The following is a 57671-nucleotide window of genomic DNA, read 5'->3' on the forward strand; positions in this document are numbered from 1 at the left end:
CCGTCAAACATACTACCACATTATTCTGTTTTGAATAGTTATAAAACACTCTATTGTTTTATACTTACAGGATCACAGATCCCTATACTCCAGCGGCGACGGATCGCAGATCCGCCGATACGGCCACGTCGTCGACGCTGCGATTTAGCGATGCTGGAAGAAGAGCAAAAACTTCAAATACTCACTATCTGCCCTATGCACTATACAAAATGTTAGCAATAGTATTTTCTCAATTAATTATAAATCCAATTAAATTCGGCATTATTTTCTCCTAGTTCAAGTGCTACTGCAATGTTTGATATCTCAGCCTTATCTCCGTGTTTGACAATTTTAAACATAGCAACTTTTTCTAATTCCAGGTACTTGTCTACAGTTTCAATAGGTAACACAACATTTCTTCCTTGCCCCTCAGTTCTTACACTTGGATATAATACTCCTTTATGTCCTTTGTTTTCAATTGCCATATTCGTATAAACCGCTGAAATCTTATAATCATTATCTGAAGAAATATCCTTCTTTGCAAATTCATTAGAAAAGAACTCCAAAACAGCAGAGTACTCTTCAATTTTGTCTGGAAAATCTTTTTTCAAGTTGTCAAGGTGATACTCATATGCTTTTCTTATTTCCGGGATTCTTTCAATTGTTTTTTTGTCAAAGACGATTTCAACCACTTCAAAATCTTTCTTAATCTTCCATTTTCCAACAGTAAAAATGAATTCTCCATCTGAGATTAAGTCTCCGTCTCGAAATAAATCACTTATTTCAAATAGATTTACAATCCTTGGGTAATCAATGAATTCAGATTTCACAGCTCCATAAAACATTGATTGACCAGGGCAATTTGCACGTCCATATTCTTTTATGTTTTCATTGTCCGTTCGATAACTCAATTCAGACTCAGAATTGAAAATCTGCTCTTGTCCGTTAATCCGTCCTCTTTCAATATAATTCCCTTTCTTTAATATAGCAGTAACAAAAGGAATAATTTTTAGTTCCGTTGCTAACTTTTCAAAAATGGTGTCATAAGAAATATCTTGGAGACTTAATTCATTCAGTTCTGTTAATATTTTATTGATTTGTTCAATTGCAGGTAAATTATTCATTATTTTGGATTTATATTATTGCCAACATCTAATTTACGAAAACAACTTTCGTAAATCTCAATCAAAAAAGTAGCATTTATGAATGGCCTTCACTCTTTTACAGAGCTGAGGGCGTGACTTGCAGTCACACCCTCAAGTTTGTAAAAGATTATTGTTCCTTACGCGGCAGTATTCAACACAAGAATAGTCGGGATGGCAATAACCAGAATAACGGCATAGAGCGACAGAATTACAACCGTGAAGATCCCCATAAATTTGAACAGTTTCTTATGATTTCGAAAACCATCCGTAACGGAATATTCGTCTTCCTGCTCAATGCCTTTCTTAATTCCCGTAGCAAAGCGGTACAAATAGGTAGTCGGAAAGAGATAGACCGCTGCTATTGCAAGGTAAATAAAGCCTACCACAGCGCCAACGGATGCTGAAGGCAAATGCATATACGCACTAAATACTGAAAATCCGGCCATTAAAGAGAGGGCAAAAAGAGCCATCAGGCCTATTCCCACATAGCCGACAATGGCTAAAAATTTGCCCCATTTTGAGGATACGAGAAGATATTCCTTCACTTCATTACTTAAAGCACCTTGTTTTTCGAAACTGTTCATGTTTTCCATAGCGATTTTAGATTATTGATTAAAAAAATTAAAACGACTTACATTCATCTAATTTGCATCCTTATTCGCTTACTGCAATCTATTTCGTTGCTCTATTAAGAATGTTTTATATATTAATTCACAAATATAAACTAAATTATTAACATCACAATTTATCAACACAGTATATCAACAACAAAAAAACCGAACCTGTCATTTTCAGACAAGTCCGGTTTTGTAGTTATAAGTCCCCTTTGAGGGGGATGTAGGGGGCTTTTTACTCTTCCAACAGAATTTCGAGGATCTGTACGGCAGCTTTCGCTACTGAGGTACCAGGGCCAAAGATAGCAGCAACACCTGCTTTGTAGAGGTAGTCGTAGTCCTGAGCAGGAATTACCCCACCGGCAATGACGATGATATCTTCGCGACCCAGTTTTTTCAGTTCTTCGATTACCTGAGGAACAAGAGTTTTGTGTCCTGCAGCCAGTGACGAAACACCCAATACATGCACGTCGTTTTCAACGGCATCTTTGGCAGCTTCGGCAGGTGTCTGGAACAACGGACCCATATCCACGTCGAAACCACAGTCGGCATAACCGGTAGCAACTACTTTAGCGCCACGGTCGTGACCATCCTGACCCATTTTAGCGATCATGATACGCGGTTGACGGCCTTCTTTTTTGGCGAATCTTTCGGTCAATTCGCAAGCACGCACGAAATCTGCGTCCTTCTTTGTTTCTGATGAGTACACGCCTGAAATTGTTCTGATTACAGCTTTATAACGTCCTACAATTTTTTCGCAAGCATAGGAGATTTCACCCAGTGATGCACGAACGCGAGCGGCTTCTACAGCCAGTTCGAGCAGGTTACCTTCACCTGTTTCAACACATTTGGTGATAGCTTCGAGTGCTTTTTGCACATCGGCTTCGTTACGGTTAGCACGAAGTTCTTTCAAACGGGCTATCTGTTGAATACGTACTGCCGAGTTGTCCACTTCGAGGATATCGATAGGAGCTTCTTTTTCGAGACGGAAGCGGTTAACTCCCACGATAATCTGGTTGCCAGAGTCGATACGAGCCTGAGTACGTGCAGCAGCTTCTTCGATACGCATTTTAGGCACACCGGTTTCGATAGCAGCAGCCATACCACCCAGTTTTTCGATTTCCTGGATACGATCCCATGCTTTCTGAGCCAAATCGTTGGTCAAAGCTTCTACGTAGTAAGAACCTGCCCATGGGTCGATTTGTTTACAGATACTGGTTTCTTCCTGAATATAGATCTGAGTGTTACGTGCAATACGAGCAGAAAAATCTGTCGGCAGCGCAATAGCTTCGTCCAAAGCGTTGGTGTGTAATGACTGAGTGTGACCCAGTGCAGCTGCCATAGCTTCGATAGCGGTACGACCCACGTTGTTGAACGGATCCTGTTCTGTCAACGACCAACCGGATGTTTGCGAGTGTGTACGCAATGCCAGCGATTTCGGGTTTTTCGGGTTGAACTGTTTTACGATCTTCGCCCACAACATACGTGCAGCACGCATTTTGGCGATTTCCATAAAGTGGTTCATACCGATTGCCCAGAAGAATGACAAACGCGGAGCGAACGAGTCGATATCCATGCCTGCGTTAACACCGGCGCGGAGGTATTCGAGACCATCGGCCAGGGTATAAGCCAACTCAATATCAGCGGTAGCACCTGCTTCCTGCATATGGTAACCTGAGATAGAGATAGAGTTGAACTTCGGCATGTTTTTAGAAGTATATTCGAAGATGTCAGCGATAATCTTCATCGAGAATTTCGGTGGGTAGATATAGGTATTACGCACCATAAATTCTTTCAAAATATCGTTCTGGATTGTACCGGCCATTTCTTCCAGTTTAGCACCCTGTTCCAAACCTGCATTGATGTAGAATGCAAGAATAGGCAATACGGCACCGTTCATGGTCATTGACACGGACATTTTGTTCAAAGGAATTCCGTCGAACAAAACTTTCATATCTTCAACAGAGCAGATAGATACACCGGCTTTACCAACGTCACCAACCACACGTTCGTGATCAGGGTCGTAGCCACGGTGTGTAGCCAAGTCAAAAGCGACAGAAAGGCCTTTCTGACCCGAAGCAAGGTTACGACGGTAGAAAGCGTTCGATTCTTCAGCTGTAGAGAAACCTGCATACTGACGGATTGTCCAGGGACGCAGGGTGTACATTACGCTGTACGGACCACGAAGGAACGGAGCCACACCGGCAGCATAATGCAAGTGTTCCAAACCTTCCAAATCTTCTTTTGTATAAATCGGTTTTACCGGAATCTGTTCCGGTGTAAGCCAGTTGCTTTCCGACTTGGGAGCAGCAGCAACTGCCTCGTTTTGAAATTGTATATTTTTGAAATCTGGTTTCATAATCTCTTGTACGCAAAGACGCGAAGACGCAATTTTAACTTCTTGTTTTGCGATTATTTATTAGTTAAAAATGATAATTGTTCACTTTTCTTCTTATGCCGTTTTTCAACATGCTTTCATTAAAATTCAAAAGAAATCCCAATTTGAAATCTCCGAGTTTCATATAAGTCAGCATCTGAATTTCATGCACCGGAAGTAAAACTTCTACAGATTTTAACTCTATAACGATAGCATCCTCTACCAAAATATCAATATAAAACGTCTTGTTAAGTTTTTCACCTTTGTAAAAAACCGGAAGTTCAACTTGACTCTTAACTGATAGATTACTATTTTTTAATTCGGTTAATAAACAAACTTCATAAACACTTTCCAATAAGCCGGGACCTAAGTTTTTATGTACTTCAAAAGCACAATTCAAAATCTTTTGTCCTATCTGCTCATAGTCAGTTTGTTTTAATAACCTTTGCGTCATAGCGTCTTAGCGTACTAACTTCGAGTTGAATTCTTTCAATGTATCCAATACATTAGATTTCACATTCACGAAATATTCAATGCCTGCAGCTTTCAGATCGTCGGCACAAGCAGGAGCACCTGCTACCACGAAGAGTTTTTTGCCTGCGATAGCCTTGAATGCTGCAGGAGCGAGTTCTGCATATTCGTCGTCGCTTGAACAGAGAACGATGATATCGGCACCTGCTTTTTCAGCGGCAGCAACACCTTCTTCTACTGTTTCGAAGCCCAGGTTATCAATGATTTCGTAACCGGCGCAAGCAAAGAAGTTGCTTGAGAATTGAGCACGAGCCAAACGCATTGCCAGATTACCGATTGTCAACATGAATACTTTAGGACGTTTACCCGATTTTTCGGTAGCCAAACGAAGTGCTTCGAAATCGCTTGCACCACGGCTGAAGTTAAGAGCAGGAACTTCGTCGTGTTTTTTGCAATCGCATTCAGCAACGTTTTCAATCTTACCGGCAGCCACTTCGTTGAAGTTAGGATACTGGTTGGAACCCAGCAACACTTCGCGACGGCTTGAAACTGCTTTGCGACGAGCTTCGTTGGTTGCATTGATAACTGACTGAATGTTTCCAGCTTCTACTTCTGCAATGAAACCACCTTTTTCTTCCACTTCGAGGAAGAGTTTCCAAGCCTGGTTGGCGATAGATTCGGTAAGGTTTTCGAGATAGTATGAACCTGCAGCAGGGTCAACAATTTTATCGAAGTGACTTTCTTCTTTCAGCAACAATTGTTGGTTACGGGCGATACGTTCCGAGAAGTCGTCCGATTCTTTGTAAGCTGCATCGAAAGGCAATACGGTGAGAGAATCAACACCGGCCAAAACAGCCGACATAGCTTCTGTTTGTGTGCGGAGCAAGTTTACGTGAGCATCGAAAATGGTCATGTTCCATTCTGATGTCTGAGCGTGGATGCGCATTTTGCCGCCACAACGTTCCAAACCATCAGGTTGGTTGTTAGAGCAGGTACGCGGACATTTTTCACCGTAAGCAAATACGATGTTTGACCACAAGAAACGAGCTGCACGGAATTTGGCGATTTCCATGAAGTAGTTGGAAGATACGCCGAAGTTGAATTTGATTTTCTTAGAAATAACTTCAACGGTCAAACCGGCTTCAACCAGCTTGGCGATGATGTCGTTACCCCATGCCAATGCATAACCGAGTTCCTGATAGATATAAGAACCTGCATTGTTGAGATAGAAAGGATTTACACCAATAACGCGGAATTTAGGCAATGCCAGTGATGCGTTGATGATGTCAACATATTGTTGAACAAGATTTTCAATTGCTTTGCCACGAGCCAATGAACGGCCAATCAGGTCAAAGTTTACAGAACCGAATACCTTTTTAGGATCGGCACCTGCTTTTTGAGCGTATGCAACAAAAATTTCAGTCAGTTTAACCGAAACAGTAGCGCATGTTTTGAAGTTAACTTCTACTTTTTCGATATCAATTCCGTTCAGCAAAGCTGCGATGTTTTCAGCAGATACAGCTTCACGATCGATAACGAAACCGAGAGAAGTAACACCTTTTGTCAGTAAGTCAACTGCTTTTGCATTTGCAGCAGCCAGACAATCGTTGCAAACGTCAATATCCTGACGGATCAACCAGCTGTTATCAGCCTTTGTACCACGTACATAAGGAAAATGACCAGGAACAGAACCTGTTGTTTTCAGGCCAACAAGATCTTCTTCACGATGAAAAGGTTTGACGTTGAACCCTTCGTTGGTGCGCCAAACGAGCTTTTTCTCAAAGTCGGCCCCTTTGAGGTCGGCAATTGCTTTGTCCATCCACTCCTGAGTTGAAACTGCAGGAAACTCGGTGAACAATTTTTGTTTGTTGCTCATACTTATTTGTTTAGTTATTGATAGATTGAATGTTACGCTCTATTTTGGAATCAGTATTAACCACTGACAAAGCGATGCAAAGGTACTATATTCTATTGGTTTTATGAATATTATTGCATAAAAAATTGCCCTGTTTTCAAGAGTTTTCTGCACGGATGGCACTACTGAAAAAGGACATCATAAAGAGGTAGGTGTGTTTCGGTTTATTTCAAAACCTGTCAAAAAATTTTTTCTCTAAAAAAGAGGAAGCCGCCTCTTTCGAAGCGGCTTCACTATTTATATCGGGTTCCGATTATTTTACAGAATCCATGTGAGCGATCAAATCAAGAACTTTGTTTGAATAGCCCCATTCGTTGTCATACCAGCTAACCAGCTTAACGAAGTTACCGTTCAAAGCGATACCTGCACCTGCATCAAATACAGAAGTACGAGTTTCGTGAACGAAGTCAGTAGAAACTACTGAATCTTCAGTATAACCAAGAACGCCTTTCAATTCGTTTTCAGAAGCAGCTTTAACAGCAGCTTTGATTTCATCATAAGAAGCAGCTTTTTCCAAGCGAACAGTCAAGTCAACAACAGAAACGTCAGCTGTCGGTACGCGGAAAGCCATACCTGTCAATTTGCCGTTCAATTCTGGGATAACTTTACCTACAGCTTTAGCAGCACCTGTAGAAGAAGGGATGATGTTGCCGAGGATAGAACGGCCACCACGCCAGTCTTTCTTAGAAGGAGCATCAACGGTTTTTTGAGTGTTTGTAGCAGCGTGAACTGTTGTCATCAAACCTTCAACAATACCGAATTTATCGTTAATAACTTTAGCCAAAGGAGCCAAGCAGTTTGTTGTACATGAAGCGTTAGATACAACGTTCATGTCTTTGGTGTATTTGTCTAAGTTTACACCGCAAACAAACATTGGAGCATCAGCAGAAGGAGCAGAAATAACTACTTTTTTAGCACCACCAACCAAGTGAGCAGAAGCTTTTTCAGTTGTAGTGAAAACACCTGTTGATTCAACAACATATTCAGCACCTGCAGAACCCCAAGGAATTTCACTTGCGTTCATGTTTGCGAAAAATGCTACTTCTTTGCCGTTAACAAACAATTTACCATCTTTGTTTTCAGCTGTTCCTTGAAATTTACCGTGAACTGTATCGTAGTTCAACATGTAAATTAAATAATCAAGATCCAAAAAAGGGTCATTTACTGCAACGATTTGAACATCGTTTCTTTCTTGTGCGGCACGGAAAACCAAACGTCCGATGCGGCCAAAGCCGTTAATACCTACTTTAATCATGTTATAAATGTTTTAATAGTTCATTAAAAGTCGCACAAAGGTAGTTATTTTTTTCGTGCGAACAATGCTTTTATTTCTTAAATTAAAGAATTATTTCTCTAATTTTTAATTACCTAATTATCAGCATTATAAAATCAAACTCCTATCCAAAAAAGATTCTAATTCACACTAACTTAGCACGTGTTTTCCGAACACCAAAAGAGGATGAAATTTTCGTTACTAAATCTTTTCGCGCAAACGGATTATTTCAACACTTTTTTAAAGCGTTCGAGGAATATTTCGGCCTCATTTTTAGTCAAACAAAGTGGCGGCAACAGACGGATTACATTGGTTCCGCTGGCTCCGGTAAAAACTTTTTCTTCGAATAAAAGCTTGCGACGGATAGCCGCTGCCGATTCTTCAAACTCGATACCGATCATCAGGCCTCGGCCACGCACCTCTTTAATACCGGAAAGCTTCTTCAATTCTGCCATCAGGAATTCACCAATCTCAGCAGCATTTTCAACCAGTTTTTCGTCTTCCATCACCTCGAGCACGGCCAACGCAGCGGCGCAAGCCAGATGATTACCTCCGAACGTTGTTCCCAACTGTCCGTGAACAGCCTTGAACTTAGGAGCGATCAACACTGCACCAATTGGAAAGCCGTTTCCGATACCTTTGGCCACCGTAATCATATCGGGACGGATACCGACATACTGGTGGGCAAAGAATTTTCCACTACGTCCGTAACCAGACTGAATCTCATCCAGAATCAAAACAGTATCGGTTTCGTCACACACCTGACGCAACTGTTTCAGGAAGCTATCGTTGGGAATACGAATACCGCCAACACCCTGAATACCTTCGATAATCACCGAGCTCACATCACCTTTGGCCAATTCGGCTTTTACAGCTTCAATATCGTCCAACGGAAGAAATGCCACTTCCATTCCACTATTAACGGGAGCTACAATCTTCGGATTATCGGTCACGCGAACGGCAGCGGAGGTACGTCCGTGAAAACTTTTGCCGAACGAAACGATGCGCTTCTTTCCGTTGTAGAAAGAGGCCAGTTTCAATGCATTTTCGTTGGCTTCAGCACCGGTATTGATCATAAACAGGTCATAATCCTCATAGCCGGATGCTTTACCCAGTTTATCAGCCAACTGAACCTGCAAGCTATTCTGCACCGAGTTGGAATAAAAACCCAGTTTATTCAACTGTTCGGTTACCCGTTTTACGTAATGCGGATGGGTATGACCGATTGAAATCACGGCATGACCGCCGTAAAGGTCGAGGTATTTGTTACCCTGTGCGTCGTAGGTGTAGCAACCTTCACCTTTTACAATTTCTATATCGAAAAGAGGATATACGTCGAATGGTTTCATTGTTTGAAATTTACAAATTACACAATGTAGAGACGCATTGCATGCGTCTGGTTTAGATCGCGTGTACAATTTCACATCAGAGACGCATGCAATGCGTCTCTACGTATTCGATCAACACGGAATTTTGTCGATGCGGGTCTGGTGGCGACCACCTTCAAAATCGGTGGTCAGGAAGATTCGCACCATTTCGATAGCCTCTTCGTCGGTAATGAAACGTCCCGGGAGAGACAAAATATTGGCATTGTTGTGTTGGCGGGCAAGAGCGGCCAGTTCTGGTTTCCAACACAAAGCGGCACGGATTCCCCGATGTTTATTAACTGTGATATTGATTCCGTTACCACTTCCGCAGATAGCGATTCCCAGATCGAATTCTCCGTTTTCCACTGCCTGAGCAAGCGGATGAGCATAATCAGCATAGTCTGCACTAGCCGTTGAGTCGGTACCAAAATCGTGCAATTCGGCTACCTGATCAACTAACCATTCGGCAACAGCGCCTTTGCGTTCGAAGCCGGCATGATCGGACGCAATTCCAATTTTCAGTTCGTTTAAAGGTTTCATATTTCAATTCAAAATTTCAAGTTCCAAGTTTCAAATTCAATGTTCATAAATTTACACATCTTCAAATTAGCACATTGGCACATTATCAAATCGCATCATTGATATTCCAGCCCTGGGCTTTGATGGGGAATTCCTGACCGTCGCGGGTTATCAAAGCGCAACCCAAGTCTTCCTTGGCAATATATCCGATCACTTTTACCCCTTCGATGGTAACCACGTCATCGTGCTGAGATGCCGGAACGGTAAACAAGAGTTCATAATCTTCACCTCCGTTCATGGCCGCCGTGGTCAGGTTCATATTGAGTTCTTCGGCCATCACTGCTGTCTGATAATCGATCGGCAGGCGGTCTTCATAAATGCGGCATCCTTTTTTGCTTTGGGTACAAATGTGAAGAACATCCGACGACAGCCCGTCCGAAATATCGATCATCGACGTTGGTACAATATTTTTAGTGGCAAGAGCTTCTATAATTTCTTTGCGTGCTTCCGGCTTCAATTGCCGTTCGAGCAGATAATCTTTTCCCTTAAAATCGGGTTGAAAGTCTGCCTGTCCGCTAAAGGCTATTTTTTCGCGTTCGAGGAGTTGCAAGCCCATGTAGGCCGCTCCCAGATCGCCGGTTACACATATAATGTCATTCTCATTAGCCGTATTTCTGTAAACAACTTTATCGGCAGCTACCTCACCCACACAAGTAACGGAAATGGACAGACCAGTTACCGATGCCGAGGTATCACCACCGACCAAATCAACACCGTAGCGCTCGCAAGCCAGTTTGATACCTGCATAAAAATCATCGATATCTTCTACCGAAAAACGTTTGGAAATTCCCATCGAAACCGTAAGTTGCTTTGGAGATCCGTTCATTGCATAAATATCGGAAAAATTAACCACAGCAGCTTTGTATCCCAGGTGCTTTAAGGGCACGTAAACCAGGTCGAAATGAATTCCCTCGAGCAACAAATCGGTAGTCACCAACACCTTTTTATCAATATACGACAACACTGCGGCATCGTCCCCCACCCCTTTTTCGGTCGAAGGATTGGTGTTTTGAAACTGTTTGGTGAGATGATCGATCAATCCGAACTCTCCAAGTGTAGCTATTTCTGTACGTTGAGGCATATTTTCAGAACAAAAAGTAAAGGACAATGAATAACGAAAAATGGCTGATAAGGATCATACAAACATGAACTAAGTACATTTTACCGTTTTCAAAAGAGAGCACAAAGGTACGACAATCCAAGCTGATTAACAACAAAAAAGCGCTTTTCGACGGAATCTCCACACCTGCATATTCACCTAAAATACAATAAGAAAAATGGGTAAAGCGCGGTTGCCTTACCCATTTTCAAATATTTATGCAAATTGACGGTTATTTATACAGACACAAATAGGGAGTGTCTTCCGCTGCCTTCACTTTGAACTTCACATCTTTCGGAACCACGAAAGTTTCGAACTTTTTGTAGGTTTTCCACTCTGTTTCGCCGGGTATTTGAACGGTCAACTGTCCCGAAATAATGGTCATTAACTCGATAGTTGCCGTGCCGAATTCATATTCGCCAGCCGCCATCACACCAACAGTAGCCTTACCTTCGGCCGAATCCAAAGCAATGGAAACTACCGCTCCATCGAAATACTGATTTGTTTTGAACATAAAATATAGATTTATTTTGATTAAGAATTGACCAAACAGAAATGTTTCACAAAGATAGGCTTAATTACAGGAGCTACAGGCTGATTTGTTCAAAAAAAGCGCGACTAAGGATAAATCCCGTCGCGCTTTCCCATCATTTATCAAACGAACACTTACAAAGTAACTCCCGTTTTGAATATAGAGATCTCGCGGAAGTTCTTCTTTTCCGTATTTACCTTCTCGCCGTTGGCCACTTTCAGAATGTATTCAATGAAACGTTCTTTAAGTTCGTCCATCGACACTCCTTCAAGCAATACCCCTGCATTGAAATCGATCCAGAGAGGTTTGTTTGCTGCCAAAGTTGAGTTGGTAGAAATTTTCATCGTAGGCACAAAACTGCCAAACGGTGTACCACGACCGGTGGTAAACAACACCATGTGACATCCGGCAGCACCCAAAGCCGTACTGGCCACCAGATCGTTGCCCGGCGCGCTGAGTAGGTTCAAGCCGTTAGTCTTGATACGATCGCCGTATTTCAGCACGTCGTGCACTACGGCAGCACCACATTTTTGGGTACATCCCAGCGATTTTTCTTCCAAAGTAGAGATACCGCCGGCTTTATTTCCCGGAGACGGATTTTCATACACCGGTTGGTTATTCTTGATGAAATATTCTTTGAAATCGTTTACCAGATGTACCGTCTTATCAAACAGGTCAGGTGTACCACAACGGTTCATAAGTATGGTTTCGGCGCCGAACATTTCGGGCACTTCGGTCAGCACGCTGGTACCGCCCTGAGCCACCAAAAAGTCGGAGAATACACCCAGCAACGGATTGGCTGTGATGCCGGAGAAACCATCGGAGCCACCACACTTTAAGCCCACACGCAGGCTCGAAAGAGGCACATCCTCACGCACATCTTCGCTCACTTTATCGTAGAGCTGACGCAAGAGTTTCATACCCTCTTCCAGTTCGTCGCCGGCAATTTTCTGGGTTTCCATAAACAACACACGCTCTGTGTCGTAGTCACCCAAGAATTCACGGAAAGCAGCAGGCTGGTTGTTTTCACAACCCAAACCAACTACCAGCACGCCACCTGCATTGGGGTGGAGCACCATGTCGCGCAGAATTTTGCGGGTATTTTCGTGGTCGTCGCCCAACTGAGAGCAACCGTAGTTGTGAGGGAATGCCACAATAGCATCCACGCCATTGCCGCCGGTTTCGCTACGCAGATCTTCGGCCAACTGGTTGATAATACCATTAACGCAACCCACGGTCGGGATAATCCAAATTTCGTTACGGATACCCACTTCGCCGTTTTTACGTTTATAGCCCTTGAATGTCAGGTTACGGTTCGGGATATCGAGCTGCACCAGTTTCGGTTGGTACTCATAGTCGAGCACACCCTCGAGGTTAGTCTTGATTTTCTTCTCGTTCACCCATTCGCCCGCTTCGATGGCCACAATGGCATGACCGATAGAGTAACCGTACTTCACGACGTGGTCGTTCACGGCAAAAGAGGTCAACGCCACTTTATGTCCGGCAGGAACCGTTTGCTTCACCGTAATGGTTTGACCATCCACCTGAATGGTTTCACCTTCGGGAAGCTCGGCAATTGCCACCGCTACGTTATCGGCAGGATTTATTTTTAAATATTGAGTAGTCATGAATCACATTGTTTAATCGTGTAATCGTTGAACGTTGATTTCTCAACGAACAATTGTCTTCACGGTAGCCAGCATTCCTTTTTCTTCGATAGAAGCAAGGAACTGTGCTACTTTAGAGGTCAGACCGGGAACTTTATTGAGGTCTTCGCCCCAGATAAATTCGGCACCCATAACACCTTCAGCTACTTTTTGGATAGAACCGGTAGCCCAGAGATTTTTCAACAGATCAACGATAGCTGCGTCATCGTTCGGAACGATTTCAACGTCGCCACGTTTGCCACCTTTATAATAAGCAATGATACCAGCCAAACCAAGAACAATACCTTCAGGCAAAACACCTTTGCGTTCCATATAAATTTTCAAACCGGGCAGATCGCGGGTTTTGAATTTCGGGAATGAGTTCAGCATGATGCTGGTAACGAAGTGTTTTACAAATGGATTGCGGAAACGATCCAGAACGGCGTTAGCAAATGCTTCGAGTTCTGCCTGAGGCAAATCAAGAGTCGAAAGCAGCTCTTCAAACATCACCTTGCGAACGAATTTACCGGTCACTTCATCTTCCACTATTTCGCGAACAGTATCCAAACCAGACAAATAACCTACAGGGGAGAGCACTGTATGCGGACCGTTCAACAATGTAACTTTACGTTCGTGGTACGGTTTTTCGCTTGGAACGAACAATACGTTCAAACCGGCTTTATCAGCAGGGAATTCGGCAGCAAGCGATGCAGGCGCTTCGATTACCCATAAATGGAAAATTTCACCTTTCACAACCAACTTATCTTCTACCTGAACTTTTTCCAGAATCTGATCGATGGTGTCTTTTGGATAACCAGGAACGATACGGTCGACCAAAGTAGGATAAACGCCGCAAGCGGTTTCGAACCAGTTTTTGAAGTCGGCACCCAACTGCCACAGTTCGATATATTGTTCGATACATTTCTTCAATTCAACGCCGTTGTGGAAAATCAATTCACAAGGCATGATATGAAAACCTTTGTCAGCAGCGCCGTTGAAAGTTTTAAAGCGGTGATACAACAACTGTGTCAATTTACCTGGGTATGATTTTGCAGGTTTGTCTTCCAGTTTGCAGGAAGAATCGAAAGCGATACCAGCTTCAGTAGTATTTGAAATAACAAAACGCATTTCGGGGTTTTCCGCCAGTTTCAAATATTCGTCAAACTGAGTGTAAGGATTCAAACCACGAGAAATCACATCGATCAGTTGGATGGAATCAACTTCTTTCCCTTCATCCAAACCCTGAAGATTGACATGATACAAACCATCCTGAGCATTGAGCATATCAACCATTCCTTTATCGATTGGCTGTACAACCACCACGCTGCTATTAAATCCGGCTTTCTGATTCATGTTGAATACAATCCAATCTACGAAAGCACGCAAGAAATTTCCTTCACCAAATTGAATAATGCGTTCAGGATATGTATTTGCCTGAACATTTTGTCTGTTTAGAGTTTTCATTTTCTATTTCTTTGAAAGTTTATTGTCAAGCCGACAATAGTATATTAAGTAACTTTTATTCTTTTATCAGGAAAGCTTCAATAGGGTTTGTATTCCGTATAATAATCAGCATTTTCTTTTACCAGCAAATCGACCGGCATATAATTCACTTTTTTTACGTCTTTCTTCAGAACGATATTATTGAACAAAGCCTTTATGCCGTTATACGTCTGCATTTCGGGACGTTGTGCGATGATGATTGCAATTTTGCCCTGCTTTAGGTAAGATATATTTTTACTCAACGCATCATAACCAAGCAAAGTTACATTCTCAATCTTTTCCCGCTCCAGAAAAGCCGCAATGTTGTAGGCCGTAGAATTAAAAATAACAGCAGCTCCAACGTTATTACGTTCATCAAAAGCCTTGCGCATCAACAGTTCGTTCATTTCCGGGTTACCCGCCTGTAATTCGACATTAACCACCGAACAATCGGGACGGTACTCACTTAAATATGAGAGAAAACCTTCCTGACGTTGTAACGTTTGGTTAGCTCCGATAAATCCCTTACGCAAAGTTCTGAATAGTACAATATTTTTACCCTTAGGCAATGAGGCTGTTACGAATTTTGCTCCGATAAACCCACTTTGAAACGAAGGTTGTCCAAAGTAAGCCAGATAATCGGCTCCTTCGATCTGAGAGTCGACGAAGACAACCGGAATGCCTCTTTTTTTCATTGTCGCACACAACGCCAGACTTTTATCGCGCAAAATCGGCGACAGCAATAAACCCTGAAAATCTTCATTTTCAAGAGCATCAATTTCATTGTAAAAAGATTGAGCCTCAAACTGATTGAAATATCTTTTTTCAACCACCACGTTGAATTTATCCACCTCGGCACTTGCCCTGTCAATACCTTTATCGACAGCCTCCCAATAATCTCCTTCCTGAAAAAAAGGAATCAGGGATATAATTTTATACGTTTTGCGTGCTGATAAAGAACTTGCAATGAGGTTCGGTTCATAATTCAGTTCTTTAAGAGTTGCTTTGATTTTTTCCTTACTTTTTTCCGAAACTTCACCTCTATTATGAAGTACCCGGTCAACGGTTCCGGCAGACACGCCTGCCTTCTTCGCTATATCTTTGATGGTTATCTTTTTGTCAACACTCATGGCTCAGGTTAATTTTGAATTTGCGAATGTATACTATTTTCTTTTATTCTGCAATACCGTGTACGAACACGAAGACACAAAAAGAGAAAGGTACAAATATATAAAAAACTATATATCAACACATAAACAAGACCAATGAACATTAGGACAGACACTTAAACATCCATGTTTTTAGTTTATTTAACACATCAATCCTCTCCACCAAGGTTTTTCTTGTATAATTTACGGTCGTACAGTTTTTTGCTTTTATGTATCTTATGTATTGACTTCCAGCCAGCCTGCCCCGTAAGCTCAATCTCCCTATCCGCTTTCTTCACTGCTTTAACATAGTCCTTTGCCGTAATCCGAAGCTTATTTTTGTTATTTTTTTGCAAGTTTTTCATATGCAACACATTCTGTTTTCAATTGACCTACTATCTAACGATAATCAACAGTCACATCACAATGCTTCATTCATCTGTATAAGAGCTACTATTTTTTCAAGAAATTCACTATCAACAGCATTAAATGTATCAAGCTGATCGCTATCCACATCGAGCACTGCCCATACCTTTTGTTCATGCAGCAGAGGAACTACAATCTCCGATTTAGACAAAGAGCTACATGCTATATGCCCCGGGAATGCTTCAACATCAGGAACAATAAGTGTACGAGCTTCTTTCCAGGCTGTACCACAAACGCCTCTTCCAAATGCTATTCGGGTGCAGGCAATCGGTCCCTGAAATGGCCCCAGTACCAGTCGATTTTCGCGGACAATGTAAAATCCCACCCAAAAAAAGCCAAAGACCTCTTTAATAGCAGCAGCAGCATTAGCCATGTTAGCAATCACATCCGTTTCTCCGCCCAACAAGGATTTCAATTGCACGAGCAACGATTCATACTGACTCAATTTAGAAACACCCTCTAGTTTTACAATATTCTCAGACATATAACAATTCTCCTCACTTAAAACATTTTGCAAGTTCCACACACCTGAATACAAGCAGGAAAATTGCATTTTATCAATAAATTTATTAAACCAATTTACAATTATAAAACGATTGTTTTTAGCCCACCCCACCGAAAATTGCAAAAAATTACCGATATTTGCAGGATGTTTGATATTATCTGGAAAGGCATAATTATCGGTATTTGCGTATCTGCGCCTATGGGCCCTATAGGTGTATTATGTATTCAACGCACCTTAAATCGAGGCAAATACTATGGCATCGCTACCGGTTTAGGAGCAACTGCCTCTGACTTGCTTTATGCTATTGTAACCGGATATGGTATGAGTTTTGTGGTTGATTTTCTGCAATTACACAAATTTGCTATTCAAATTGCAGGAAGTATACTTGTGCTCGCCTTCGGATTTTATCTTTCCAGGAGCAATCCTGTCCGTCAGCTCTCAAAAACATCAGAAGCCAAAGAGAGCTATATGCAGGATTTCGTTACTTCGTTTGCTCTGACGGTAACCAACCCCGTGATTATCTTCTTATTTATGGCTCTTTATGCCCGTTTCAGCTTCATTGCGGCATCCACTCAATTCGGACAAGCTGTAATCGGATTTTCGAGCATTCTTGTCGGAGCCTGCATCTGGTGGTTTTTCCTTACCAGCATCGTCAATGTATTCCGCAACAAATTCAATGTCAGAGGATTGAGATGGGTAAACATTATCACCGGCAGCATCATCATGATCATCGCGGTCATTGGTGTTATAATGACACTTGCCGGCGACGAATTTATCCACTAAAATCAGAGCACCTGCCTGATAGCAACCAGTTTTTCAAGCAATCCTTCCAGTCTGTCCAGTTGCAGCATATTCGCGCCATCCGATTTTGCGTTCCATGGTTCGGGATGCGTTTCAATAAACAAACCATCCACTCCAACCGCCACTCCAGCCTTGGCCATCGTTTCTATCATTTCAGGCTGACCGCCGGTAACACCGGACGACTGATTGGGTTGTTGCAATGAATGGGTAATATCCAGAATAACAGGAAAACCCGTTTTCTGCATTACCGGAATAGAACGAAAATCGACAACCAAATCCTGATATCCGAAGGTCGTTCCCCTTTCCGTCAGCATCACTTTATCGTTACCGGAATCGATCACCTTTTGTGCTGCAAATTGCATAGCATCAGGCGAAAGAAACTGTCCTTTTTTAATATTGATCCATTTCTGAGTTTTAGCAGCGGCAGCAAGCAATTCGGTCTGGCGACAAAGAAATGCCGGAATTTGCAGTACATCAGCATATTCAGCAGCCAATATGGCCTCTTGTTCGGTATGAATATCCGTCACCACCGGAATATCGAATTCACGTCCTACTTTTTGAAGTATTTTCAGCGCTTTTTCATCACCGATACCGGTAAATGAATCTATTCGTGAGCGGTTTGCCTTTCTGTAAGAACCCTTAAAAACGTACGGAATTCGGAGCCGGTCGCAAATAGTCACAATCCGCTCGGCAATAGACAAAGCCATCTCTTCACCTTCAATAACACAAGGGCCGGCCAACAGGAAAAAATTTCCCGAATCATAATTTTTTAGACGTGGAATATTCATGATAATCAATCAATAAAGAGGACTCACAATCGTTTCGAGAATGTAAAATAATGCTGCAAAAAATAACTTAACACAGCACAGAAAATAGATATAATCACATTAGATGGAGAGGGATACAACCCCAAAACCTCCACCAAAAGCTTTAACCCAAGATAATTGATAAGGATATTGGCTCCGGTAACCATGCCATAGCGCACCAACTGAACTCGCCCACGCAGGGCTGATCCCTGAAAACTGACATATTTTCCAAGCAAAAACCCGGATGCAAATGTAATTGGGAAAGTAAACACAAAAGCTGCTATGTGAGGCGTCATAGCCAAATACCTCAAATAAACGACCTCCTTTTCAAAAACAAAATTATAGAGAACAAAATACAACACCCACCCAAAAACAAGATTAGCCGAGCCGCTAAAAGCATACCGAAAAAGTGATTGAGGGATTATACTCCGAATAGGTTTTATATAAAAGAAGTCAATAAAGTGAATGATATACTTACGAAGCGTTATGGCTATTTTCCTCATCTCTAAACTTTTGATTGTCGTTTTGCTTTTTTAGCACAACTTTAGGTTATCTAATCATTTATGGGTAAATTTGCATACCAGAAACAGTGTACAAATATACGCTTTTCTGCCGGTTTTAGTCTAATTTATTAACACGGAGCAGCCTCCTCATGAATTACGTAAAAGCAAAAAAACATTTGGGCCAACACTTCCTTAAGGATTTATCTATTGCCCAACGCATTGCCTCCAGCATATCTCCGGAGGAAACGACAAATATTCTTGAAATAGGCCCTGGCACCGGCGTCCTTACCCAGTTTTTGCTTCAGAACCCTTTGATGCAGCTCACCGCTATTGAAATAGATTCAGAATCTGTCGTTTACTTACAAGAACATTTCCCGAAGCTATCTTTAATCGAGGGCGATTTTCTAAATTATGACATAGACTCGCTTTTTGGCGGGGCTCCATTCTGCATCATCGGTAATTTTCCTTACAACATTTCGAGTCAGATTTTTTTCAAAGCGCTTGAATATAAAGATCGCATTCCGGTGATTGCCGGCATGTTGCAAAAAGAAGTTGCCGAGCGTCTTGCATCGCCTCCGGGCAACAAGAGTTACGGCATCCTGAGTGTTTTCCTTCAGGCATATTATGATATAGAATACCTGTTTACCGTTTCGGAACACGTCTTCGATCCACCGCCCAAGGTAAAATCAGGGGTAATCCGACTGAAACGTAACAAAGTAGAAAAGCTCGACTGCGATGAGAAACTATTTATCGCTGTGGTGAAAGCCGGATTCAATCAACGAAGAAAAACCCTCCGGAATGCACTCAGAAACCTGCACAACAATCCACAGGCAACGCATCCTTTACTGGAAAAACGAGCAGAACAGCTGGATGTTGCCTCTTTTGTGGAGCTAACCAACTGGGTTGCATCAATCAGACTATAAGACATCAATTCTCTGTTGAATACACACGATTCAACTTTGATCGCCTTGACTTCCTTCAGGATACCTTATATGGGGCTTGTCAATACCCAACAGAATCAGATCATTAAAATATTTAATATCCTGATGGTAATCTTCATGACCCCAACGTTAATTGCACGCATCTACGGTATGAATTTCATTCTCCTGCCCGGATCTCAAACGACAGATGGTTTTTGAGGATGTATTTTCCTGATGATCATGACGGTAGTCGTTATTCTGTTCTATTTTAGATGGGAAAAATGGCAATAATAAGACTCTCGCAATAAATCAACATACTCAGCCCATTCGCAATTCCAGCCATTTTCATTCGAAGCCAATAACCTTAAAGCAAAAAAGCCGATAATTTCAACAAACATCATTCGGTTCAAGTTTCATTCCACTATAAAGTTACCAGAATTAAATTTGTTTTTTCCGTTTAACAAAAAAGCAATTATTTAAGATCGAATATCATAAAAAACCATTATTTTTGTAGACATTACGTACTACAAACATTCTTTTTACGTTTACAACTAATAAGTTGTAAAGACACAACATCTTAAATTTCAGAACCAAATTCAATGATTGATTATATTAAGGGAAAAATAGCAGAACTAACCCCCACATCGGCCACAATCGAAACCGGAGGTATCGGTTACCTGGTACACATTTCCCTGACTACCTATTCAGCCCTTGAAAATAAGGAAAGTGCTCAAATCTATGTTTACGAAGCTATCAGAGAGGACGCTCACTTACTTTTTGGCTTTTTCACCAAAGAAGAGCGCGAAATGTTCTTGTTACTGATTTCGGTATCGGGCATTGGAGCCAATACTGCCAGAATGATACTATCCTCACTATCAATCAGCGAGCTTCAGCAGCATATTGCTCAGGATAATGTAACAGCCATTAAAAGCATTAAGGGCATAGGTTTAAAAACAGCGCAACGGGTAATCATTGACCTGAAAGACAAAATAGGCAGGGTAAACGGTGAGGCTAAAATTGCCGGAACCGAATCGTATTCTTCTGTAAAACAAGAGGCTGCTCAGGCTTTGATGATGCTGGGTTTTCAACAGGCAGCTATCAGCAAAGCATTAGAGAAGATCTTTGCCGGCTCACCGTCATTGACGATTGAACAGGCCATAAAACAGGCTCTTAAATTGCTATAGTCTATCATTTTAAGATTCACTTAACAGAATCCTGACTGTGATCAAAAAAATATTACTCTTCATATTTACTCTCTGTTTTATTGCCATTTCTGCGCTTCCGGTGGCCGGATTGCAACAATCAGGGCAAAAAACAGAGCCTTCAGTTTCCCGTGATCATAACAATGAAAATGGGAAAGATTCTTCTTTATTATTCCCTGTCAAACCAACATCTTCAGTCGGTGTAGCCGACATGGAAAATCGCCGTCCGATGGATCTGAAAGATCCTGACAACGTAAAATCAACCGTAGTATACGACCCGGTAACAGGCTTATATCTGGTGTACACCAAAGTAGGTTCGATGGACATTGCCACCCCAATCTCCATGACATCTCAGGAATATCAGGACTATACTTTGCGAACATCCATGCAATCGTACTGGAGACAACGTAATGATTCCGTACAAAAAACCGAGGATTCCAAGTTTGCACTTACCGACATGAAATTCAGTCTTGGTCCGGCCGACAAATTGTTTGGACCGGGCGGTGTTCAGGTTAAAATGCAGGGATCGACAGAACTTGGATTCGGTGTCCGTGCCCACACCATTGACAATCCGATTTATCCGTACAGAATGCGCAGGCCGTCTCCCTCTTTCGATTTCAACGAAAAAATACAGCTGAATGTAAACGGGAAAGTCGGCGATAAAGTCAATCTTAACCTCAATTACAATACTGAAGCGTCTTTCGATTTTGATCAGAAAATGATCAAACTAGGATACACAGGCAAAGAAGACGAGATTGTAAAAAAAATCGAAGCCGGGAATGTAAGCCTTCCACTCAACAGCTCCCTGATTACGGGAAGCTCAGCTCTGTTCGGGATTAAAACGGAATTACAATTCGGTAAATTAAACGTGGTCGCTGTAGCTTCTCAGCAACAGTCGCAAACCAAAACAGTGAGTTCGAAAGGTGGCGTACAAACAACCAAATTCAATTTTGCAGCCGATAAATACGATGCCAACAGGCACTTCTTTCTGTCACAATACTTTCGCAACAACTTCGACAAATGGATGAACAATCTACCATATGTCACATCGGGAATAACCATCAACCGGATAGAGGTCTGGGTAACAAATAAACGTAGTGACTTTACTCAGGCCAGAAACATTGTTGCTTTTTCCGACCTGGGAGAAACGACAAACCTCTCGAACCCTCACTGGACGGCTTCCGGCTCGAAATATCCGTCTAATTCAACGAACACTTTGTACGGAGAAGTCACCGCTCTTTCCGGCATCCGCGACATCCAAAATTCCAACGCGATTTTGGATGCAACCTACGGTTCTATGGGAATTATAGGAAGCCGTGATTACGAAAAAATTGAAAGCGCCCGTAAACTGGACGCATCAGAATACATCTTCAACAAGAGCCTTGGATACGTCTCTCTGCGCAATGCACTAAATGCAGATGAAGTGTTGGCTGTCGCTTATGAATATACGGCAGGAGGAAAAACATATCAGGTAGGAGAATTCTCTTCCGATCCGATTGAAGCGCCTAAAGCGCTCATGGTGAAATTGATTAAAAACACTAACCTTTCACCTGCGGTTCCTCTCTGGAAGTTGATGATGAAAAACGTTTACAACGTAGGCGCATCTCAAATGCAGAAAGAAAAGTTCAAGCTCAACGTGATGTACGAGAGCGATTCTACCGGAATTAATGTTTCATACATCAACGAAGGCATCATAAAAGGCCAGCAATTGACCCGTGTATTGAACCTGGATAACCTCGATTCGAAGAACGAAGCACATCCTGATGGCAACTTCGATTATGTGGAAGGATACACCGCAGTTTCGGATGGCGGGAGAATTATTTTTCCTGTAGTAGAGCCCTTCGGTAGTTATCTTGCAACAAAAATAGGGAATCCTGCAATTGCCAAAAAATATGTTTATCAGGAGCTATACGACTCTACCCTGACAACGGCTCAACAATACAGCTCCAAGAACAAATTCAGGCTGGTAGGAGAATACAAGGGCACCTCCGGTTCTCAAATACAGCTGAATGCCATGAACATTCCGAGAGGATCGGTAGTGGTTACTGCCGGAGGAAAAACATTGGTTGAAAATCAGGATTACACCGTTGACTATATGATGGGAACGGTAGACATCATCAACCAGAGCATCCTGGCATCCGGTACCAATGTCAATGTAAAACTGGAAAATCAATCCATGTTTGACCTGCAACGCAAAACCCTGATTGGCACGCACCTGGAATACGCTTTCAGCAAAGATTTTTCGATCGGGGGAACTATCATGCACCTTTCGGAATTACCCCTCACTCAGAAAGTTGCTTACGGGAGCGATCCTATTTCAAATACAATTTGGGGGTTGAACACTTCTTACAGAACAGAGTCTTTATGGCTAACAAACCTGCTGAATAAGATCCCGTTACTCAACCTGACAAAACCATCATACCTGAGTGTAAATGCTGAATTTGCGCAACTTATTGCCGGGCATCCCAATTCAGTATCAAAAAAAGGAGAGGTTTTTATAGACGACTTTGAAGGCACCAAAACAGACATAGAACTGGCTTATCCCTATAACTGGTTCCTCGCCAGCACACCTCTTGATTTGTCTTCTTCAGCGTTATTTCCGGAAGCGACTCTGAACAACAATGTAAACTACGGAAAAAACAGAGCGATGATGAGTTGGTTTGTCGTTGACCAAACCGTATTTTCAGGAACATCGTCATTGACACCTGACTATATCAGAAACAACAAAGATTTACAATCCAACAATTTAACCCGGCAGGTTCTTGAACAGGAGATTTTCCCCAACAGAGAATCTTTGTATGGAACAACGTCGTATTTACCGGTTCTGAATGTATCTTACTACCCTACTGAACGCGGACCTTACAACGTTGACGTAATGCCGACCAGCTACAGCAAAGGTATTGACGCCAACGGCAAACTGAAAGAACCCAAAAGCCGGTGGGGCGGGATTATGCGAAAGCTGGAAACGACTGATTTTGAATCATCCAACATCGAATATATCGACTTCTGGATGATGGATCCGTTTGTGAACGACACGCTGAGTAAAAGTACCGGCGGGGATCTTTACTTCAACCTTGGAGATCTTTCCGAAGACATACTTAAAGACGGCAAGAAATTCTTTGAAAACGGTCTTTCTGCTCTTGGAGATACAACCAATACCACACGGACTGTATGGGGTCGCGTTCCTACTTTACAATCGACGGTTCTGGCATTTGACAACAGTTCAAGTGCCCGTCAGTATCAGGATGTGGGACTTGACGGTCTGTCAACAACTAGTGAGTTTTCGTTCCCCACATACAAAAATTATGTTGACCAGTTGAAAACGGTTGTCTCAGCAGCAACATTACGTCAGTGGCAAAATGACCCGTTCTCCCCGATAAACGACCCCGCAGGAGACAATTATCGAAGCTACCGCAATCCGGCTTACAATGCCACTCAAAGTTCCGTTCTGAACAGATACAAGCATTACAACGGTACGGAAGGAAACTCTACGGATGATGGCACAACCACCAACTATTCTTCTGCGGCTACTTCGTTACCCGACGTGGAGGATTTGAATCAGGACAACACACTGAATCAGTATGAAAATTACTATCAGTATAAAGTTTCTCTGCGTCGCACAGACTTACAGGTGGGCAGCAATTATCTGGTGGATAAAATTACGCCAACCGTAACGCTGAAAAATGGCAAACAGACCAAGGTAAGCTGGTTCCATTTCAAAATTCCTATCCGTGACTATCAGAAAAAAATAGGTTCCATCAGCGATTTCAAGTCCATCCGCTTCATGAGGATGTTTATGACGAATTTCGAAGACTCAACCTTCCTGCGCTTTGGAACATTGAATCTGGTAAAAGGAGACTGGAGAACCTATACTCAAAAGCTATACACGTCGGGCAGTACTCCTTCCGTTTCGGGAGATCTTGACGTGGGTGCCGTAAATATTGAAGAAGATGCTAACCGCGTGCCGGTGAACTACGTATTACCTCCGGGTGTTACGCGACAAGTTGACCCAAGCCAGCCCCAGATTCGTCAGGAAAACGAGCAATCTATAACACTGAAAGTTAACAACCTGGCAACAAATGATGCGCGCGCCATCTACAAAAACACGAATTATGACATGCGTCAGTACAAGCGTATTCATATGTTTGCCCACGCACAAAAAGTATCGGACGATAACTCGAACCTGAAAGATTACGAGTTGACAGCGTTTATCCGTTTGGGATCTGACTTTACGAACAACTATTACGAATATGAAATTCCGCTGAAACTGACGGATGCAGGACATTATCAGCAAAGCAGCGATAAAGATCGCGCTACGGTTTGGCCATCCGACAACGAGTTTGACATCGCATTGAAGGTATTGACCAACCTGAAAAAACAAAGAAATGCCGAAAGGGGAACAAATTCAAGCATTACATTAACAACCCCGTATTCATATTACGACCCATCAAATCCCAAAAACAAAGTAACTGTTCTTGGAAATCCGAGCCTTGCCGACGTCCAGTCTGTTATGATTGGTGTCAGAAACAACAGTCGCGCCATAAAGAACGGAGAAGTGTGGTTTGATGAATTTAGCCTTAACGACTTTGAAGAAGGTGGAGGCTGGGCCGGAACGGCAAATGCATCAGTGGCTCTCTCTGATCTGGGAATGATCAACGCGTCAGGAAAATTCGTCACAGCCGGTTTCGGAAGCATCGAACAAAATATTCTTGGCCGCAGTCTGGATAATGAGTATCAATACAATATATCTACCACTGTCCAGCTTGGCAAGTTCTTCCCGGAAAAAGCGAAGGTAAATATTCCGGTCTTTTTCTCTACTTCAAACGAAATTATACGTCCGAAATACAATCCGCTGGATGGTGACATTTTGTTGTCTGATGCATTGAAAGCTGCGATTACGAAGGCTCAACGAGACTCTATCTTATCGTTTGCCCAAACCCGTCATACCACAACAAGCTTTAACATCACAAACGCCCGTGTTGACATAAGGAGTAAAACACCTCAGCTGTACGACCCGGCCAACTTCTCATTTTCATACGCTTACAATCATTCCAGCGATAAAAGCCCGGATGTAATTTACAGTTATTCGAATGATTACCGTGGGGCATTCAGCTATATATACAACACGATGCCAAAACCGTGGGAACCATTTAAAAACGTAAAAGCCCTGAGGTCACCGTTGCTAAAGCTAATAAGCGACTTTAACATCAATCTCATCCCGAGTCAGATTGCGTACAATACCAATATTACCCGTACCTATTCTCAGACTCAGGCACGTGACTATGACGTAATCAATGCCGGTGGAGTACAAGACAAAAGAGATCTGATGACGTTTAGCCGTGATTTCCTTTGGGACAGAAGGTTTGACGTTAAACTCGACCTTACGAGAGGTTTGTCATTTACATTCTCATCCAGCACAAACTCACGCATCGACGAGCCATATGTTCCGGTTGACAAGAACCTCTTCCCCGATGAATACAAAGTCTGGAAAGACTCGATCAAACATAGCCTTGCGAACCTTGGTCGTCCGTTGTTGTACCAACAGATGTTCACGGCAAACTACACTCTACCAATCAACAAATTACCTTATCTGGACTTCACCACAGCGCGAATCCAGTACACGGCGAATTATGACTGGCAAACCGGTGTAACAACGGCATCCAAACTGAATGTTGGAAACACCATCAGCAGTACAGCTCAAACACAGTCTGATGCTCAGTTTAATTTCGAAATGCTTTACAACAAGATCAAATTCCTGAGCGACATTAACAAGAAGTTCTCCTCCGGCAACAGAGTACAACAGTATCGGCCACGATCTTTCAGGCAAAACATAACCATTGAAAAAGATAAGCCATTAAGGTTGACGCACCGTCTGAATTCGACCAAATTCACGATCACTGCAATGGATAGTCTCGGAAAACCGGTTAATCTGAAATACAAACTGGTAGATGCGAACACAATTGAAATAGCTCCACTTGCAAAACGTGTAAATGCAAGCGTCAATATCAGTACGCAAAATCCAAATGATGCGGGAGTTTCCCGTCAATTGGTAGACTATGCCGTTCGTACTTTAATGATGATCCGCAGAGGTAGCATCTCTTACCGGTACAGCCAAAACCTGACATTACCAGGTTTTGCCGGCACAAGCAAATGGTTCGGACAGTCTACATTAATGGGAACAACAGCGCCGGGTGTAGATTTCAGCCTTGGCTTCTTTGACAAAGGCTTTGTTTCTAAAGCTCTGGATAGAGGATGGTTAATTTCGAATGACACCGTAATCAATCCGGCCACTTTTGCAACCACCAAAGATTTTGAAGCGCGGTTGAATCTTGAACCTCTGCCGGGACTCAAAATTGACCTTGCTCAAAAATGGTTCCAGGCCGGACAAACGTCGATGGAATTTATGTATAAAGGAATGCCAACTACTTTCACCGGCAGTTTCCACATGAGTTACATCGCTATTGGCACATTCTTCAAAAGCAGTGGAAACGCGACTAATGGGTTCAGTTCCGAAATCTATCGAAAATTCAAATCCAACAGAGCTGAAGTTACCCGTTTGATTGAGCAGAAATATGCCGGACAACGCTATCCTAATTCCGGTTTTATGGAAGGAAATGTATTAGCAGGAGCAACCTACGATTCGAAAAACGGAAGTGTCAATCCGAATTCGGCAGATGTATTGATTCCTGCATTTCTTGCAGCATACGGAGGCCATTCGGTTTCGGGCAACAAGTTGGGATTGTTCCCGTCGCTTTTACAGTCGCTCCCGAACTGGCGCATTTCATTCGACGGACTATCAACGATTCCAATCGTAGCCAAATACCTGAAATCTTTAACGTTAAACCATGCTTACAACTGTGATTACACAATTGCCGCATACACCTCTTATTCCAACTGGGCAAGCAACGGCAGCATGGGGTTCATCAAAGATGTCACCACCGGCAACCCGATTCCGTCTTCGCAATACAATATCGGTTCGGTAACCCTTACAGAAGCCTTCATGCCTTTGATTGGTGTAGATGCAGCTCTGAAGAACAGCTTGTCAACGCGTCTAATGTACAACACTCAGCGCAATCTCAGCCTCAATATTACCAGTGCCCAGATTATGGAAATTCTGAGCAAGGAATGGGTTATTGGCTTGGGTTATATGATTAAGGATTTCAACCTGATTCTGAAAATGAAGAATAAGCAATCGAAAGTAAAGAACGACCTTACACTGCGATGCGATTTTTCGGTACGCGACACCAAGAGCCTGATGCGTAACATTGAAAGCGACAACGTTCAACCCACAGACGGAGGAACAACAACGACCATCAAAGTATCGGGCGATTACGTATTCAGTTCAATGATCAACATTAAGCTTTATTACGACCGCAACATGAGCAACCCTCTTATATCAACGTCCTATCCGATGTCAACAACCAACTTCGGAGTTACCTTCAAGTTCTTGCTGACAAGATAAAAATTAGGATCTAAAACAGGATAAAAAAAGAGACTGCCTCAAAAAAAAAAAGAGACAGTCTCTTTTTTTTAAGGCACAAGATATATATATATACATCAAGCTCTTTGGGTGTAATCCACTTTTAAATTCAAAAAATTCATATTAACTTAATTTTAACTGTTTTTAAAACCATTAAATTTGTTGACTTAAATTATCTATTTAACTTTGACCTGTTTTTTTTTAATGTTTTTATATTATCTCAAATTCAATAAGTAGCATCTCTTAAATTTTATAATAAAATCAGAATAGTCTGGATGTAGTTACTTTTCAATCGCAGCAAAAGTTAATCGGAATTAATCAGACTTAGCTAATTACGAGCAAACCAAACTATACGACCTTTTTACCCAAATCATGTGCATATGAATCCAGCCAGAGTCCTTGTTGTATTAATGTTCAATCTATATTGCATTCATCACATTTCTGCAGCAGGGTCATTCAATACTCAATTATTAAACGGAAATGCATTTCTGCAAAGCGATTATGTAGAAGTTGCTGTTGGTCCTTGTGGCAACTTCGCATCAACTATAGACGCTCCTACCGGCTTCCATCCGAGAGGAAATGGCATGAACAGCAGACCCAGACAGCTAGGATTCGTTGCCAATCCAGCAAAAGACAACTGGACAAAATATATCGGCGATTATTTTCTTCCCGGAACACCCGAAGAAGGATTTGGTCTCTCCATTGGAGCTTACAATTACAATAACAACCTAATTTGCTCGTTAAGTCAAATACCGGGTAGCGTCATTGATGTTCAATCTACACCTCAAGAACAATCTGCCACCTGGCAAGGATCAATAAACGGGCTAGCTATAACAGCCAAGACTTACATTCCCTCTGGTGCTATTTATTTTGTCACACAAGTTACTCTCACCAATACTACCCTATCTCCCATTGACAGTATATATTATATGCGAAACGTAGATCCGGATCAGGGAGTAAACACTCCGGGAAGCACCTATGACTATTTGACTTACAACAGTATCATTTATCAAACTCCAAACTCATGTGGTAAGGCATTAGTATCTGCTACGACAAAAAATGGAAGTGGCGAATATCTTGGATTGGGATCTATGGATGCAAGAGCAAAGGTTACAACAGGAGGTTTTAATAACAGAAATGCCAAAGCAATATGGACAGGCTATGGATTTTCACAAGCAGGAACGAATTATGCTGCCGACAATGCAATATCTATTGCTTTTAGGATTGGATCGTTAAAACCCAACGAATCTACAACATTTGCATACGCTTATATACTTAATTCAGAAGATCTTGAAAAAGCATTAGTGGCCACAAACCTCGGGCTAAACATCAACGCATCAAAACTATCTGTATGCCAAGGAGATAGCGTAACATACACCGCAGCATCTCTTGTAAAAGCCACAAGTCCTGTCTACGAATGGAAAATCAACGGAACCATTGTCGGCACAAACAGTAATACTTTCTCTACAAATTCATTAGCAAACAATGATGTTCTTTCCTGCAAAATAACGGCCGCAACTGAGTGCTCTCCTGTAACTACCAGCGCGACTACTGACATAAAAATCAAGGTAAACCAACCCACCTTTTCAACGACCCGCGTTTCCATATGCAGAGGGGACAGTTGTCACTTTAACGGTAAAAAATATGGTGCGGCAGGGACTTATATAGCCCACATAACCAATGTTGCCGGATGCGATAGCGCTGCAACACTTATCCTGTCAATCAAAGAGCCTACCTCATCCACCACCAAGGTTTCAATATGCAAGGGTGATTCATACACTTTTAACGGAAAAGCATATAACCTGGCCGGAAGCTACACCGCTCATCTGACCAATAGCGTCGGATGCGACAGCGCTGCAACACTTATCCTGACAATCAAAGAACCTACCACCTCTACAACCAAAGTCTCTATATGTAGGGGAGATACTTATAAATTTAACGGAGTCAATTATACAGCAGCCGGCACATTCGTTGCGCATCTCACAAATTCAGTAGGCTGCGACAGTGCTGCTGTTCTGGAACTTTCCCTAAAAGAACCATCCAGCTCAACAACCAATTCTTCTTATTGCCGGGGCGATACGTACATGTTTGCCGGATTTGCTTATAACGCCGCCGGAACTTATCTTGTACATCTCACAAATGCGGTAGGATGTGACAGTGCCGCCACCTTAGTATTAAAAGAGTTGCCTGTATATTACAAAGAGCAGACTCTCCACATGTTCAAAGGAGATTCATATAAAATTAACGGGCATATATACGCCGATAACGGAGACTATACCGATACTTTCAAAACTATTGACGGATGTGACAGTGTGATCGTGTCTCATTTGTATACATCGGTCATCCCCAATACCATTTCCCCTAATGGCGATGGCGTAAACGACGTATTTCTGAAAGGACTCCACGTTAAAATATACAACCGAAACGGTTTATTGCTCCACGAAGGATATGATGGTTGGGATGGGAAGTTTAATGGGAGACCGGTTGCAAGAGACACTTACTTTTATATAGTCTATTATGAATATGCAACTGAAACAAAAACGAAAGAGGGTTATGTTGTTGTCGCGAAGCAATAGCCTATAGTAAAAAAGCAATAAAGCAAAGCTCTTTACGCCCCCGACAAAGCATCATGTCATGAAAAAAATTTTACAATTCATTGCGCTCATTTTCATATCACTATCCTGTATGGCACAGTCTAATATCCGACTGAACCATTATTGGGAAAACCCCTATTATATTACCCCGGCTTATATCAACACGCAATATCCAGCCGTATTCAGTATGGCCGGTCGCAAACAATGGGTCACTTTTGACGGAGCACCCACTACTTTCATTGCCACTGCCAATCTTTATTCCGAAGAAATGAACTCCCAGTTTGGCGCAAAAATCTTCCAGGATCAAATCGGGTACACCTCCACCACCAATTTATCTCTGTCATACACTTATGCAGTGACTCTAAACGATACATGGCGTTTACAGTTGGGAATAGCAGGAGTTTATCAAAGACTCTCCTACGATGCTTCAAAAATCATACTGGATAATAATTCCGACAATGAAGCATTCAACAATTTACAACCCGAGACATATTTCAACACTGACATTGGGGCTGAACTTGCCAGCCGGTCATTACGGGTTGGAGTTTCCAGTCAAAATTTTGCTTCGCTATTCAACAAAAACAATGCAATGGTCAACACCAATTTTTTATACGGCGCTTTTAGAACTTTCACAGAAAACCCTGTTGATTTTGGAGTGGGAGTTTGCGGCATCCAATACAGCCGGATGATTCAGACAGAATTCAATGCAACGGCATATTTTAAAACAATGAAAAATGAACCGGATAAGTTTCAGGTGGGAGCTTTCTACCGGACTCCCGGACAAATAGGTGGAATTGCCGGAATGAATATCAGTAAGGCTTTGTCGGTGTTTTACAGTTATGAATACAACTCAAGCGGCATAAAATACCACTCTTTGGGTACGCACGAAATCATGATTGTATACAAACTGAAGAAAGGGCCGGTTTGTTACTCCTGTTTCTAAAGAGTAGCAACTTCCCCGTTATCGACAAAGAAAAATTTCACCTCACAACCTGTTTCTGTTAACAGATGGTCGATATGCTCGCGGTTGGTGTCGGTGATAAATATCTGTCCGAAAGAATCGCCGGAGACAAGGGAAAGAATACGCGAAACCCGGTTGGCATCGAGCTTATCAAATATATCGTCGAGGAGCAATATGGGAGTAAGATCGGATGCCCGCTTCAGAAAGTCGAACTGGGCAAATTTGAGCGAAACCAGAAACGATTTGTTTTGCCCCTGCGACCCTACCCTCTTGATGGGATAATCACCTAACAGCATTTCCAGATCGTCTTTGTGAGTGCCTACTGTCGTGTAACCAAGAATCCGGTCACGCTCCCGCGAACGTTGCAATGACTCTTTAAAGTTTCTTTCCGCAAGCTGCGATTGGTAACGGATACTGACACGCTCGTTTTCATCCGTTATAAAATTAAATCGCGACTGAAAAATGGGTATAAATTCATTAACAAAAGCCTTCCGGGTTTCAAAAATATAGACCCCGGCTTCGGCCAGCTGTTCTTCCCAGATATCATACACCATCTCGTCGTGCATGTCGCCTTTCAAAAGGGTATTGCGTTGCAGCAAAGCCTTATTGTAACGAATTAATTCATTCAGATAACGCTTGTTGTACTGCGAAATAACGCTGTCGACAAACCGTCTTCGCTCGTCGCTCCCCTCGCTGATAAGAGCGCCATCGGCAGGCGAAATAATTACCAGAGGCAGAAAACCGATGTGATCCGAAAGCCTTTCGTACTCTTTTTTATTGAGTTTGAATTGTTTCTTTTGTCGCCGCTTCAGTCCGCAATAGATCGCCTCATCGCTGTTGCCCCGTTTATAATGCCCCTGCAACACAAAAAAATCGGCATCGTGCTTCACATTTTGCATGTCGACCGGATTGGTAAAGCTTTTGCAAAACGAAAGATAGTAGATAGCATCCAGCAGATTCGTCTTTCCCATCCCATTGTAACCAATAAAACAATTAATTTTGGACGAAAACGACAAATCGGCTTGTGTCAGGTTTTTATAATTGAGTATCGAAAGGTCTGTCAGTTGCATAAAATAAATTTGAATCCAAAATTACAAATTTTTACCGGCATAGTCAGGTTCTTTGCAGCTAAAAGTAATTCTCCTATCTTTGTTCAATATTTTCGTATATTTTTTAAGTTAAGATATTTATTCACCTCTTTTCCCTGCAAATATGTCATTTCTGGAAATTCATCGCGTAACCAAAGAGTACTCAGGATTCAAAGCGCTCAATGCAGTGAGCATGAACATTGAACAACATTCGGTTTACGGATTGCTCGGCCCAAACGGTGCGGGCAAAACCACCCTGATTCGTATTATCAACTGCATCACGGCACCAGACAGCGGAGAGATTCTCCTTGACGGCAAACGCCTGCACGCCGACGACATCAACCGTATCGGTTATCTCCCTGAAGAGAGAGGCCTCTACAAGAAGATGAAGGTGGGCGAACAGGCGCTTTATCTGGCTCAACTGAAAGGACTTTCGAAACACGATGCTATGGCCCGACTGAAAATGTGGTTCGAGAAATTCGAAATACAGGCATGGTGGAACAAAAAGGTGGAGGAACTCTCGAAAGGAATGCAGCAAAAGGTACAGTTCATCACCACGGTGCTGCACGAACCGGAACTATTGATCTTCGACGAACCTTTCAGCGGTTTCGACCCGGTAAATGCCGACCTGCTGAAACGCGAGATGCTGGCTCTCCGCGACAAAGGTGCCACCATTATTTTCTCCACGCACAACATGGAATCGGTAGAAGCGCTTTGCGACGACATTTCACTCATCAACAAATCGCAGGTGGTGCTTCAGGGCAACGTACATGAAATCAGGGAGCAATTCCGGTCGCACATCTACCGAGTTACCATTGCCGGAACCGAACAACCCGACATTGCCCGGTTGCCTTTCGAGATTCTGGCCAGCGAACAGAAAAATCGTAATACAGAATTGCGCATTCAATCTACCGGATTATCGGCTAACGAATGCCTGAAATCGATAATGGAAACACATTCTATTGTGGCCTTCGAAGAATTACTGCCCAGCATGAACGAAATCTTTATAAAAACGGTTAATGGTTAATGAAGATATGAGAGAGAATATTGTAAAAGATAAAAGTTTTGCTTTTGCTGTAAGGATTGTGAACCTCAGACGGCATCTTATTGATAGCAAAAAAGAAACTGTGTTATCCAAACAGATTTTACATAGCGGGACGAGTGTTGGAGCAATGATTCGCGAAGCTGAACATGCCGAAACAAAAAGTGATTTTAAGCATAAAATGGCAATAGCTCAAAAAGAAATTAACGAGACCATTTATTGGCTAGAACTGTTACATGCGACCGATTATATTAGCTCCGAACAATTCAGCAGCATCAACAATGATGCGATTGAACTTATCAAGCTGATAACAAGCATTCTCAAAACAACAAAATCAAACCTACAGTAATGGTTTCTTATTAACCATTAATCATTAACAATTAACCATTGATATTTAGCCATTATGAATAAAATAGGAATTATCATCCGCCGGGAATACACTACCCGTGTTGCCAAGAAGTCGTTCATCATCATGACTTTCCTTTCGCCGCTCCTCTTTGCGGCTCTTATCATGGTCCCGCTTTGGCTATCGGGCATCAAGGACAACGAAAGCAAAAAAATTGCCGTTGTCGACTTTACCAACGAGTATGGCAAGGTGCTGAAATCGGACAAACAATACGTGTTTGTGCCGGTAAAGGAACGGGTGCAAAACATTGGCAACTCGCAACTGAAGAAAGATTACTATGCCGTTCTGCTGATAAAAGGAGATCTGGTCAAGGATTCCACGGCAGCCACTCTTTATTCGGAAAAACAGGTGGGGATAGAGCTCGAATCGACCGTTTCGCGCCAACTGAGCGAATACGTGGAGAACAAGAAACTGGATGCTTACCACGTGGCGAATATCAAGCAAATGGTAGAAAAAGCCCGCACCAAAATTGATGTAACGACCATTAAGCTGGACGAGAAGGGAAACTCCAAAGTGACCTCTTCCATTGTTGCCACCATTATCGGAGGTCTCTCTACGTTCCTCATCTACATGTTTATTTTTATGTACGGAGTGCAGGTAATGCGGGGTGTGGTGGAAGAAAAAACTAACCGCATCGTGGAGGTGATTATCTCTTCCGTCAAACCTTTTGAGCTGATGATGGGCAAGATCATCGGCATCGCTTTGGTGGGGCTCACGCAATTTCTACTCTGGATAATACTCACGCTGATCATTTCCAACATTGCAGGTTTTGCGCTCTTCGGCACCAGCATTAGCAACCTGCAGGCAGGCGCGCAGCTGCAAGGTGCCTCAAACAGCGGAGCACAGCAGGCAATGATGACTGTATTTCAGGGCTTGCAGGGTATCAATCTGGTAGAAATCGTTTCTTATTTCATCTTCTATTTTCTGGGAGGATATTTGCTCTATGCCTCACTGTTTGCTGCAGTCGGCTCGGCTGTGGATAACGAAACCGACACGCAACAATTTATGATGCCCATCACCATTCCCATTCTGTTTGCTTTTTATGCTGCCATCTACAGCATCGAAAACCCCGACGGTCCGCTGGCATTCTGGTGTTCACTTATCCCCTTTACCTCGCCCATTGTGATGATGGTGCGCCTGCCGTTTGACGTTCCTTTATGGGAAAAGCTGCTATCCGTCGGATTGTTGGTCATCACTTTTATCGGCACCACCTGGCTGGCCGGAAAAATCTACCGCACGGGCATTCTGATGTACGGCAAAAAGCCTTCGTGGAAAGAGATGTGGAAATGGTTGAGGTATAAGAGTTAAAGTACACAGACAGGAAATTGAAGAATATATAGCGTAGGGCAGACAGAAAGTCAAACAACAAGAATAAAACACAATGCTACTCGACAAATTAGTACCAGTTAATTTGAGGCAGGTATGGTCTCATGAGACAACGGACTTCTCTCATTGGCTATCACAAAATGAAAATTTAGATATTCTTGGAGATGAAATTGGAATGGATCTTGACATTATCAAGAGAGAAGCTCTTGCTGGAAGATATAGAGTTGACATACTCTCAAAAGACAAACTTACTAATGAGATTGTAATAATTGAGAATCAACTTGAAAATACTGACCATTCGCATTTGGGACAACTAATAACTTACAGTTCTCATTACAACGCAAAAACTATTGTATGGGTGGTTAGAGACTTGAGAATTGAACATGAAAAAGCGATTGAATGGCTTAATAGAAACCTATCGGATGAAATAAAAATATTTCTCGTGAAGATTGAATTATTTAAGATTGGAGATTCTTTACCGGCTCCAAAATTCTCATTACTTTCAAAACCATATGGTTGGACTAATACAAGACAAAGGAAGGCTGTCGAGATCGAGAAATTTCCGGAAAATTTCGTTGATTATGAGCGAATTTGTCAGAGTATTATAAAATCGAGTCTTATTAATTTTTTGAACAAATTTGCTATTCCAGAGAAAACTTATAAAAGGAGAGAATTACTAGAAAAATATTCTTTAGATGAAAAAAATGACAGCAAATATTACATTCAACATCCGAACCAATTTAAGAAGGTCTTAATTTCTTGGGCTAAATTGAATAAACTAGTAGTGAATAAACTCCACCAAAACGAGAAACACAAAGGAGTTCATAAATCTGGTGGCGTTGAATATATTACATTTAATCAAGAATGAACAGGTCTAACGCAAACTTCTCCCGTTGTTACACAATCAAACTCAGAGACAAACTCAACACAAATAAAAAACTTACTATTTATGGCAGAAAACGGAGACCAATCAGCGGGCAAATGGCCACTTGTAAAATATTCTTTTCAGGTAAAATGGGACGATGCAGAATTCATTTTTCAGGAAGTATCGGGTTTATCTGCAGAAGCTCAGGTTATTGAATACCGTGGAGGGAATAGTCGTGTTTTTTCAACAGTTAAGATGCCCGGTATTCAGAAGTTCTCGAATGTAACCCTTAAAAAAGGCCTTTTCAAAGGTGATAAAAACCTGTGGGATAAGTACAATCTCATAAAGATGAATAACTTCGAGAGAAGCCAGGTCATAATCAGCCTGCTCGATGAGTCGCAAAATGTATCTATAAGCTGGAAGCTCACCAATGCTTTTCCGGTGAAAATAACCGGCACAGATATGAAAGCAGACGGAAATGAAATAGCGATTGAAAGCATGGAGTTTGCTCATGAAGGATTGTCTATCATAAAGTGATGCATTGGAGAGCCTAAACATCAAGAGGTTGTCTAAAAAGTCAATATCGCTATTGATAAACTTACAAACAGAAAAGCAATCTCATTTTCCTACCCCTAGATCCCCTGAAGGGGACTTTTACGCCAATAAAAACAGCAGATTTATAGCCCCTTTAGGGGTTGGGGTAGAAAAACGAGACAGGCTTGTCCCATAAAAAAAGGATGCCGATTGGGCATCCTTTTCTATTTATACCGGAACAAGTCCGGGCGATAAGCGCTTGTTTCACAACAGACAACCCATCAACACTAAACAAATATTTTTGTGCCGGTTTTCTATGCATTCCGGCAATAAGTTTTATCTCACAAATACGATTTTCCAGGGATTGACACCGCTGGTGAACGTAAATTTCTTTTTTCCAGTTGAGTCGAAGCAATAAACTGTTCCGTTAGAAACGTAATCGGTTGCCGCGGAAGCCACGTATACATCGCCATTGGTCTGATTTACGGCAATCCCACTAGCCATCGGAATAGTGGTGCCATCGACAATAAAATTGGTGATTGTTCCGGTTGAAACATCCATCGTCTTTACCGCAGAAGCTCCGGTTGAATAATCATAGTTACAGAAAAGAATTTTAGTACCGTAGAAATCGAAATCGATGGCGGCAGAGTTGGAATAAGTCTTGGTCAGCGCATCGGTCGATGGATTGATAACCTGTAATTCAGAAGCAATAGATCCATAATTACCATGAGATAACACATAAACATTTCCGTCAGTACCTGTTTTGATCGTAAAGGGATTAGTATTGACAGTAATTTTCTTTGTTTCGGCAAAGGATGCAATGTCAATTACAGAAACCGTATTGGAATAGGTCGGATAATTCAGTCCGCCCGAATTTGATACATACAACTTATTATTTGCCACGCAGATTCCGTCTGGGTTTTCTCCGGCAGTTGCATAGGCTTCAATGCTCAAACTGGTAGTATCGATACGGGCAACCGACCCGTCGAAAGAACATACATACGCTTTGTTTTTATTGAACGCAATACAACGTGGCTGACGGGCAGTATTGCCATTTTGAAAACTGATCGTTTTCAGAAACTTCCCGTTCAGGTCGGTCACCGTGACCACGCTCGAAACATTTACCACAATGTAGATTTTACCGCCATACACGGCCATATCATTACCGGTATCTCCCAGTCCGACTCCGTTTTGAGCTTTGTACCAATCGATGGTAGAGGTTGCCTTGTCAATATTGTAAGAGGTTACCGTACTGTTGTTGTAGTTCATTGAACCCTGGTTCAATACATACACGCTGCCATTGGAGACTACCATTGTTTCGTTCTTTGTACACGAAGTCAGCGCCACACTACCTGCTGCCGCCAGTAAAAAAAAGAAGAGTTTAAATTGTTTCATAACACACTTTTATTTAATTGATTTCTAATTTCAGAACTTCACTCCGACACTCACTCTCCACGAACGGCCGGGCATCGGATAATTTTTCACGACGACATACTGTTCGTCGGTCAGGTTAAGCACTTCCAGTTTCACATCTGTCGTAAAATGACGGGACTCAAACGAACGCCAGAATGCCACACTGGTTTCGGCATAACCGTCGATCACCGAATGGCTCAAATCGTAACGATAACCGGAGAAAATACAATTGACAGAACCGTTCACTAACGGAGTAAGTACGCCTATGGTAGCCACACCCGAATGTTCCGGGCTGTAAGCTATCAGTTGGCCGTAGGAAGAGTTGGCCGGATTACTTTTATCCACGGCATGTTGATAGGTATACGACACATCCATCGTCAGATGCAGCGAACGGAAACAATTATACCCACCACGCGCCGACACATCCGTGCCGGTAGTTTCTACCAGTCCGAGATTCAGCATCGACCACTCAAACAGATCTTTTGCCGGTACCGCTATAATTTTATTCGTCACCCGGTTGTAATAGCCGTCGAGCGACAATGCCAGATAACCATCCGGTGTCTTTTTCATATAGGAGATGCCTGCATTCCATTGACGGGCAGTTTCGGGTTTCAGATCCTTGTTGCCGATGCTCCGGTAATAAAGATCATTGAACGTCGGCATTCGGAATGTCTCCTTATAGAATCCACGCAATTGCAAGCGGTCATCTTTCAAAGGAAGCCATGCAACAGAAACCAAAGGAGACAGGCGGTTATGCCCATTGGCTGCGGGTCCCTGTTCAACATGTTCGGTTAAAGTGGTTGCCAGCAAAGAGCACTCAGCCTTGAAAGTCGCTGAAGTATATCGTCCGGTGATATGTCCGTAACCGGTAAAACGGGTCGGTGCGGGGAAGTCTGTCATATTCGAGGTCAGATGATTCAACTGGGCATCCAGCGCAGCTGAAACATTCATCCTGTCCGATATTTTTTTGAAAAGAGAAGATGTCAGGTAATACTCCTGTTGGTAGTAGCGATCATCAAGGCCGCCGGTAGAATTCAGAAAATACGGATCCACATAGCGGGTATCCGAATAATCCGCTTTCAGGCTTGTTTTCCATTGGGTTGTGGAAGAGAGTGCAACCTTATACTGCAATTGCATAAAATAATCATTTTCCCACAAACGCTGACCGGCAGTAGCCAACGGATTATAGAGAATTACCGCACCGGGCAAACCACGGGTGCTGGTATAGGCATATCCTTTGAACGTCCATTCACGACCAACTACCGGCTGATAATAAAGATTGGCTTCTCCGTGAAAAGTCTTCACATCGCTATTGGTTCGCTTATAATGCTCCAACACATTCCCATTCTGAAAATCGAAAGGATAACGCCCGTTTGTATACTGATAATCGGCAATCACCGAAGAAAGAAGTTTTCCTGAAAGTCTGTTTTGAAGCACTATCGCAGGATGCAGCAAACCGAAAGAACCGGCAGTGAGCGAAGCATTGGCTCTCATCTGATGCAAGCTGTCCAGCTTTGGCTTCATACTCTGTACCGTTAGCAAACCTCCGGCCGCCATAGCTCTGGCACTTTGCAGACAGTCGGCATTACCACCATTGGCAAGTGCCACTTCGTCAACATTCGAAAGGTTCATACGTCCCAAATCCACCTGTCCGTTTTGAATATCGCCCATCATGACACCATCGTAACTCACACCGGTATGCGTAGCACCCAGTCCTCTGATGGAAACGGTCTTTAATCCCCCTACTCCGCCGTAATCCTTCACCGTAACACCGGTAAAGTGCTTCACCACATCCGAAAGCTGAAGTACATTGAATTGTTGTATGGTATTTTTATCGAATACCTGAACGGGAGTCACCGTCTGGCTGATATGAGGCATGGGAGTAGCCGTAACCACCACTTCGCGGATGCGCTGAACAGAATCAAGCTGGGCAAAAAGCGGGCTGCAAAACATCAGCAACGCCATTATTCCCAAACATTTAATTCCGGAACGAAGCAAAAAAGTACGGATACAAAGTGTGCGTAAAAACATAAAAACTGCTTGAATTACAAACAGCTTCGCGGTTGTGCAAAAAATCAAATGGAAACTATGCCGATTCTCATTTGGTTGTAAGCTCTTTCCTCGAAAGCCTAAACTGTGAACTGCATGGCAGGTCTCCTGACTTATCCCCGTTTCGGACAGCCTTCCCGTTTTAGTAATGAGTAATGAGTAATGAGGAGTGCTCGAATACCATTTACTGTTTACCGGAAACAGTGGCTAAAGTCGCGCCGAAACGTTGCATAGGACTTACAGTAGCGGGTCTGTTCAGGACTTACACCTGATTCCCTTTTCATCACCTGCCGGGAACCCGGACAAGCGAACCAATGCGACGACAAAGGTACTGCTATTTTTTTATTTGAACAATCAACAACTGAAAGATTATTGGCAAATAGCAACCAACAATCCACTTAAAATACTGTTTTATAGAAGCCTGCAATAAGAGACAATTAATTCGACTCCTGATCGCTATCGACTGTGTACTGCTGACTGTTAATAGCCTGAACTACCAGTCCGGCCAGCGTAAAACCGAAGATCGCCGTGATATGCGCCGCCGTTCCATTGATTTGCGCTTTCATGCTGCACCACTCGTGATTCACCAGTTCCGGATCGCCGGGGCCAGCCTCTGCCTTGGGACAAAGACATTTTTCGGTGCCGCAGGTTGCTTGCTGTCCACGGTTTTGAAGCAGTTCGTCGCTATAAACGCAGAGAAATTTCCTGGCCGGTTTTTCGCCCTTGCGGATTTTCTTGCGTAGAGCCGACCCAAGAGGACAGCCGTTTACTTTCCAGAATTCGGCAATTTTAATACGGGTAGGATCCAATTTGAGCGAAGCTCCCATCGAAGAAAAGAGAACCGCATTGGTACGGGTAACGGTGCGGATAAGATGGGCTTTACTGCCAAGGCTATCAATCGCGTCGATCACAAAATGATACGATGCCAAATCGAAAGAATCGGATGTTTCTTCGTTGTAAATACGTTGAATAGCTGTAATTTCAGCTTTCGGATTGATTTCAAGGAGCCGTTGCTTCAGCACTTCGGTCTTTACCGCCCCCACGGTTTTGGTGGTGGCATGCAACTGCCGGTTGATGTTGGTCATGCAAACACGGTCGGAATCGACAATGGTAAGATGCCTGATACCGGTACGCACCAGACTCTCGGCACACCAGCTCCCTACTCCTCCAATGCCAAAAATAATCACTCGTGCATTGGCCATGCGCTCCATCACATCATCACCCAACAACAATTCCGTACGTTGAAACAATCCTTTTTCGATACCCATCTTTCTAGTTTTCTTATAATTAGCGATTCAACCCTTTCATCTGAAACGGGCGTGCAAAATTACGCAAAAAACTCAACAAAAAACAGCTACCAAACATTCTTAACATGCTGTACGAAAAACAGATGTCCGGAACAATAAACATTATACTTTTTAATTGAGTTTTTAATTTCAACATTTGACCTCTCCCCAACCCCTCTCCCAAAGAGAGGGGCTTTGTACCTGCATCAATGAGTTTTATCTTATATTGTTTCTGTCGTGTTCCTCCTCTCCTCGGGAGAGGAGGTTAGGTCAGACGATAAATGTCAGACTCCGACACGAAGTCGTCGTGAGAGGAGAGGTCTAAACAAAATGCCATTATTCAATTCCGTAATAATCTATTCGATATAAACTCTAATCCCCGCCATCAGTTCAAAGGGCAATTCTGACAAAATATTTTTTTATCTTTGCCGTCCTAAAGAGAAATATAAACTTAACCGCAAAGCTGCCGGGAGATAATTTACTTCCCCGCTCGCTTCTTAAAACATGTATAACAAAATGAACACATTACGAAAAATGATTGCTTTTGCAATCACATGCCTTTTTATTGCAGGCTTGCCTTTTTGCCAGTCGGAAGCGACTACTAAAGTCACTAAAAAAACCACTACAAAGGCAAAAAACACCAGCACAACAAACAAAAGTACAGCCAACACAAAAACAGACGCAGCTTCTGCTACAACACCAGCAACAACTGTAACGACTTCAAACAGCAGTGCTGCTTCCGGACTGAAAGAAGCGCTTGTAACCGGGGTTACCAATGCCGTTCTTTCTCTGAATAAAGAAAACGGATATTTCGGGAACTCTTTGCTGAAGATTCTACTTCCCAAAGAAGCTGATCCGTTGGTAAACAATATCAAACTGATTCCCGGCGGTCAAAGCCTTCTCGATGATGTGGTGCTGCGGCTCAACCGTGCTGCTGAAGATGCTGCCGGTGAGGCAAAGCCTATTTTTGTAAATGCCATTACTGGCATGAGCATTACCGACGCGACATCTATTTTATTTGGCAGCGATAAAACCGGAGCTACCAACTATTTGAAAAAGAACACAATCAATCAACTCACAGCAGCTTACCAGCCCAAAGTTGAAGCGTCACTGAATAAAGATCTGGTTGGTACCATGTCGACTACCGAAGCATGGTCAAAATTGACAAAAGCGTATAACAAAGTGGCCAACTCGCTGGTAGGAAGCGCCTATAACCTTGCTCCTGTCAACACCAACCTTAGCGGTTATGTTACCGAGCAAGCGCTTAACGGACTGTTTACCACTGTTGGCAACGAAGAAATGAAAATACGGGAAAATCCGGCTGCCCGCGTAACCAGTGTACTGCAAAGCGTGTTCGGACTACTGGATAAAAAATAAGCCGTAGGAATCAGCTTAATACCGTAGCCACAATCCGGCGCGCTCCGCCGTAATTGCGAAATTCGCAGAGATAAATTCCCTGCCAAATACCGATATTCAACCGCTGGCGGGAGATAGGAATTGTAAGTCCGACTCCCGCCAGTGTCGTTTTAGCGTGAGCAGGCATATCATCATCGCCTTCCAAAGTGTGTTCGTAGTATGGTTCGCGTTCTTTCACCAAACGATCGAAAATCTGCCCCATATCCACCTGCACATCGGGATCTGCATTTTCGTTGATGGTCAACGCCGCCGAAGTATGCTGGATAAATAAATGCAACAGGCCGCTTTCGGGCAGAGGAGGAAGATTTCGCACAATTTCGTCCGTTACCAGATGAAACCCACGGGATTTGGGACGCAATGAAAATTCAGTTTGAGATACCATAAAAGATGATGATTTTAATAACGCACAAAAATAGATAAAATGCTCTGCTTTCCGACACAAAAACTTACCCGCTATTTATCGTCAAACGCGTGCCCATTTGGCAATAGTGCGTCATTATGTCGTCCTTTTCCTGCCGATATTGCACCTTTTTAGAATGGCTCGTTTTTTGCTTTAAATTGCGACGGAGCACAGTCCAGCTATGATTCATAACCGAACGCGACTCCATATTATACAATGTTTTATTTATAAAATAGGAGGTTTTAATATGGGAGCTTCTGGAAACAAACAGCCCAAAAAAGTAAAGTCTGGCAAACATACCAAACACGTTCCATCGTATCAGCTTGAAACAGAGACAAAAACTATTGACGATCTGAAGAAGAAATAATTTTTCTCGCGATGGGATAAAAAGCCGAAATGAGGTTCGAAACTTCATTCCGGCTTTTTATTTAACCACATATTACTATTTGTAAATCAAATAATTATATCATTTACGCGTAAACCATTTTTTCACCGGCATATCGTAACCTGCACCCTGCATGTAGTTGTAGGTAGCCAGACTTAGTCCTTCTCCGTAAAGATCAAGATCGATTTCGTGCGGAGTTGTAAAAGGAATTTCGTTGTTGGCAAAAGTACCGGCAGGAATTTCCACATGTTTTGCCCCAACACTTTCGGGATGAATACCCGAAGGACTGTGAGCCGTCATGGCATAGCGATGCCAGAAAGCCGACTGTAGCCAGCCGTTGGCAAACAAATCGCGCACCACCTCCAGCGAATCGAGCGTTTCCTGAGCCGTTTCGGTGGGAAATCCGTACATCAGGTATGCATGAGTCATAATACCGGCTTCGGCAAAATTTTTCATACTCTCGCGCGCCGTTTCAATGGTTATGCCTTTATTTATCATCTTCAGAATGCGGGGCGAAGCCACCTCCAAGCCGCCCGAAATAGCAATGCAACCCGATTTTGCCATCAGGTAACACAGCTCCGGAGTATACGACTTCTCGAAGCGAACGTTAGTCCAGTAGCTTACCGTCAGCTTGCGACGCAAAATTTCCTCACTCAGCTTTCGCAACAACGCGGGAGGCGCCGCCTCATCCACAAAGTGAAATCCTGACTGGCCTGTTTGCCGCATCACCGCCTCCATCCTGTCCACGATAAGTTCAACGGGAGCCATTTCAAAGCGTTGGATGTAATCGAGCGAACCGTCACAAAAAGCACATTTACCCCAGTAACAGCCGTGCGCCAACATCATCTTACTCCAGCGCCCGTTGCTCCACAAGGCATGCATGGGATTGGTCAGTTCTATCAGGTTGATATAGTTATTCTGGAGCAACCCGTCATAATCGGGAGCGGCCGTTTCTGCAAACGGAATATTCTCTTTGCTCTCCATGTTTACCCGTACGATTTCGCCGGCACTGTTGCGGTAAAGCGTCCGCACCAACTCGCCTCCCTCAATCAAACGCAACAAAGGCAATTCACCATCGTCAAAAGTAAGGTAATCGATGTAGTCAAAGATAGCCGGATCGGTAATGCTACGCAATTCGGTATTGACGTAGCCGCCTCCCATCACAATTTTTACCGACGGAAACTCCTTCCGCAGCCACTGTGCACAGCGCAAACCTGCATACAGATTTCCCGGAAAAGGAATACAAAAGCCCACCATTTCGGGACTGCACGCCCTGATCTTTTGAGCGAAGACATCCAACATCAGTTGGTCGATAAAAGACGGAGGCTGTAGCAAAGTTTGTTGCAAAGGAGCAAACTCAGGCAATCGCAGGCAAAGCGATTCCGCATAACGGATCAGTTCAAAATTCGGATCAATGGTTTGATTGATAAAGTCGCACAAATCTTTCAGGAAGAGCGTACACAGGTGCGTTGCCCGGTCGTGATTGCCGATCGTGCCAAAAGCCCATTCCAGATCGTCTTCCGAAGGAAAACGTTTACTTTGCGGCCAAAAATCAAGATCGCTGAAACGTTGCGCAAGACTACTGTCCCGTCCACTCAGAAACCGCATTACCGGCTCAATGGTTTGAATATAAAACCCGGATTGTTGCAGCAGGTTTCGTGAGTGTTTCGAAAGCTTTTTCGATGAAAAATCGAGTTGAAAAATCCGTTGAAGTTGCTCTTGTGTAAAGAGTTTTTCAATCAGCGCAATACTCAAATCCATTTGCCCGGCAGCAATGCCGCGCGAACGCAGAAACCCCTGCAGGTGACAGGTGGCCGGATAGGGTGTATTGAGTTGGGTAAGCGGCGGAGTAACGAGCAGAATCTTCATGCGGAATATTTTTTGCAAACTTACTGAATTATTTCGGCTCTGCCGTCTTTTACTCAATGAGGGCTTCGCTTGGAGCGAAACCCTCACTCTGAGCAGATCTGGCGACTCGGAGGTCGCTGCACCCATGGGTCTTGCGAAAAATCGTTGAACGACAGACCGGAGTTCATTCCGATTCGCAACGTTTCCTTAAATTGATACTTATGCAGATTTTCAGTAGTCAGCTACTATCGAACCTATTGTATTCTATTCGAGGCGATTTCTGCTCTTTCAAGCATTTTTTTTGCAATCGGAGAACATTTGATCCAAAACAGATGCTTATGTGTCTCTGTTACATCCAGAAAATCATCCTCAAACATTGTTCCCATACCTTCAAAATTGGACATGTCAATGTATACAAGTTTGTTTTTGGGCAATTTTTCAAAGAAACTGCGTAATTGTTCCCCTTTATCTTCGGTAATACTACCATACAGTTTATACTGCAAAGGCTTATCTTTTATCTTTTTCAAACCCAATCCAAAATCGAAATATTGTTCCAGCCGTTCCTGATAGATTACTGTCGCCGTATCCGTAAAGCTATTGCTCATCAGTGAAAAAAGCAAAGCCACCAACTCATGATTTTTGTCATTTTTCCGGGGTGACCAAAATTGAAATGATTTTATCTTTTCTGCGAGCTGAATCACTCCGTTTACCGTAATCCCATCGTTTCCAAAACAGATTTCACGCTCAATGATTGTATCTCCATTCTGTAGCACACTTTTATGCAGAATAGTATCGATCATTGTTTTTTTTGCACATTGATAGCTTGATAAAAAATCCTCCAGCACAACAGCAAAAGAATCGGGCACAGCACATTTTTGGTTTATCTCATTACTTTGAAAATGCATTGTATAACCATCATCTTCTTTCTCAATTTGCAATTTCGATCCTGCTAAGAAAGATGGATGAAATTCGATGCAAAACTTATCGAATTGGGTAAACAATTGTATCGAGATTAAACTCAATACAATAATGGTAACTAATCTCATTTTCATCATTAAGGTCACTTTGCTTTCTTTAATCGGGGTCGGGGTCTTAAATATTCTGTAAGTTTTCCATCAATGGGAAAACCTTTTCCTATTTTGAACACTGAGAACCAATCTTTTGAAAGACATGCTTTATCATCAGCTTCACAATAGGTCTCGAAGCCACCGATTTCAAATTTCCCATCATAATCAATATCTCCGAATATCTCTGCGGTACATGGTTTTGTTATACCAAATTGAGTTATAGAATCTTTTGTAACGTATAAAATCAAAAATTGGGAAGGATCTGGTGCATTCAATAATCGAAAAATGTAATAATATGATTCATAACAAGCTATTTCATGTTCAATAAACAAGCCATATGGGACACATTCAAATTGTAACATCGAATCATTACTCTCGTATTTTAGTCTCTGGTTACGATAAATCTGTAGTTTGTTATACATCTCGGATGGGGATGTACGAGTTAAAACAATAGAATCCCTATCCATACCTCCATGCCAATAAGAAAACTGATAAACAGACTTTAAGACATCCGTGTTTTGTGCTGTAGCGCTTAAAGAAACCAAACAGAACAAAATAAAAAAGTATTTTTTCATGTGAATATAATTGCTTTCTTGACTAAAATCATGGCTGGCACATTTTCAAAAACTCACTTAAGCGAAAGTCTTCGAATTTTATCATTTATTCGGCAAAAATAAAAATGTTCCAACAATCTTCAAATGTAAGGGTTTTTCCACAAAACAAAAAAGCGGCGTTTCAAACAGATTGTTTGCTGCGCCGCTACTATTCTTTAGTAATCAATGATTAATCCCGACGGTTACCGCCCATAAAGATCATGATGTAGTAGAAAAGGGTTGCCAGAGAACTGAGGGCTGCGACCACATAGGTATAAGCTGCTGTCTTCAAAGCATCTTTTGCCGGTTCGTAAGTCGAAACGTTGGTAATACCAGAACGGTTGAGCCATGCCAATGCACGAGCACTCGCGTTAATTTCTACCGGCAGGGTGATAAAGCTAAAGATAGTCGTCATGGCAAAAAGCACAATACCGAACAACAACAGTGCAGGAAAGGTATGCACCAACAGAATGCCACCCAGCAACACCCATTGAACCCAATTGGAGGCAAAGCTCACAACTGGCACCAAGGCCGAACGCATCTTCAGGGGAGCATAAGCCGTTGCGTGTTGCACGGCGTGTCCGCATTCGTGAGCTGCCACGGCAGCTGCCGCAACGCTGTTGCTCATAAACACCGGTTCGCTCAGATTCACCGTTTTATTGGCCGGATTATAGTGGTCGGTCAGTTCACCTTCAACAGAAATAACCTTTACATCATAAATTCCGTTTTCACGCAGCATCCTTTCAGCCACATCCTTACCGGTCAGCCCGTTTGGGATAGGAATCTGAGAATATTTTTTGAATTTCGATTGAAGGCTTTGTTGCACGAGCCAGCTTATAAGTGCAAAGACCCCAAAAATCACATAAATCATCATAGCTTTATATTTTTACGTTTACAATGAATTTCTTCTTACTTACAAACATATGCAAATGGTAAGCCAACTGCAAATTTGGCAGTTATAAAAAAGCAGAAGAATCATAAAAGGCTGTAAACAGATAAATTATCCGATCAGATTGTTGCTACGGAGAATCGTTTCCATGTCGGCCTGTACTTTTCCAGCTTCACGACGGGCGGCCGCTGCAAAATCTGTCTCTTTGGACGCATACAAAATCTGACGCGAAGAGTTCACGATCAGACCGCATTTGCTGTTCAACCCGTATTTGCAAACCTCGTTCAAATCTCCGCCCTGAGCTCCCACGCCGGGAACCAGCAGAAAATGCTCGGGTGCCACTTTGCGGATATCGGCAAACATGATTCCCTGTGTTGCTCCTACCACATACATCAATGTGTCTGTACTACCCCACTCCTGCGATTTGCGAAGCACTTTTTCAAAAAGGCGTTCGCCTTCTTCATCCTGTGTAAACTGAAAATCGTGCGATCCTTTGTTTGAAGTCAACGCAAGCAAAATTACCCATTTTCCTTCGTAACCCAGAAAGGGCTTAACCGAATCTTCGCCCATATACGGAGCCACAGTCACCGAATCGAAGTTGAAATGCTGAAAGAAAGTACGCGCATACATTTCTGACGTATTTCCAATGTCGCCGCGCTTTGCATCTGCAATCAGGAACTGATCGGGATAGTTTTCGCGAATATAGTTTACCGTCTTTTCAAGCGCCTGCCAACCTGTCACGCCAAGACTTTCGTAAAAAGCAAGATTCGGCTTGTAGGCAACGCAAAGATCTGCGGTTGCATCAATAATTGCTTTGTTAAAAGCAAAGATCGGATCTTCTTCCGCCAAAAGATGTTGTGGAATTTTTTTTAGGTCTGTATCCAGTCCTACACAAAGAAATGTTTTTTTACGGCAGATGTTGGCAAAAAGCTCTTGAGATGTCATATAATAAGTGATAAGTAATAAGTAACAAGTAATAAGTGATGCAAATACACCGTTGACACACAAGCATTTGCAACAAAAAAGTGCTTAACCCGGATTATTTATGCAAAGATACGGATTTGTGAGGCTGCATCCGAGCAAACGGCACAAAAAATTCGCCGATATTCGGGCTACAACAAAAAGAGTAGTTGCAATTGGGTGTTGGCATATTTTCACCTAACTTTGCACCTCAAATTTTTATACATGACAATACTTTACGAAGACAATCACGTAATTGCAGTTAACAAGACCTGTTCGGAAATTGTACAGGGCGACAAAACCGGAGATAAACCTCTTTCTGAACTTCTCAAAGTTTACCTGAAAGAGAAATATAACAAACCCGGAAATGTTTTTGTCGGCGTAACGCATCGTCTCGACAGGCCCGTAAGCGGGGTAACTTTGTTTGCAAAGACAAGCAAATCGTTGTCTCGACTGAATGCAATGTTCCAGAATCACGAGGTAAAGAAATTCTACTGGGCAATTGTCAAAAAGGCCGATATTGCTCCGGAAGCCACTTTAACGCACTATCTGGTTCGTAACGAGAAACAGAACAAATCATACGCCTACGACGAAGAACGCAAAGACAGCAAAAAGGCTATTTTACATTACCGTATCATTGGCACATCCGACAATTATTACCTGCTGGAGATTGATCTTCAAACCGGTCGTCATCACCAGATTCGTTGCCAGCTCGCAAAAATAGGATGCCCGATCAAAGGTGATTTGAAGTACGGTTTTGCCCGATCAAATCCCGACGGAGGCATTTCACTCCATGCCCGTTTACTTTCATTTGTACATCCCGTGTCAAAGCAGGAAATCGAGATTAAAGCTCCGGTTCCGGACGACAACCTGTGGAAAGCTTTTGAAGCCCAAATGGCTTAATACATGAATGCCAATATGAGAATCATCATATTGGCATTTTTTCTATTCTTATCTGTTAGGAAAAATAATTCAGTTAAGATTGGGGTTTTGAGGAAATTCTGCCCAACGTTTGTACTTACCCCCTAAAGACTGCATAGAACGACTCCAGAGGTTTTCGTACCCGGGCATACGCAGAATTTCTTCCGTCGCCATTTTGGTCACCAACCATGACTGATTCTTTATTTCGTCCAGAAGCTGACCTTCATCCCATCCTGCATAACCAAGGAAAAACCTTACTTTAGCTACCGTTCCCAATCCTGCATTCAGATTATCCATCAACCATTCAAAATCGCCCCCCAGATAGAGGTTTTTGGCAATCTGAAAACTCTGAGGAACCTCGGATAAATTATGCAAGTAAAACAGCGATTTTGATCCTACAGGGCCGCCACAAAATACAGGAATGTTCTCCTCTACCTTGACTCCTTCTAAAATTTCGTGAAGATATAATTTGAGTGGTTTATTGAGCACCAGCCCCATACTACCGAGATTGGAGTGCTGGGTAAGCAAAATCACCGAACGGCCAAAATATGGTTCGTTCATAAATGGTTCTGCAACTAACAGCCGACCTACAGACGGCTGGAAACCCGCATCAATAGTAAGAAATGAGGAATCGAGATACATACTGGCGCTTTTTATATAGCAAATATAATCAACAATGATATATTTGATTCCTCCAGCAACTATTTTTTCTTACGGGTAGTTTTTTTGGTTTCTTTCGGTTCGGCATTCACAATTTCCATGCATGCTTCAAACGTAAGCGATGCCGGTTCTGTCTTTGCCGGAATTTTGAAGTTCTTTTTTTGATAGGCAATATAGGGACCGTAACGACCATTCAACACTTTGAGATCAGCATCCTGTTCAAACGTTTTGATAACTTTATTTTTGTCAGCTTCACGTTTTGCAAGAATAAGTTCAATGGCTCTTTCGGCAGTGATGCTCATCGGATCTTCTGTCTTCGGCAGAGAGGTAAATACGGAATTGTGGCGCACATAAGCTCCAAAACGACCGATAGCGACAATCATCTCCTTGCCTTCAAATTCGCCCAGACTACGTGGCAGCTTAAACAGTTCCAACGCCTCTTCCAGCGTAATGGTGTCGATCATTTGACCTTTTGTGAGCGAAGCAAACTGCGGTTTATCTTCTTCTTCCTTCGTCCCGATCTGCACCATTGGGCCAAAGCGACCGATACGTACAGACACCTGACGGCCGGTTTTCGGATCCGTTCCCAAAATACGTTCGCCGGTACGACGTTCCGAATTAGCAATAGCCTCTTCTACTGTCGGATGGAATTTTTTATAGAAATCATCGAGCGATTTTTGCCAGTCAAGATCACCTTCGGCAATGTCGTCAAATTCTTTTTCCACATTAGCCGTAAAGTTATAATCAAGAATATCAGGGAAATAATCGGTCAAAAAGTCATTCACAACCATACCAATATCGGTTGGAATCAATTTACCTTTATCGGCACCGAAGCGCTCGTTCTTCACCTCTTCCTTTATGCTTCCCTTTTTCAGAGTCAACAGGATAAAATCGCGGGTTTCGCCATCAAGATTGGATTTTTCAACGTATTTCCTTTTCTGAATGGTAGAGATAGTCGGCGCATAGGTAGAAGGACGACCGATGCCCAGTTCCTCCAGCTTGCGAACAAGAGCAGCTTCGTTGTAACGCGGCGGACGTTGAGTATAACGTTGTTGAGCCGTCACAGTCTGCATTTCAAGCTGTTGCTTTATTTTCAAAGGAGGCAACAATGATTCAGAATCAGATGATTCCGCCTCATCATCGGTCGATTCCAGATAAACTTTCAGGAACCCGTCGAATTTAATCACCTCGCCGGTTGCCACAAATTTCTCGGTAGCATTGTTCAGCCCGATGGTTACGGTTGTACGTTCAAGTTCCGCATCACTCATTTGCGATGCAATGGTACGTTTCCAGATCAACGAATAAAGGTTCTTTTCCTGAGCCGTTCCTGTGATCTGGTGTTTATTCATATAGGTAGGACGAATTGCCTCGTGCGCTTCCTGTGCGCCTTTGGTCTTGGTGTGAAACTGACGGAATTGCCAGTAACTTTCGCCCATCGTATTGAAAATTTCTTCTTTGGACGCACCCAATGCCAAATCGGAGAGATTGACAGAGTCGGTACGCATATAGGTGATTTGCCCTGCTTCGTAAAGTTTTTGAGCAATCATCATGGTTTGCGACACGGAGTAACCCAGTTTACGGGCGGCTTCCTGCTGCAAGGTTGAAGTAGTAAACGGAGGTGCCGGTGAACGTTTTGAAGGACGGGTTACTATATCGTCGATAGAATAGATGCTGCTTTTGCATTTTTCCAGAAAAGCTTGCGCCTCTTCCTTCGTTTTGAAGCGTTGTTGCAATTCAGCTTTCAGTTCTACCGGCTTACCATCGGCATCGAAAACCGTAAAAATAGCAATGACCCGAAAAGCAGATTCTGACACAAACGCCTGAATTTCACGCTCACGGTCAACTATGAGGCGAACCGCCACGGATTGCACGCGCCCTGCAGAAAGAGATGATTTCACCTTACGCCACAACACCGGAGAAAGCTCAAAACCCACAAGACGATCGAGGATACGACGTGCTTGCTGAGCATTTACCAAATCGGTATCAATATCGCGGGGATTTTCTATCGCCTTGAGAATGGCTGGCTTTGTAATTTCGTGAAAGACAATGCGGCGGGTCTTTTCTTTTTTGAGTTTCAGCGCTTCAAATAAGTGCCATGCAATAGCTTCTCCCTCCCGGTCCTCATCGGAAGCCAACCAAACGACTTCTGCCGTTTCTGCAGCTTTCTTTAGCTCGCTAACCAGTTTCTTCTTATCGGTCGATACATTATATATAGGTTTGAAGCCATGCTTCACATCCACACCAAGATCGTGTTCGCTAAGGTCACGTATATGTCCAAAACTTGACATGACGGTATAATCACCGCCCAGAAATTTTTCAATCGTTTTCGCCTTCGCCGGCGACTCAACAATTACCAAGTTTTTCGACATATCGTACTATTTTTGAGAATAATTTACAAACACCATTCAGAATACCTTTTTATCAAAAACTGATATTCAGCGACATACAACTCACGTACATCTACAGTTCACCTTTTATTAATTGGCTGCAAAGTAACAAAATGTATCTCGTAAGTGCCAAATTTTCAGCATTATTTTTTACAAATATAAGTCAGCCGTTAAAATTTCCAACCTTTTACGCAGCATTATCTGCATTCTAATCAATTGTCTGTCTGATATTTAAAATTCAAAACTTTTCAAAGCAAAAAAATCACAACCAGTCATTTTTTCATCTTCAAAACAATGATTTTGACACCAAAAGTTGGCTTAAAGAAAAAAACGTACCTTTGTAACCTGTCAATTTGCACATTAAAGGATCATCATCAACAGAATTTTAATGCACACCGTTCATACAATGACAAAACAAAAAGAATTTATAGGCACCATCATTCTTTTCTCGTTGCTGCGAATCATACTGGCCTCTACCATGGGATTAATGCCGCAGGACGCTTATTATTGCTACTACGGCGATCATCTTGCGCTATCTTACTTCGACCACCCGCCGATGATTGCGTACATGCTTCGATTGGCAACCACACTGTTTGGCAAATCTGTATTCACGCTGCATGCAGCTGATTTTCTGGTCACATCAGGTACTCTATATATTTTCTATCTCTTCCTCAAAAGGATTCTAAGCGGAGAAGCCCTCAGAAAAGCCTTCCTGCTTATTGTTACGGCTCCGTTTATCACTCTTTTGTGCGTTAACAGCACACCGGATGTTCCGCTGTTATTTTTCTGGGCTTTAAGCTTACTTCTTATCCACAAAGCAGTTACTGAAAACAAATGGCACTATTGGCTGCTGGGAGGAATAACCTCCGGCCTCGCATTCGACAGCAAATATACAGCAGTATTTCTGGGTTTCGGACTGTTCCTGTTTTTACTTTGTTCAAAAGATCATCGCAAAAAGCTTATCACAGGACAGTTTATCTTGTTTGTCATTACTTTTATCGCGGCAAGTCTACCCGTCATTGTTTGGAATATCCAAAACGATTTTATATCCATCAAATACCAATCTACCGAACGGGCATCGAGTATGTCGACCGGATTCCAATTCCAGCCGCGGCTTTTTCTGGGTTACTTCGGCAGTCAGCTGGGTCTCGCATTGCCGGTATTTTTCCTGCTTATTTTCCGTTCTTCGTTCGACTCAATCCGAAGGCTCTTCTCTCGCAATAAATTTGAAACAAATACGCTTTTATCCGCTTCGTTTACCGTTCCGTTTTTCCTTTGCTTTACGGCCATCGCCTTTATTTATTGGGTAAAAGTAAACTGGATCATGCCTGTTTACTTCACAGGAGCCTTCCTTGCGGTCGCTTATCTGAAAACGGACAAGATTATTCGCTGGCAAACAGGGCTCTCTTTATTACTCCACATTCTGGCATTTATCGAATTGGCATGGATGCCGATCCCCGTCAATTCGGACGACACCTGGTGGGGATGGAACAAGCTTACCAAAGAGGTCAAAACCGTAAAAGACCAACATCCCGGCTACATTGTGTTCTCCGACGACTCATACAAAACCTCCGCGGCGCTCAATTTCTATCTGCCGGAACATGTGTATGGCGGCAACCTGATAGAAAAGCATGCTTTCCAGTTTGCCCTCGACGACCGCAATGTTCAATCGCTGGCCGGTCAGAATGCGATTTACGTCACTTCCGAACTGAACAAACGCAAGCGTCAGGACGAAGGAAAAGTTCAGGATATTCTTCAACGCTATTTTCAAACCGTAAGCCCGCTGGACAGCATTATATTGAAAAACGACAAAGGTATCGTTCAACGTAAATTTGCTGTTTTCGAATGCAAAGGCTACCTGCCTCCTGCTGGCACGAAGTTGCATCCATAAAGTAAAACCTCATCACTATGAAACGAACATGTTGCTTCACAACCCCCAAGGATTCCCGATAGCTATCGGGAAATAATTCCAGCAACATAGAGTTCCATACTACCTTAGACGAAAAAATTATTATCGTATGAAACGCGCTGCATCATTCCGCAACATCAAGAAGATCGATCTTCACAAGTTTGTGCCCCGAATGGCTCAGAAAGGCACTTCTCCGGGCACCGTTGAATATATCGGGAAGCCCCGTCAGGAGACGATTGGCATCAATATGATTGCTTATGATGAAGCGTCGGTTGAAGAGAAGCAGATTGTTTCTTTGCCCGATCTAAAAACCGAAATGGCAACGGCGGCGCTGAAATGGGTGCAAATTTCGGGGGTGCACAACACGGATTTTCTCAACCAACTGGGCGAACAACTTGGCATCAATTCGCTCGACGTGGAAGCTATTGCCAATACCACGCAGCGTCCCATCATGATTGAACGGGAGAACTACATCTTTGTTGTGCTCAAAACACTCCAATTAGAACCGATAACAAACGAGGTCATTGTCGAGCAGGTAAGCATGATTCTGGGCGATCGCTTTGTCGTCTCTTTTCATGAAACAACACCTGCTTTATTCGATGCGCTACGCAACCGGATATCTGCAACCAAAAGCCGCATCAGACGATTTTCTTCCGACTACCTGTTATTCGCTCTTTGCGACATTGTAATCGACCAGTATTTTTCATTATTGGAGAATGTAGGAGAAACAATCGAAGCTGCCGAAGACGAGTTGATCATGTCGCCGGTGAATGCGAACCAGGAAGCCATTTACAAGTTAAAGAGGCGACTGGTATATGCAAAAAAAATGATCTGGCCGACCCGCGAAGTGATCACCGCACTGCAAATATCCGAACACGAATTGATTAACGATGACACGCGTATTTATTTTCGGGACATATACGACCACACAGTTCAACTTATTGAAAGTCTGGATAGCTTACGGGAAATAACTTCTGGAATGATGGATCTTTATATGTCGGCAATAAGTAACCGACTGAACGAAATCATGAAGGTATTGACACTCTTTTCCGCCTTCTTTATTCCCATCACATTCCTGGCCGGAGTTTACGGAATGAATTTCAAAACAATACCCGAAACCGGATGGACGTATGGTTATCTGGCATTTTGGGGTGTGGTAGTCGTTATTTCGGTTGGAATGATCTTTTATTTCAAACGAAAGAAATGGTTCTGATTATCGTCCGAACAAAAGCTTCCTGACAACCGGCACTCTGTTTATTACTGACACTGTCACCCACGTAAAAACCAATGCAACGATAAAGACGATGCAGATTTCAACATCGCTACGTTCGAGGATGGTAGTAGACAGCAGGTAAACAAACAGGTACACCCACATAAAATGAGACGCATAAACAGATAGCGTATTTGCTGACAGCCATTGCACCACAACATTGCTCTGTTTGAAATAGCGGCTCACCTTAAACAATAGCAACAACACCGGCACCGGAGTAAGAATACGCACTACAAGAGCATATATCGAGTTGTTATCATGGGCGATGGGCATTCCAAAAGAATACACCGATCCGGTTCGCGTCCAGGCAATCTGAAGGAACACCATTACTACGACCAATAGTAAAACCTGCCATTTTTTGATCTTATCAGCAATCTGGTATTGACGCAAAAAACAACCCAAAAGAAAATAGGGATAATAGATCTTAAACAGTCCCAACCCATAGAAATTCGACTCGGGGAAAGAAGGCGTCAACGCATACATCAACACCACCAACGCTACAGACAAGAGATAAAAATAACGGCTTTTACGCAGGAAGAAATAAAAGACATCTATCACATAAAGTGCCCACAAAAACCACAGACCGCCTTTACCGGGAGATTTAAACACCTGCAAATAATAGTTGGGAAGTATCGCCCAATTTCCGTTATGAAGATCCATTCGCCTGTAATAGAACGAATACAAAACCATCCAAAGCAGAAAAGGAACAATCAGCAGCTTGAATTGTTTCCACAAAAAGCTGACGTTTTTTCCGGAAGAGATAAGATAACCGCTGACGAAAATAAAAAGCGGCATATGAAAAGAGTATATCAGGCGGAAAATGATATTGGAATCGAAATTGCTCACCAACGAATACTGAATGGCATGGCCCAGCACCATCAAAACGATGGCAAACGCTTTCAGCCAGTCAATGCCGTAATCCCTTGCTTTCAATTCCACCTGCACTAATTAGTTTTTCGGAAAGAAAATTGCCTTGAGGGTTTTTCGAAACACCACAATATGCACAGCGATCAGGGCAAACAATGAAAAGCCGCAAAATTCGTGCAGCTCTCCCACATCAAAACCACGAAATCCGGTTCCCATCAGCACAATGGTAGTGATTTGTAAAATAGCCACCGTCAGAAGCAACGCA

General features: G+C 42.7%; 47 protein-coding genes and 1 riboswitch (1 of these 48 running past the window's edge). Of the genes, 16 read left to right on the forward strand and 31 right to left on the reverse strand.

The genetic code is table 11. The features are described 5' to 3' along the window. Positions 1-233 precede the first annotated feature (233 nt). The 15 genes from F8N35_RS08670 to F8N35_RS08740 all read right to left on the reverse strand — a co-directional run bounded on the left by F8N35_RS08670 (position 234) and on the right by F8N35_RS08740 (position 16537). Positions 234-1103: a hypothetical protein gene (locus F8N35_RS08670; RefSeq protein WP_293051432.1), complete on the reverse strand. Its 870-nt coding sequence runs from the start codon at positions 1101-1103 to the stop codon at positions 234-236. 158 nt (positions 1104-1261) lie between these two features. Further along, positions 1262-1717 carry a DUF5362 family protein gene (locus F8N35_RS08675; protein WP_293051435.1) on the reverse strand — a complete coding sequence of 152 codons (456 nt, stop codon included), beginning with the start codon at positions 1715-1717 and terminating at the stop codon, positions 1262-1264. Positions 1718-1973: 256 nt separating this feature from the next. Beyond that, entirely contained in the window at positions 1974-4097 is a 2124-nt protein-coding gene (scpA, locus tag F8N35_RS08680; RefSeq protein ID WP_293051438.1) for a methylmalonyl-CoA mutase, read from the reverse strand. A gap of 64 nt (positions 4098-4161) precedes the next feature. Further along, a complete protein-coding gene (locus F8N35_RS08685; RefSeq protein WP_293051441.1) occupies positions 4162-4569 on the reverse strand; it encodes a GxxExxY protein in 408 nt (135 codons plus the stop codon). Positions 4570-4575: 6 nt separating this feature from the next. Continuing rightward, a complete protein-coding gene (gene mutA, locus F8N35_RS08690; RefSeq protein ID WP_293051444.1) occupies positions 4576-6462 on the reverse strand; it encodes a methylmalonyl-CoA mutase small subunit in 1887 nt (628 codons plus the stop codon). Positions 6463-6754: 292 nt separating this feature from the next. Further along, positions 6755-7756, reverse strand: a complete 1002-nt coding sequence (gene gap / locus F8N35_RS08695; RefSeq protein WP_293051447.1) for a type I glyceraldehyde-3-phosphate dehydrogenase — start codon at positions 7754-7756, stop codon at positions 6755-6757. 242 nt (positions 7757-7998) lie between these two features. Beyond that, positions 7999-9123 (reverse strand): aminotransferase class III-fold pyridoxal phosphate-dependent enzyme, encoded by a 1125-nt coding sequence (locus F8N35_RS08700; protein ID WP_293051449.1) that lies wholly within the window; start codon positions 9121-9123, stop codon positions 7999-8001. Positions 9124-9234: 111 nt separating this feature from the next. Beyond that, a complete protein-coding gene (gene rpiB, locus F8N35_RS08705; protein WP_293051453.1) occupies positions 9235-9681 on the reverse strand; it encodes a ribose 5-phosphate isomerase B in 447 nt (148 codons plus the stop codon). A gap of 85 nt (positions 9682-9766) precedes the next feature. Next, positions 9767-10801, reverse strand: coding sequence for a thiamine-phosphate kinase (gene thiL, locus F8N35_RS08710; protein ID WP_293051456.1), 1035 nt, complete (start codon positions 10799-10801; stop codon positions 9767-9769). A 250-nt stretch (positions 10802-11051) separates the two neighbouring features. Next, positions 11052-11333: a pyrimidine/purine nucleoside phosphorylase gene (locus tag F8N35_RS08715; protein WP_293051459.1), complete on the reverse strand. Its 282-nt coding sequence runs from the start codon at positions 11331-11333 to the stop codon at positions 11052-11054. A gap of 152 nt (positions 11334-11485) precedes the next feature. Then, on the reverse strand, positions 11486-12979 hold the full coding sequence (locus tag F8N35_RS08720; protein WP_293051462.1) for an altronate dehydratase family protein: 1494 nt from the start codon (positions 12977-12979) through the stop codon (positions 11486-11488). Positions 12980-13021: 42 nt separating this feature from the next. Further along, positions 13022-14461 carry a tagaturonate reductase gene (locus F8N35_RS08725; RefSeq protein ID WP_293051465.1) on the reverse strand — a complete coding sequence of 480 codons (1440 nt, stop codon included), beginning with the start codon at positions 14459-14461 and terminating at the stop codon, positions 13022-13024. A 77-nt stretch (positions 14462-14538) separates the two neighbouring features. Next, positions 14539-15609 (reverse strand): LacI family DNA-binding transcriptional regulator, encoded by a 1071-nt coding sequence (locus F8N35_RS08730; RefSeq protein ID WP_293051468.1) that lies wholly within the window; start codon positions 15607-15609, stop codon positions 14539-14541. A gap of 188 nt (positions 15610-15797) precedes the next feature. Next, positions 15798-15992: a hypothetical protein gene (locus tag F8N35_RS08735; RefSeq protein ID WP_293051471.1), complete on the reverse strand. Its 195-nt coding sequence runs from the start codon at positions 15990-15992 to the stop codon at positions 15798-15800. 56 nt (positions 15993-16048) lie between these two features. Beyond that, positions 16049-16537, reverse strand: coding sequence for a GAF domain-containing protein (locus F8N35_RS08740; RefSeq protein WP_293051474.1), 489 nt, complete (start codon positions 16535-16537; stop codon positions 16049-16051). 165 nt (positions 16538-16702) lie between these two features. Here F8N35_RS08740 and F8N35_RS08745 point away from each other — a divergent pair, with 165 nt between their 5' ends. After that, entirely contained in the window at positions 16703-17341 is a 639-nt protein-coding gene (locus F8N35_RS08745; RefSeq protein WP_293051476.1) for a LysE family transporter, read from the forward strand. Positions 17342-17343: 2 nt separating this feature from the next. Here the strand turns inward: F8N35_RS08745 and kdsA are convergent, their stop codons facing one another. Then, positions 17344-18141: a 3-deoxy-8-phosphooctulonate synthase gene (gene kdsA, locus F8N35_RS08750; RefSeq protein ID WP_293051939.1), complete on the reverse strand. Its 798-nt coding sequence runs from the start codon at positions 18139-18141 to the stop codon at positions 17344-17346. Between the two features lie 29 nt (positions 18142-18170). Further along, complete coding sequence (locus F8N35_RS08755; protein WP_293051479.1) at positions 18171-18668, reverse strand: GtrA family protein; 498 nt, start codon at positions 18666-18668, stop codon at positions 18171-18173. A gap of 149 nt (positions 18669-18817) precedes the next feature. Between F8N35_RS08755 and rsmA the strand changes: the two genes are divergently transcribed. The 6 genes from rsmA to F8N35_RS08785 all read left to right on the forward strand — a co-directional run bounded on the left by rsmA (position 18818) and on the right by F8N35_RS08785 (position 31807). Next, positions 18818-19591 (forward strand): 16S rRNA (adenine(1518)-N(6)/adenine(1519)-N(6))-dimethyltransferase RsmA, encoded by a 774-nt coding sequence (rsmA, locus tag F8N35_RS08760; protein WP_293051482.1) that lies wholly within the window; start codon positions 18818-18820, stop codon positions 19589-19591. Between the two features lie 45 nt (positions 19592-19636). Continuing rightward, the gene (locus F8N35_RS08765) at positions 19637-19807 is read left to right on the forward strand and encodes a CorA family divalent cation transporter (protein ID WP_293051485.1); all 171 of its coding nucleotides are present in this window, start codon (positions 19637-19639) and stop codon (positions 19805-19807) included. 380 nt (positions 19808-20187) lie between these two features. Beyond that, on the forward strand, positions 20188-20772 hold the full coding sequence (gene ruvA, locus F8N35_RS08770; RefSeq protein WP_293051488.1) for a Holliday junction branch migration protein RuvA: 585 nt from the start codon (positions 20188-20190) through the stop codon (positions 20770-20772). Positions 20773-20809: 37 nt separating this feature from the next. Beyond that, complete coding sequence (sprA, locus tag F8N35_RS08775; protein ID WP_293051490.1) at positions 20810-28252, forward strand: cell surface protein SprA; 7443 nt, start codon at positions 20810-20812, stop codon at positions 28250-28252. 398 nt (positions 28253-28650) lie between these two features. Beyond that, positions 28651-30846, forward strand: coding sequence for a gliding motility-associated C-terminal domain-containing protein (locus tag F8N35_RS08780; protein WP_293051492.1), 2196 nt, complete (start codon positions 28651-28653; stop codon positions 30844-30846). 58 nt (positions 30847-30904) lie between these two features. Then, the gene (locus tag F8N35_RS08785) at positions 30905-31807 is read left to right on the forward strand and encodes a PorP/SprF family type IX secretion system membrane protein (protein WP_293051494.1); all 903 of its coding nucleotides are present in this window, start codon (positions 30905-30907) and stop codon (positions 31805-31807) included. Here F8N35_RS08785 and F8N35_RS08790 read toward each other — a convergent pair. Continuing rightward, positions 31804-32895 (reverse strand): DNA replication/repair protein RecF, encoded by a 1092-nt coding sequence (locus F8N35_RS08790; protein WP_293051497.1) that lies wholly within the window; start codon positions 32893-32895, stop codon positions 31804-31806. The two genes, F8N35_RS08785 and F8N35_RS08790, sit on opposite strands and share 4 nt — an antisense overlap. A 142-nt stretch (positions 32896-33037) precedes the next feature. Here F8N35_RS08790 and F8N35_RS08795 point away from each other — a divergent pair, with 142 nt between their 5' ends. The 5 genes from F8N35_RS08795 (at position 33038) to F8N35_RS08815 (ending at position 37089) form a co-directional block, all read left to right on the forward strand. Next, a complete protein-coding gene (locus F8N35_RS08795; protein WP_293051499.1) occupies positions 33038-33940 on the forward strand; it encodes an ABC transporter ATP-binding protein in 903 nt (300 codons plus the stop codon). 7 nt (positions 33941-33947) lie between these two features. After that, positions 33948-34304 (forward strand): four helix bundle protein, encoded by a 357-nt coding sequence (locus tag F8N35_RS08800; protein WP_293051942.1) that lies wholly within the window; start codon positions 33948-33950, stop codon positions 34302-34304. Positions 34305-34358: 54 nt separating this feature from the next. After that, a complete protein-coding gene (locus F8N35_RS08805) occupies positions 34359-35669 on the forward strand; it encodes an ABC transporter permease (RefSeq protein WP_293051501.1) in 1311 nt (436 codons plus the stop codon). A 73-nt stretch (positions 35670-35742) separates the two neighbouring features. After that, positions 35743-36555: a hypothetical protein gene (locus F8N35_RS08810; protein WP_293051503.1), complete on the forward strand. Its 813-nt coding sequence runs from the start codon at positions 35743-35745 to the stop codon at positions 36553-36555. Positions 36556-36636: 81 nt separating this feature from the next. Further along, positions 36637-37089: a phage tail protein gene (locus F8N35_RS08815; protein ID WP_293051505.1), complete on the forward strand. Its 453-nt coding sequence runs from the start codon at positions 36637-36639 to the stop codon at positions 37087-37089. A 333-nt stretch (positions 37090-37422) separates the two neighbouring features. On the opposite strand, the gene F8N35_RS08820 is transcribed toward F8N35_RS08815, so the two are convergent. The 3 genes from F8N35_RS08820 to F8N35_RS08830 all read right to left on the reverse strand — a co-directional run bounded on the left by F8N35_RS08820 (position 37423) and on the right by F8N35_RS08830 (position 41816). Further along, positions 37423-38481 (reverse strand): DUF5074 domain-containing protein, encoded by a 1059-nt coding sequence (locus F8N35_RS08820; protein ID WP_293051508.1) that lies wholly within the window; start codon positions 38479-38481, stop codon positions 37423-37425. Between the two features lie 30 nt (positions 38482-38511). Continuing rightward, positions 38512-40530 (reverse strand): TonB-dependent receptor, encoded by a 2019-nt coding sequence (locus F8N35_RS08825; RefSeq protein WP_293051511.1) that lies wholly within the window; start codon positions 40528-40530, stop codon positions 38512-38514. Positions 40531-40628: 98 nt separating this feature from the next. Continuing rightward, a riboswitch (cobalamin riboswitch) is annotated at positions 40629-40879 on the reverse strand. A gap of 106 nt (positions 40880-40985) precedes the next feature. Further along, complete coding sequence (locus tag F8N35_RS08830) at positions 40986-41816, reverse strand: tRNA threonylcarbamoyladenosine dehydratase (protein ID WP_293051513.1); 831 nt, start codon at positions 41814-41816, stop codon at positions 40986-40988. A 534-nt stretch (positions 41817-42350) separates the two neighbouring features. Here F8N35_RS08830 and F8N35_RS08835 point away from each other — a divergent pair. Beyond that, the gene (locus F8N35_RS08835; RefSeq protein ID WP_293051516.1) at positions 42351-43211 is read left to right on the forward strand and encodes a DUF4197 domain-containing protein; all 861 of its coding nucleotides are present in this window, start codon (positions 42351-42353) and stop codon (positions 43209-43211) included. Between the two features lie 10 nt (positions 43212-43221). Here the strand turns inward: F8N35_RS08835 and F8N35_RS08840 are convergent, their stop codons facing one another. The 6 genes from F8N35_RS08840 to pyrF all read right to left on the reverse strand — a co-directional run bounded on the left by F8N35_RS08840 (position 43222) and on the right by pyrF (position 49377). Continuing rightward, a complete protein-coding gene (locus F8N35_RS08840; RefSeq protein ID WP_293051519.1) occupies positions 43222-43632 on the reverse strand; it encodes a secondary thiamine-phosphate synthase enzyme YjbQ in 411 nt (136 codons plus the stop codon). Positions 43633-44116: 484 nt separating this feature from the next. Next, positions 44117-45904 carry a radical SAM protein gene (locus tag F8N35_RS08845; RefSeq protein WP_293051522.1) on the reverse strand — a complete coding sequence of 596 codons (1788 nt, stop codon included), beginning with the start codon at positions 45902-45904 and terminating at the stop codon, positions 44117-44119. 233 nt (positions 45905-46137) lie between these two features. Beyond that, positions 46138-46938 carry a hypothetical protein gene (locus tag F8N35_RS08850; protein WP_293051524.1) on the reverse strand — a complete coding sequence of 267 codons (801 nt, stop codon included), beginning with the start codon at positions 46936-46938 and terminating at the stop codon, positions 46138-46140. 5 nt (positions 46939-46943) lie between these two features. After that, positions 46944-47525 (reverse strand): hypothetical protein, encoded by a 582-nt coding sequence (locus tag F8N35_RS08855; RefSeq protein WP_293051526.1) that lies wholly within the window; start codon positions 47523-47525, stop codon positions 46944-46946. A 208-nt stretch (positions 47526-47733) separates the two neighbouring features. Further along, the gene (locus tag F8N35_RS08860; protein WP_293051945.1) at positions 47734-48414 is read right to left on the reverse strand and encodes a zinc metallopeptidase; all 681 of its coding nucleotides are present in this window, start codon (positions 48412-48414) and stop codon (positions 47734-47736) included. Positions 48415-48543: 129 nt separating this feature from the next. After that, positions 48544-49377 carry an orotidine-5'-phosphate decarboxylase gene (gene pyrF / locus F8N35_RS08865; RefSeq protein WP_293051528.1) on the reverse strand — a complete coding sequence of 278 codons (834 nt, stop codon included), beginning with the start codon at positions 49375-49377 and terminating at the stop codon, positions 48544-48546. Between the two features lie 240 nt (positions 49378-49617). Here pyrF and F8N35_RS08870 point away from each other — a divergent pair, with 240 nt between their 5' ends. Beyond that, positions 49618-50295: an RluA family pseudouridine synthase gene (locus F8N35_RS08870; RefSeq protein ID WP_293051531.1), complete on the forward strand. Its 678-nt coding sequence runs from the start codon at positions 49618-49620 to the stop codon at positions 50293-50295. A gap of 69 nt (positions 50296-50364) precedes the next feature. Here F8N35_RS08870 and F8N35_RS08875 read toward each other — a convergent pair whose 3' ends face one another. Then, a complete protein-coding gene (locus F8N35_RS08875; RefSeq protein WP_293051533.1) occupies positions 50365-50955 on the reverse strand; it encodes a YqgE/AlgH family protein in 591 nt (196 codons plus the stop codon). Positions 50956-51014: 59 nt separating this feature from the next. Then, positions 51015-53342, reverse strand: coding sequence for a type I DNA topoisomerase (gene topA / locus F8N35_RS08880; RefSeq protein ID WP_293051535.1), 2328 nt, complete (start codon positions 53340-53342; stop codon positions 51015-51017). 424 nt (positions 53343-53766) lie between these two features. On the opposite strand from topA, the gene F8N35_RS08885 reads away from it, so the two are divergent. Continuing rightward, positions 53767-55251, forward strand: a complete 1485-nt coding sequence (locus F8N35_RS08885) for a glycosyltransferase family 39 protein (protein WP_293051538.1) — start codon at positions 53767-53769, stop codon at positions 55249-55251. A gap of 127 nt (positions 55252-55378) precedes the next feature. After that, complete coding sequence (corA, locus tag F8N35_RS08890; protein WP_293051541.1) at positions 55379-56482, forward strand: magnesium/cobalt transporter CorA; 1104 nt, start codon at positions 55379-55381, stop codon at positions 56480-56482. On the opposite strand, the gene F8N35_RS08895 is transcribed toward corA, so the two are convergent. Together F8N35_RS08895 and F8N35_RS08900 are read right to left on the reverse strand one after the other, a co-directional pair. Then, positions 56483-57478: an acyltransferase family protein gene (locus tag F8N35_RS08895; protein WP_293051544.1), complete on the reverse strand. Its 996-nt coding sequence runs from the start codon at positions 57476-57478 to the stop codon at positions 56483-56485. A gap of 9 nt (positions 57479-57487) precedes the next feature. Next, positions 57488-57671 carry the 3' portion of a hypothetical protein gene (locus tag F8N35_RS08900; protein ID WP_293051547.1) on the reverse strand. 44 nt of this gene lie beyond the right edge of the window, so 184 of the gene's 228 nt are visible here — the last part of the coding sequence; its start codon lies off the right edge, out of view; the stop codon is at positions 57488-57490.

The sequence above is a fragment of the Paludibacter sp. genome (genome assembly GCF_009712605.1).
GTDB lineage: Bacteria > Bacteroidota > Bacteroidia > Bacteroidales > Paludibacteraceae > Microbacter.

What these genes read in the sequence shown, in the direction of transcription:
- F8N35_RS08670 (WP_293051432.1), bottom strand. Translation starts at nt 1,103, where the DNA reads ATGAATAATTTACCTGCAATTGAACAAATCAATAAAATATTAACAGAA.
- F8N35_RS08675 (WP_293051435.1), bottom strand. Translation starts at nt 1,717, where the DNA reads ATGGAAAACATGAACAGTTTCGAAAAACAAGGTGCTTTAAGTAATGAA.
- scpA (WP_293051438.1), bottom strand. Translation starts at nt 4,097, where the DNA reads ATGAAACCAGATTTCAAAAATATACAATTTCAAAACGAGGCAGTTGCT.
- F8N35_RS08685 (WP_293051441.1), bottom strand. Translation starts at nt 4,569, where the DNA reads ATGACGCAAAGGTTATTAAAACAAACTGACTATGAGCAGATAGGACAA.
- mutA (WP_293051444.1), bottom strand. Translation starts at nt 6,462, where the DNA reads ATGAGCAACAAACAAAAATTGTTCACCGAGTTTCCTGCAGTTTCAACT.
- gap (WP_293051447.1), bottom strand. Translation starts at nt 7,756, where the DNA reads ATGATTAAAGTAGGTATTAACGGCTTTGGCCGCATCGGACGTTTGGTT.
- F8N35_RS08700 (WP_293051449.1), bottom strand. Translation starts at nt 9,123, where the DNA reads ATGAAACCATTCGACGTATATCCTCTTTTCGATATAGAAATTGTAAAA.
- rpiB (WP_293051453.1), bottom strand. Translation starts at nt 9,681, where the DNA reads ATGAAACCTTTAAACGAACTGAAAATTGGAATTGCGTCCGATCATGCC.
- thiL (WP_293051456.1), bottom strand. Translation starts at nt 10,801, where the DNA reads ATGCCTCAACGTACAGAAATAGCTACACTTGGAGAGTTCGGATTGATC.
- F8N35_RS08715 (WP_293051459.1), bottom strand. Translation starts at nt 11,333, where the DNA reads ATGTTCAAAACAAATCAGTATTTCGATGGAGCGGTAGTTTCCATTGCT.
- F8N35_RS08720 (WP_293051462.1), bottom strand. Translation starts at nt 12,979, where the DNA reads ATGACTACTCAATATTTAAAAATAAATCCTGCCGATAACGTAGCGGTG.
- F8N35_RS08725 (WP_293051465.1), bottom strand. Translation starts at nt 14,461, where the DNA reads ATGAAAACTCTAAACAGACAAAATGTTCAGGCAAATACATATCCTGAA.
- F8N35_RS08730 (WP_293051468.1), bottom strand. Translation starts at nt 15,609, where the DNA reads ATGAGTGTTGACAAAAAGATAACCATCAAAGATATAGCGAAGAAGGCA.
- F8N35_RS08735 (WP_293051471.1), bottom strand. Translation starts at nt 15,992, where the DNA reads ATGAAAAACTTGCAAAAAAATAACAAAAATAAGCTTCGGATTACGGCA.
- F8N35_RS08740 (WP_293051474.1), bottom strand. Translation starts at nt 16,537, where the DNA reads ATGTCTGAGAATATTGTAAAACTAGAGGGTGTTTCTAAATTGAGTCAG.
- F8N35_RS08745 (WP_293051476.1), top strand. Translation starts at nt 16,703, where the DNA reads ATGTTTGATATTATCTGGAAAGGCATAATTATCGGTATTTGCGTATCT.
- F8N35_RS08755 (WP_293051479.1), bottom strand. Translation starts at nt 18,668, where the DNA reads ATGAGGAAAATAGCCATAACGCTTCGTAAGTATATCATTCACTTTATT.
- rsmA (WP_293051482.1), top strand. Translation starts at nt 18,818, where the DNA reads ATGAATTACGTAAAAGCAAAAAAACATTTGGGCCAACACTTCCTTAAG.
- ruvA (WP_293051488.1), top strand. Translation starts at nt 20,188, where the DNA reads ATGATTGATTATATTAAGGGAAAAATAGCAGAACTAACCCCCACATCG.
- F8N35_RS08780 (WP_293051492.1), top strand. Translation starts at nt 28,651, where the DNA reads ATGAATCCAGCCAGAGTCCTTGTTGTATTAATGTTCAATCTATATTGC.
- F8N35_RS08785 (WP_293051494.1), top strand. Translation starts at nt 30,905, where the DNA reads ATGAAAAAAATTTTACAATTCATTGCGCTCATTTTCATATCACTATCC.
- F8N35_RS08790 (WP_293051497.1), bottom strand. Translation starts at nt 32,895, where the DNA reads ATGCAACTGACAGACCTTTCGATACTCAATTATAAAAACCTGACACAA.
- F8N35_RS08795 (WP_293051499.1), top strand. Translation starts at nt 33,038, where the DNA reads ATGTCATTTCTGGAAATTCATCGCGTAACCAAAGAGTACTCAGGATTC.
- F8N35_RS08800 (WP_293051942.1), top strand. Translation starts at nt 33,948, where the DNA reads ATGAGAGAGAATATTGTAAAAGATAAAAGTTTTGCTTTTGCTGTAAGG.
- F8N35_RS08805 (WP_293051501.1), top strand. Translation starts at nt 34,359, where the DNA reads ATGAATAAAATAGGAATTATCATCCGCCGGGAATACACTACCCGTGTT.
- F8N35_RS08810 (WP_293051503.1), top strand. Translation starts at nt 35,743, where the DNA reads ATGCTACTCGACAAATTAGTACCAGTTAATTTGAGGCAGGTATGGTCT.
- F8N35_RS08815 (WP_293051505.1), top strand. Translation starts at nt 36,637, where the DNA reads ATGGCAGAAAACGGAGACCAATCAGCGGGCAAATGGCCACTTGTAAAA.
- F8N35_RS08820 (WP_293051508.1), bottom strand. Translation starts at nt 38,481, where the DNA reads ATGAAACAATTTAAACTCTTCTTTTTTTTACTGGCGGCAGCAGGTAGT.
- F8N35_RS08825 (WP_293051511.1), bottom strand. Translation starts at nt 40,530, where the DNA reads ATGTTTTTACGCACACTTTGTATCCGTACTTTTTTGCTTCGTTCCGGA.
- F8N35_RS08830 (WP_293051513.1), bottom strand. Translation starts at nt 41,816, where the DNA reads ATGGGTATCGAAAAAGGATTGTTTCAACGTACGGAATTGTTGTTGGGT.
- F8N35_RS08835 (WP_293051516.1), top strand. Translation starts at nt 42,351, where the DNA reads ATGAACACATTACGAAAAATGATTGCTTTTGCAATCACATGCCTTTTT.
- F8N35_RS08840 (WP_293051519.1), bottom strand. Translation starts at nt 43,632, where the DNA reads ATGGTATCTCAAACTGAATTTTCATTGCGTCCCAAATCCCGTGGGTTT.
- F8N35_RS08845 (WP_293051522.1), bottom strand. Translation starts at nt 45,904, where the DNA reads ATGAAGATTCTGCTCGTTACTCCGCCGCTTACCCAACTCAATACACCC.
- F8N35_RS08850 (WP_293051524.1), bottom strand. Translation starts at nt 46,938, where the DNA reads ATGATGAAAATGAGATTAGTTACCATTATTGTATTGAGTTTAATCTCG.
- F8N35_RS08855 (WP_293051526.1), bottom strand. Translation starts at nt 47,525, where the DNA reads ATGAAAAAATACTTTTTTATTTTGTTCTGTTTGGTTTCTTTAAGCGCT.
- F8N35_RS08860 (WP_293051945.1), bottom strand. Translation starts at nt 48,414, where the DNA reads ATGATTTATGTGATTTTTGGGGTCTTTGCACTTATAAGCTGGCTCGTG.
- pyrF (WP_293051528.1), bottom strand. Translation starts at nt 49,377, where the DNA reads ATGACATCTCAAGAGCTTTTTGCCAACATCTGCCGTAAAAAAACATTT.
- F8N35_RS08870 (WP_293051531.1), top strand. Translation starts at nt 49,618, where the DNA reads ATGACAATACTTTACGAAGACAATCACGTAATTGCAGTTAACAAGACC.
- F8N35_RS08875 (WP_293051533.1), bottom strand. Translation starts at nt 50,955, where the DNA reads ATGTATCTCGATTCCTCATTTCTTACTATTGATGCGGGTTTCCAGCCG.
- topA (WP_293051535.1), bottom strand. Translation starts at nt 53,342, where the DNA reads ATGTCGAAAAACTTGGTAATTGTTGAGTCGCCGGCGAAGGCGAAAACG.
- F8N35_RS08885 (WP_293051538.1), top strand. Translation starts at nt 53,767, where the DNA reads ATGACAAAACAAAAAGAATTTATAGGCACCATCATTCTTTTCTCGTTG.
- corA (WP_293051541.1), top strand. Translation starts at nt 55,379, where the DNA reads ATGAAACGCGCTGCATCATTCCGCAACATCAAGAAGATCGATCTTCAC.